47 protein-coding genes, 3 tRNA genes and 1 pseudogene (2 of these 51 cut by a window edge) are annotated in these 57,397 nt (G+C 64.6%); 30 read left to right on the top strand and 21 right to left on the bottom strand.

The window, feature by feature from the left end:
* On the bottom strand, positions 1–389 hold the 5' end (the start) of the coding sequence (locus tag ACQR2C_RS15655; RefSeq protein ID WP_434881595.1) for a HAMP domain-containing protein. It extends 5,791 nt beyond the left edge of the window; 389 of the gene's 6,180 nt are visible here — the first part of the coding sequence; it begins with the start codon at positions 387–389; its stop codon lies off the left edge, out of view.
* A gap of 538 nt (positions 390–927) precedes the next feature.
* Between ACQR2C_RS15655 and ACQR2C_RS15650 the strand changes: the two genes are divergently transcribed.
* Together ACQR2C_RS15650 and ACQR2C_RS15645 are read left to right on the top strand one after the other, a co-directional pair.
* Complete coding sequence (locus ACQR2C_RS15650) at positions 928–1,119, top strand: hypothetical protein (protein WP_316215853.1); 192 nt, start codon at positions 928–930, stop codon at positions 1,117–1,119.
* Between the two features lie 24 nt (positions 1,120–1,143).
* The gene (locus tag ACQR2C_RS15645) at positions 1,144–1,275 is read left to right on the top strand and encodes a hypothetical protein (protein ID WP_316178652.1); all 132 of its coding nucleotides are present in this window, start codon (positions 1,144–1,146) and stop codon (positions 1,273–1,275) included.
* 14 nt (positions 1,276–1,289) lie between these two features.
* Here the strand turns inward: ACQR2C_RS15645 and ACQR2C_RS15640 are convergent.
* A pseudogene (locus ACQR2C_RS15640) lies at positions 1,290–1,950 on the bottom strand (SDR family oxidoreductase); the annotation flags it as partial.
* 129 nt (positions 1,951–2,079) lie between these two features.
* Between ACQR2C_RS15640 and ACQR2C_RS15635 the strand changes: the two are divergent.
* Positions 2,080–2,256, top strand: coding sequence for a hypothetical protein (locus ACQR2C_RS15635; protein ID WP_434881563.1), 177 nt, complete (start codon positions 2,080–2,082; stop codon positions 2,254–2,256).
* Between the two features lie 70 nt (positions 2,257–2,326).
* The gene (locus ACQR2C_RS15630; RefSeq protein ID WP_315738064.1) at positions 2,327–2,695 is read left to right on the top strand and encodes a PRC-barrel domain-containing protein; all 369 of its coding nucleotides are present in this window, start codon (positions 2,327–2,329) and stop codon (positions 2,693–2,695) included.
* An 84-nt stretch (positions 2,696–2,779) separates the two neighbouring features.
* On the opposite strand, the gene ACQR2C_RS15625 is transcribed toward ACQR2C_RS15630, so the two are convergent.
* Together ACQR2C_RS15625 and ACQR2C_RS15620 are read right to left on the bottom strand one after the other, a co-directional pair.
* Positions 2,780–3,055 carry a hypothetical protein gene (locus ACQR2C_RS15625; RefSeq protein WP_315799898.1) on the bottom strand — a complete coding sequence of 92 codons (276 nt, stop codon included), beginning with the start codon at positions 3,053–3,055 and terminating at the stop codon, positions 2,780–2,782.
* Between the two features lie 269 nt (positions 3,056–3,324).
* A complete protein-coding gene (locus ACQR2C_RS15620) occupies positions 3,325–3,480 on the bottom strand; it encodes a hypothetical protein (RefSeq protein WP_315738062.1) in 156 nt (51 codons plus the stop codon).
* A gap of 1,033 nt (positions 3,481–4,513) precedes the next feature.
* Here ACQR2C_RS15620 and ACQR2C_RS15615 point away from each other — a divergent pair.
* From ACQR2C_RS15615 to ACQR2C_RS15605, 3 genes are all read left to right on the top strand, one after another.
* Positions 4,514–6,271, top strand: coding sequence for an acyltransferase family protein (locus ACQR2C_RS15615; RefSeq protein ID WP_434881562.1), 1,758 nt, complete (start codon positions 4,514–4,516; stop codon positions 6,269–6,271).
* Positions 6,272–6,420: 149 nt separating this feature from the next.
* Positions 6,421–6,894: a hypothetical protein gene (locus ACQR2C_RS15610; protein WP_434881561.1), complete on the top strand. Its 474-nt coding sequence runs from the start codon at positions 6,421–6,423 to the stop codon at positions 6,892–6,894.
* 122 nt (positions 6,895–7,016) lie between these two features.
* Positions 7,017–7,229: a hypothetical protein gene (locus ACQR2C_RS15605; RefSeq protein WP_315799901.1), complete on the top strand. Its 213-nt coding sequence runs from the start codon at positions 7,017–7,019 to the stop codon at positions 7,227–7,229.
* Positions 7,230–7,310: 81 nt separating this feature from the next.
* Here ACQR2C_RS15605 and ACQR2C_RS15600 read toward each other — a convergent pair whose 3' ends face one another.
* The 3 genes from ACQR2C_RS15600 to ACQR2C_RS15590 form a co-directional block, all read right to left on the bottom strand.
* A complete protein-coding gene (locus tag ACQR2C_RS15600; RefSeq protein WP_315799902.1) occupies positions 7,311–7,472 on the bottom strand; it encodes a hypothetical protein in 162 nt (53 codons plus the stop codon).
* Between the two features lie 304 nt (positions 7,473–7,776).
* The gene (locus ACQR2C_RS15595) at positions 7,777–8,616 is read right to left on the bottom strand and encodes an FkbM family methyltransferase (RefSeq protein ID WP_316178951.1); all 840 of its coding nucleotides are present in this window, start codon (positions 8,614–8,616) and stop codon (positions 7,777–7,779) included.
* 131 nt (positions 8,617–8,747) lie between these two features.
* Positions 8,748–8,824, bottom strand: a tRNA-Arg gene (locus tag ACQR2C_RS15590).
* Between the two features lie 475 nt (positions 8,825–9,299).
* On the opposite strand from ACQR2C_RS15590, the gene ACQR2C_RS15585 reads away from it, so the two are divergent.
* The 6 genes from ACQR2C_RS15585 (at position 9,300) to ACQR2C_RS15560 (ending at position 20,506) form a co-directional block, all read left to right on the top strand.
* Positions 9,300–14,522, top strand: coding sequence for an alpha-2-macroglobulin family protein (locus ACQR2C_RS15585; protein WP_434881560.1), 5,223 nt, complete (start codon positions 9,300–9,302; stop codon positions 14,520–14,522).
* Positions 14,519–16,750 carry a penicillin-binding protein 1C gene (gene pbpC / locus ACQR2C_RS15580; RefSeq protein ID WP_434881559.1) on the top strand — a complete coding sequence of 744 codons (2,232 nt, stop codon included), beginning with the start codon at positions 14,519–14,521 and terminating at the stop codon, positions 16,748–16,750. Before ACQR2C_RS15585 ends, pbpC begins: the two co-directional genes overlap by 4 nt.
* Before the next feature lie 51 nt (positions 16,751–16,801).
* Positions 16,802–18,544 (top strand): ArnT family glycosyltransferase, encoded by a 1,743-nt coding sequence (locus tag ACQR2C_RS15575; RefSeq protein WP_434881558.1) that lies wholly within the window; start codon positions 16,802–16,804, stop codon positions 18,542–18,544.
* A complete protein-coding gene (locus ACQR2C_RS15570; protein WP_434881557.1) occupies positions 18,545–19,336 on the top strand; it encodes a phosphatase PAP2 family protein in 792 nt (263 codons plus the stop codon).
* Between the two features lie 94 nt (positions 19,337–19,430).
* Complete coding sequence (locus ACQR2C_RS15565; RefSeq protein WP_316178663.1) at positions 19,431–20,174, top strand: glycosyltransferase family 2 protein; 744 nt, start codon at positions 19,431–19,433, stop codon at positions 20,172–20,174.
* Positions 20,168–20,506, top strand: a complete 339-nt coding sequence (locus ACQR2C_RS15560; protein ID WP_316178664.1) for a lipid-A-disaccharide synthase N-terminal domain-containing protein — start codon at positions 20,168–20,170, stop codon at positions 20,504–20,506. Before ACQR2C_RS15565 ends, ACQR2C_RS15560 begins: the two co-directional genes overlap by 7 nt.
* A 156-nt stretch (positions 20,507–20,662) precedes the next feature.
* Here the strand turns inward: ACQR2C_RS15560 and ACQR2C_RS15555 are convergent, their stop codons facing one another.
* Positions 20,663–22,357 (bottom strand): Na/Pi cotransporter family protein, encoded by a 1,695-nt coding sequence (locus ACQR2C_RS15555; RefSeq protein WP_316178666.1) that lies wholly within the window; start codon positions 22,355–22,357, stop codon positions 20,663–20,665.
* 123 nt (positions 22,358–22,480) lie between these two features.
* Positions 22,481–23,674, bottom strand: coding sequence for a cystathionine beta-lyase (gene metC / locus ACQR2C_RS15550; RefSeq protein WP_316236446.1), 1,194 nt, complete (start codon positions 23,672–23,674; stop codon positions 22,481–22,483).
* Between the two features lie 316 nt (positions 23,675–23,990).
* Here metC and ACQR2C_RS15545 point away from each other — a divergent pair, with 316 nt between their 5' ends.
* From ACQR2C_RS15545 to ACQR2C_RS15530, 4 genes are read left to right on the top strand one after another with little or no spacing between them, the layout of a single operon-like run.
* Entirely contained in the window at positions 23,991–25,007 is a 1,017-nt protein-coding gene (locus tag ACQR2C_RS15545; protein ID WP_315799911.1) for an amino acid ABC transporter substrate-binding protein, read from the top strand.
* Positions 25,008–25,035: 28 nt separating this feature from the next.
* The gene (locus ACQR2C_RS15540; protein WP_315799912.1) at positions 25,036–26,241 is read left to right on the top strand and encodes an amino acid ABC transporter permease; all 1,206 of its coding nucleotides are present in this window, start codon (positions 25,036–25,038) and stop codon (positions 26,239–26,241) included.
* A gap of 13 nt (positions 26,242–26,254) precedes the next feature.
* The gene (locus ACQR2C_RS15535; RefSeq protein ID WP_434881556.1) at positions 26,255–27,775 is read left to right on the top strand and encodes an amino acid ABC transporter permease; all 1,521 of its coding nucleotides are present in this window, start codon (positions 26,255–26,257) and stop codon (positions 27,773–27,775) included.
* Positions 27,776–27,797: 22 nt separating this feature from the next.
* Positions 27,798–28,541 carry an amino acid ABC transporter ATP-binding protein gene (locus ACQR2C_RS15530; RefSeq protein ID WP_315799914.1) on the top strand — a complete coding sequence of 248 codons (744 nt, stop codon included), beginning with the start codon at positions 27,798–27,800 and terminating at the stop codon, positions 28,539–28,541.
* Between the two features lie 68 nt (positions 28,542–28,609).
* Here ACQR2C_RS15530 and ACQR2C_RS15525 read toward each other — a convergent pair whose 3' ends face one another.
* From ACQR2C_RS15525 to ACQR2C_RS15510, 4 genes are all read right to left on the bottom strand, one after another.
* Complete coding sequence (locus ACQR2C_RS15525; protein WP_316178672.1) at positions 28,610–29,644, bottom strand: cysteine synthase A; 1,035 nt, start codon at positions 29,642–29,644, stop codon at positions 28,610–28,612.
* Between the two features lie 81 nt (positions 29,645–29,725).
* Positions 29,726–30,958: a cyclopropane-fatty-acyl-phospholipid synthase family protein gene (locus ACQR2C_RS15520; protein ID WP_316178952.1), complete on the bottom strand. Its 1,233-nt coding sequence runs from the start codon at positions 30,956–30,958 to the stop codon at positions 29,726–29,728.
* A gap of 109 nt (positions 30,959–31,067) precedes the next feature.
* A complete protein-coding gene (locus ACQR2C_RS15515) occupies positions 31,068–31,913 on the bottom strand; it encodes a DUF1365 domain-containing protein (protein ID WP_434846836.1) in 846 nt (281 codons plus the stop codon).
* Positions 31,914–31,920: 7 nt separating this feature from the next.
* Positions 31,921–33,234, bottom strand: coding sequence for an NAD(P)/FAD-dependent oxidoreductase (locus tag ACQR2C_RS15510; RefSeq protein WP_434848641.1), 1,314 nt, complete (start codon positions 33,232–33,234; stop codon positions 31,921–31,923).
* Positions 33,235–33,532: 298 nt separating this feature from the next.
* Between ACQR2C_RS15510 and ACQR2C_RS15505 the strand changes: the two genes are divergently transcribed.
* The 6 genes from ACQR2C_RS15505 to ACQR2C_RS15480 are packed head-to-tail and all read left to right on the top strand — an operon-like array spanning position 33,533 to position 43,712.
* Entirely contained in the window at positions 33,533–35,056 is a 1,524-nt protein-coding gene (locus ACQR2C_RS15505; RefSeq protein ID WP_434848640.1) for an efflux transporter outer membrane subunit, read from the top strand.
* Complete coding sequence (locus tag ACQR2C_RS15500) at positions 35,046–36,449, top strand: efflux RND transporter periplasmic adaptor subunit (protein ID WP_434881555.1); 1,404 nt, start codon at positions 35,046–35,048, stop codon at positions 36,447–36,449. Before ACQR2C_RS15505 ends, ACQR2C_RS15500 begins: the two co-directional genes overlap by 11 nt.
* A 29-nt stretch (positions 36,450–36,478) precedes the next feature.
* Positions 36,479–39,607, top strand: a complete 3,129-nt coding sequence (locus ACQR2C_RS15495; RefSeq protein ID WP_434881554.1) for an efflux RND transporter permease subunit — start codon at positions 36,479–36,481, stop codon at positions 39,605–39,607.
* Positions 39,607–42,711: an efflux RND transporter permease subunit gene (locus ACQR2C_RS15490; RefSeq protein WP_434881553.1), complete on the top strand. Its 3,105-nt coding sequence runs from the start codon at positions 39,607–39,609 to the stop codon at positions 42,709–42,711. The genes ACQR2C_RS15495 and ACQR2C_RS15490 overlap by 1 nt, the downstream gene beginning before the upstream one ends.
* A gap of 39 nt (positions 42,712–42,750) precedes the next feature.
* On the top strand, positions 42,751–43,488 hold the full coding sequence (locus ACQR2C_RS15485) for a tRNA-uridine aminocarboxypropyltransferase (protein WP_434881552.1): 738 nt from the start codon (positions 42,751–42,753) through the stop codon (positions 43,486–43,488).
* Positions 43,489–43,538: 50 nt separating this feature from the next.
* Complete coding sequence (locus ACQR2C_RS15480) at positions 43,539–43,712, top strand: hypothetical protein (RefSeq protein ID WP_315799923.1); 174 nt, start codon at positions 43,539–43,541, stop codon at positions 43,710–43,712.
* A 48-nt stretch (positions 43,713–43,760) separates the two neighbouring features.
* Here ACQR2C_RS15480 and ACQR2C_RS15475 read toward each other — a convergent pair.
* A tRNA-Cys gene (locus ACQR2C_RS15475) sits at positions 43,761–43,834 on the bottom strand.
* Between the two features lie 453 nt (positions 43,835–44,287).
* Here ACQR2C_RS15475 and ACQR2C_RS15470 point away from each other — a divergent pair.
* Positions 44,288–44,863, top strand: a complete 576-nt coding sequence (locus ACQR2C_RS15470) for a ubiquinol-cytochrome c reductase iron-sulfur subunit (protein ID WP_316178685.1) — start codon at positions 44,288–44,290, stop codon at positions 44,861–44,863.
* 91 nt (positions 44,864–44,954) lie between these two features.
* On the top strand, positions 44,955–46,697 hold the full coding sequence (locus tag ACQR2C_RS15465; protein ID WP_434881551.1) for a methanol/ethanol family PQQ-dependent dehydrogenase: 1,743 nt from the start codon (positions 44,955–44,957) through the stop codon (positions 46,695–46,697).
* 120 nt (positions 46,698–46,817) lie between these two features.
* On the opposite strand, the gene ACQR2C_RS15460 is transcribed toward ACQR2C_RS15465, so the two are convergent.
* The 6 genes from ACQR2C_RS15460 to ACQR2C_RS15435 form a co-directional block, all read right to left on the bottom strand.
* Positions 46,818–46,997: a hypothetical protein gene (locus tag ACQR2C_RS15460; protein ID WP_434881550.1), complete on the bottom strand. Its 180-nt coding sequence runs from the start codon at positions 46,995–46,997 to the stop codon at positions 46,818–46,820.
* Between the two features lie 362 nt (positions 46,998–47,359).
* On the bottom strand, positions 47,360–47,764 hold the full coding sequence (locus ACQR2C_RS15455) for a response regulator (RefSeq protein WP_434881549.1): 405 nt from the start codon (positions 47,762–47,764) through the stop codon (positions 47,360–47,362).
* Complete coding sequence (locus ACQR2C_RS15450) at positions 47,742–48,206, bottom strand: response regulator (RefSeq protein WP_316178690.1); 465 nt, start codon at positions 48,204–48,206, stop codon at positions 47,742–47,744. Before ACQR2C_RS15450 ends, ACQR2C_RS15455 begins: the two co-directional genes overlap by 23 nt.
* A 228-nt stretch (positions 48,207–48,434) precedes the next feature.
* Complete coding sequence (locus tag ACQR2C_RS15445) at positions 48,435–49,280, bottom strand: EamA family transporter (protein ID WP_316178691.1); 846 nt, start codon at positions 49,278–49,280, stop codon at positions 48,435–48,437.
* Between the two features lie 15 nt (positions 49,281–49,295).
* On the bottom strand, positions 49,296–49,799 hold the full coding sequence (locus ACQR2C_RS15440; RefSeq protein ID WP_315799929.1) for an NUDIX domain-containing protein: 504 nt from the start codon (positions 49,797–49,799) through the stop codon (positions 49,296–49,298).
* Between the two features lie 164 nt (positions 49,800–49,963).
* Positions 49,964–50,038 (bottom strand) — tRNA-Asn (locus ACQR2C_RS15435).
* A 258-nt stretch (positions 50,039–50,296) separates the two neighbouring features.
* Here ACQR2C_RS15435 and ACQR2C_RS15430 point away from each other — a divergent pair.
* From ACQR2C_RS15430 to ACQR2C_RS15410, 5 genes are all read left to right on the top strand, one after another.
* Entirely contained in the window at positions 50,297–50,482 is a 186-nt protein-coding gene (locus ACQR2C_RS15430; RefSeq protein ID WP_315799930.1) for a hypothetical protein, read from the top strand.
* A 133-nt stretch (positions 50,483–50,615) separates the two neighbouring features.
* The gene (locus tag ACQR2C_RS15425) at positions 50,616–51,281 is read left to right on the top strand and encodes a protein-L-isoaspartate O-methyltransferase family protein (protein WP_434881548.1); all 666 of its coding nucleotides are present in this window, start codon (positions 50,616–50,618) and stop codon (positions 51,279–51,281) included.
* Positions 51,282–51,562: 281 nt separating this feature from the next.
* Positions 51,563–52,948 (top strand): TolC family outer membrane protein, encoded by a 1,386-nt coding sequence (locus ACQR2C_RS15420; RefSeq protein WP_315799932.1) that lies wholly within the window; start codon positions 51,563–51,565, stop codon positions 52,946–52,948.
* A gap of 379 nt (positions 52,949–53,327) precedes the next feature.
* A complete protein-coding gene (locus ACQR2C_RS15415) occupies positions 53,328–54,083 on the top strand; it encodes a PopZ family protein (protein ID WP_315799933.1) in 756 nt (251 codons plus the stop codon).
* A gap of 311 nt (positions 54,084–54,394) precedes the next feature.
* Positions 54,395–57,259: a valine--tRNA ligase gene (locus ACQR2C_RS15410; RefSeq protein WP_434881547.1), complete on the top strand. Its 2,865-nt coding sequence runs from the start codon at positions 54,395–54,397 to the stop codon at positions 57,257–57,259.
* Positions 57,260–57,339: 80 nt separating this feature from the next.
* Here the strand turns inward: ACQR2C_RS15410 and ACQR2C_RS15405 are convergent, their stop codons facing one another.
* Positions 57,340–57,397 carry the 3' portion of a DNA-3-methyladenine glycosylase gene (locus ACQR2C_RS15405; RefSeq protein WP_434872817.1) on the bottom strand. 581 nt of this gene lie beyond the right edge of the window, so 58 of the gene's 639 nt are visible here — the last part of the coding sequence; its start codon lies off the right edge, out of view — the gene reads right to left on this strand; the stop codon is at positions 57,340–57,342.

The raw sequence follows: 57,397 nt of genomic DNA, 5'->3' as shown, positions 1-57,397 counted from the left end.
CTGAGCTGCTTGATCATCGTGTTGACGATGGTCGCCGACTGCAGGAACTCGCCGCCCAGAGGCCGCCCATCGACGTCCAGCTTCACGGTCTGCAGGAGGTCGCCTTGGGCCACGGCGGCGACCGCGCGCGTCACCTCGCGGGTGGGCCATAGAAGATCGTCGATCAACGTGTTGATCGAGCTCTCCATGTCCGCCCAGGAGCCGCTGGCAATGCCGAATCGCACGCGCTGGCGCGTCTTTCCCTCCCGTCCCACGACCTGGCCGACGCGTTCGAGCTGCTGCGCCATCCGCTCGTTGGCTGCAATGATCTCGTTGAACGTGTCGGCGATCTTGCCGTCGATGCCGAGATAGTCGCCGCTCATGCGCACGGAGAAATCTCCGGAACGCATCGCCTGGAGGACACGGAGCAGATCCTGGCTGGCATCAGCCGCCTCGGCTCCGTTGCCTTGGCGACCAAACCCTTGGCGCAGGGGCATCGGACCGGCAGCAGAATCGACATCGCTCATCAAGTTCCCCCGTGGCAGACCGCCTGCCAGCAAGAATCCGAGATTCGTATAGCCGGCGGCATACAAGCCGCCGCAACTATCCAAATCAAGCCGGGACGCCGATTTCTCAGGCTTATGGAACCGGCTTCTGCTGGCACAAGCACCTCAACTCCCCTCCAGCAAAAGGGTTCCAAAGGATTTAACTGCCAACGAGGACGGCCATTTCCATGGAACAACGAAGAGACGCCGTCGGAGAACCGCGGGTCGAGATCGGTAGCTCAGTCGCCGCGATGGCCTCCGAAGGCACGATGGGGAATGGTGCGGGGGACAGGAGGAGGTCGGATGGCGCTGCAATGCGCGCCATGTTCCATCGAGCGCAGGGCGAATATTAATATCATGTAACAGAGTTGCACCGCTCCGCCGCGTCTACCAACTCATTGGGATGAAACAATCAGATCTTTTCAGAGAGAACGCAGACAACTGTCTTCAGCTCGCGGAGCGCGCCGACGGAGAGCCGGCGTTCCGGCGCTATCAACGGATGGCCCAGGGCTGGAACGCCCTCGCCCTCCAGCAGGATTGGCTCGATGGCGAGATTGCGCCGCTCGGAGAGCCCTGGACCGCGCTGCCCAAGTAACAAATCCGAATGGAGGAGCGTCCCATGACAGCCCGCACCGTTCTCATTGCACTGCTGACGGCCTTCGGCCTGGCATCGGCCGTCGCCGCGTTCACGACGATCCGCCAGGTGCATACGGAAGCGTATTCGCTGCCGCAGCCCATCACCCGCATCTGAACCAGCGGCAGCATCAAAGCTGCCGATCCGCCAGAGGATCCATGGACCTGTCCATCGGCGTAGGTCGCTTTTGCAGCCGCCAATCGTACATGGATCGATCCGAGCTCCGCCGGCTCGCCGGTACGGCCCAGCGGGGTCTGGCCGCCGCGCGTCCAGCGTCTCCATTTCAGCTCCGCCGGAGACCTGAAGCGGGGTCCAGGTTGGCCGGGAGCGACGGCGTTACGAGTACCCTTCGGCCCGGCTGCTTGGCCAACGACTTTACGTAGTTCGTTGGCTGATCCCGGCTTGACGTGAGGGCAGGCGGCCTTGATGATCCAGAACGGGGCATGAATGTTGGCCTTCATGGTTGCATCGAAATCTTCGGAAGAGACGTCCCGGATCGACTGACGCGTCTGCTGCCGCGACGATGTCGAGTCCGCCGAGCGCTTCGATGGCCTGTTGCACCGGCCGCCGGCAGAACTCCTCGTCGCGCAGGTCGCCAGTGATGGCGACGGCCTTCCGCCCTCCCGCCCGGATCAAGGCGATGACCTCCTGCGCATCCGGCTCTTCGGTTGGGTCGTCGCTCGGCGCGTTTCGGCGAGGGCGTCAGTGCGTCCCATGCAGCAGTCGCTCCCCGGTGATCAGCGCCTTGCGCCGGCGAGGGCCTCCGAACTGCGCTGTGCCGGGTGACGCGGTCGATTCTGCGACGTGTTGGCTCAAGGAGGGAACGAACAGGCGTAGCCGGCGTCGTTACGGCGCGAACCGCGGCCGCGTCGGCGCTACCCAGCTCGGCGCGCTTGGATCACCGACAGAAGGAGCTATCCGATGACGCAGCCAAGCCAAGGCATTGTCAGGACTGAACGCGGCGAGGACCAGCCCGCCGACAAGGAGCGTGCGCAGCGGGTGCATCAGACTACATCGCCGGATGCGCCCTCGCGCGAGGCGACGCGGCATCCTTCGCAGGATCGCAAGCAACACAGCGGAGGCTTGGATTCGGACTGAGCGTCCGGCGGGACTTGAGAACAGCCGGTGACGGTCGAACGTTGCCGATCCATTGGCATGGGAGGATCACATGACATCGATGCTCGATGAACGCGAATATGGCAACCTGATTGGAAGCGACAAGGTCGAAGGCACGGCCGTCTATGGCGCCGACGACACCAAGATCGGCACCATCGAACGCGTGATGATCGACAAGCTGAGCGGGCGGGTCTCGTATGCCGTCCTGGGCTTCGGCGGTTTCCTCGGGCTTGGCAATGACCACTACCCGTTGCCCTGGCAATCCCTGAAGTACGACACGCGACTCGGCGGCTATGTTACCGGCGTGACCGAGAATCAGCTGCGAGGTGCGCCGAAATATTCCGACGAGCGTGAGTGGGACTGGGGCGATGCCGGAGCAGGACGCAAGGTCGACGACTATTACGGCGTCCAACTCGCTTAGGACCGCCGAACGCGTTCATTGCGCTGTCCAGGCCGTTGACGAACCTCGCACGTCGCGGCCATGTCAGCGCTCCCCGATGAAATCTCAGGCGGCCGGCGGCTGAGCGCTGTTTTCGGCCGCCGATCCAGCCATCATGCTGCGGCGGCTCGACAGCCAGATCGGAATCTCGCGGTAGCAGGTGCCTTTTTCATTCATCTCTGCGACCGTCCACCGGCTCGGATGCCGTTCCTTGCCGACGAAGACCCAGTCGTCGGCGGCAGGTGGCGGCTCATTCGGCCTCGTCCTCAGCCATGCCGAACGGGCTCCTTTCGGCAAGCGATCCTGCTTCATCTGATAGAGATCATATACTGGTGAACGCATGACGCTACTCGTCCTCAAGCAACCGCAATTCTCAACACCCTTAGCGTGTCGCGTCGTCGCGGCGGAATTGTGGGAGCGACGCGGCCAGGCTGTGCAAAAGCACGATCAAGCCTGTGATGGACGGTCTCTTCCATATTCTTCGCATGACACGCGTATCGCTGCGAAAAAGGCGACGCGCGGGGCCGTTCAATAACCCCGCGAGCCGGGACCGGCGCCGATTGCGTCCGGCAATGAAGAGTAGGCAGCCCGCGACCGGCGGACTGATCAAATCAGAAGAAAGCGTAGCTGAGATCGAGACCGTAGGTGGCGTGGAGAATGAAGCCAAATGCCGTGGCGCCGCAGAGCATCAGGATCGTGCGCAGCTTCTCGGAGTCGATACGGGTCTCTTCGAGATGGGTCGGGAGAGCCTTGATGAGTGTTGTCATTGTGGGACCTCTGTACGCGAAACGAAGACGGAGATTGAGTTATGAAAAGTATATCTGAGGTTGTTAGATCCCGTTCTGGGGAGGTGGTTTTTGTAGAGTCCCAGAAGAGTTCTAATTGTGAAAGAGGAACCCAGCATCGTGCAGTTTTTGGGGCAAAGTTGCGGAAAGTAAATGATCAGTAAATTAAATCTGAGGTTGATATTAGTTGCGTACAGTATTGTTGCACGTCTTGGCTGCTGAAAGAAGTTGCCAAGTTGCGGCGACGCGGCGCCGCACGTTTTTAAGCTTAATTCCATCGGGGAAGCGGTTTGAGTGTTCTCAGCCCGTGCGGCCCGCTGGCCGATGAGCAGTGTCCGAGCCACGACGCCAATGCGGTTGCAAAAGCAACTCGAAGTATAGAGGCAGCCCACCTTGGCCTCGGCCAATTTGTGGCAGGACGTTAACGGCTATGGCGGTGTCGCCACTCGCTCGCCGGGTTCTTTGGCATGATTGGTATCATGTGAGTGGTGACGACGGAAGCCGGCCGCTGAAATCTCGCTGGTGGGTGTGCTCATCAAACAACAGCCCCACAATCATCGAGCAGGGATCGCACGGGCGTCTCGTGTCGAGCCCAGTTGAGGCGCGAGCGTGATGGGCAGTCCATGGATGATGATGGAGGAGGCGCGCGTGGCATGCCCGCCCTCCGGTGACGGCCTGGACGGATGCTGCGCTCGCTGCCCTGTCGAGCTTCCGATCACCGGTCCCATCTCAGTACCGGGATGTCCCGACCGGCCGCCCTCCTGATGCGAAGCGGATGACGCCGCAGGCGAATGGGAGCCGGGCCGCGCCCGCGATCCTCCAGCATCCCGCATGATGGGCCCCTGAGGTGGGTGCGGCAATTCGGATACACCAACCATCAACGGTATTTTCGTGTGTTTCTGCACGTTGCAATTCATTTGGCGGTATGTCAGCAGGTAACTTGTTAGGGCGAACGGCCCGCCCGGGCTGCCAGCATGACGCGTGCAAAGGTTTTAGAGTACCGTTCGGACATCGATTGGCTGCGCGCCGTCGCCGTGATTTCGGTCATTGGATTTCATTACGAGTTGCCACGGTTCTGTTTTCGTCAAACGTCTTCTTCTGGTCGCAGACCGGCTATTTCGATCTGCCAACGATCGGGAAGATTCTGATCCACACTTGGTCATTGTCGGTGGAGGAGCAGTTCTATTTCCTGTTTCCGGTCGTGACATGGCTCTGGAGCCGGCTGTTTCCCGACCCAACGTCGAAGCCGTCACTCGGGCTGGTCATCCTCGGAACGGTCGCGCTGTGTGTGCTCGACGAGCTTTGGATCAAGCAATCGCCCTCGACCGCCTTCTACCTCGCCCCGCTGCGGGCCTGGGAGTTCTTGATCGGAAGCATTGCGTTTTTCCTGCATCGATGGTCACCGGTCAGAGGCGAGACGCGCCTGGCCTTCGCGGCCTTGGGCTTGGTCTCCATGCTGCTCGCCGTGGTCACCTTCCGCGCAGAGACCCGCTTCCCGGGATTGCACGCGCTGATCCCCTGTGTCGGTGCTGCGGTCTACATCGTCGCGTTCAATCAGGAGGAGGGCAGACCCAGGCTGCCATTCAGCGAGATCGGAGCATTCCTCGGTCGTCTGTCCTATTCGCTCTATCTTTGGCACTGGCCGGTTTTCGTCCTCGGCAGGGCCGCGCTGCCGCTGGATGTTGCGACCTCAGCCGCCGCTACGGCTGGACTCCTACTGTGCTCGCTGCTGCTGGCCTATTTCTCCTATGTCATCGTCGAGCGGCCGGCGCGCGCGCGAACCGTGTGGGTCGGCGTGCGTGGCTCACCGGTGATCGCGGGCGTTGCCGCCGTCCTGGTTGCGGTCGGAATTCACGGCGTCGCGCATGACGGCTACGCCGATCGCTTCCCGCAATCACAGGCGCGAATGCTCCGGTACGATTCCCGGACGATGGAGCCGTTCTATCGGGCGCATAGCTGCTTCTTGCAGCCCGATGAGCCGGCATCGGCCTACGATTTCGAGGCGTGCCTGAAGCCGGCTGCAAACAAGCGCAACATTCTGCTTGCCGGCGACAGCCTTGCCGCGCATTATGCCTGGGCGTTGCGCAGCTACCTATCGTCCGATGCCTACCATCTTCTGCAGCTCACGTCAGGGGGCTGCCCGCCGTTTGTCGAGCTCAAGCTGCGCAGCTCGCGAAACTGTAACGACGTCAATCAGCTGCTACGCGATCAGATCAGGGCGCACCGCTTTGACGCCATCATTCTTTCCGGCAATTGGCGCGCCTATCTCGAAACTTATGGCCAGCCCCCCGCACGGCGCGTCGACGGTTATTTGAACGCGCTGCTGGCGGTCGCTCAGGAAACGGGAGTTCCAGTTCTGCTCCTCGGTCCCTCGATCGAGTTTCCAGCTCCCTTGGCGTCGACGTTGTTCAACCATGAGCAGACGCACATCCCGATCGGCAATGCGCTGATGCCGAAAGATGCGTCGTTCGAGGCGGACGATCGTCTGCGAGAGATCGCCCGCGCGTACCCGCTCGTTCAATACGTTTCCATTCTCGGCACGATTTGCAGCAAAAGGCGTTGTCCGCTGACGATCGACGCGGAAACACCGATCGTTTGGGATACCATCCATTTCACCCCGGAAGGCTCGAGGTTCGTCGTCTCGCAACTCGCTCCGCAACTGGATGCATTCTTGCAGAGACTGGAGCAGCCCTCCGGGGCCGGGACGAACGAGATCCTGGCGGGTGACGGCCCGACGGCAACCCGGAACCCCGCTCCGTCCCGGATTCAATGATGGGAAGCGACCGAGCACGGGACCTGCGGGAGCCATGAACTTCGGCGAGTGTCGTGCGTTCCCCTGCCGTTGATGTCGGACGTTGCCTTCGCGCGGCCGTGAAAGTGGTCCAACATCATCGGTTTCGCAAGCCGTTCGGGACGACACACATGAATCCGATCATCAAGGCGATGGCAGTGCTTGCGTGCGCCGCCTGCTGGAGCACCGCCGCGACAGCCCAATCGGTGCGCTGGAACACCTACAGGATCCTGGAGACCGGCACCTCGGTCGACATTCCGGTCTCGATCTTCAGGGACACGGCGGGCCAACCCGAGGGCTACGGCCAACGCTTCCAGACTGCCGACGGCCGCGCCAATCTGACCGTGCAGTCGATATCCAACAACGCGCAGGAGTCACCTGCGCGGTTCCTCGCCAGGAAGAACCCGCCGCCGAACATCCAATACAAGCGCGTCACCTCGCGCTTCTTCGCGGTGTCGAGCTATAAGGGCGACTACGTCTGGTACAATCGCTGCAACTTCGTTGGGGGCTATGTGCACTGCGTGCTGATCAACTATCCCCGGGCCTGGGAACGCGATTGGGACGGCATCGTTACCCGTATCAGCCTGTCGCTGAACCGGAGCTGAGCTGGGCGCCTTTAACGAAGTCTTCGGCTGGCGGCTTTGATCCACCTCAATGATGCCGTCGGGCTCCTCTGAATAAGCTTCGGCTTCATTTCAGCCGCCGCTTACAGACGAGCCAGCCCTACATGGCCGCAGCGTCCTTCACCGTACGGGCCCAAAGCGCCAGCGCGATCGCCACCATCAGGTGCCGCAGCGCGCAGGACGCGCTGCTTACGGCCAACGCCTATCTGCGTCTCGGCGCCGCCTGCGTCAGCATTGAAACGCCGGGCGGACAAAGCATGAGCCCGGATCGGCTCGATGCGTTGCTCAACGAGGCCGGTGGGCGCATCGGCTTGTGAAGCCGGACGGTCCAGCGGCCACCAATTTTCCCTGACGTGATCGTGGCGCCTGCGGAGTGGGCTTCTGAGAGCCTGTCCAGGTCAGGACGAGGACGCCTCCATGCGGTCGTCGGGCAGCGCCGTCGGCCACGAGACGTCCGAGATGTAGGGGCCGTACAAAACGTCCTGGCGCCGCTGGTAGATGATCGTGAGGGCGACAACGGCAATGAAACAGATTGCGGTCAAAATGGCCAATTCAAACATGATGCAACTCCATCGCCCCAGACGTGGCGGATGAAGGGCGCCGGCGTCAAATGGAAGCCGGCGTTAAGCTGAAGAGGAAAGCTTAATGCGCGCGGGTCATCCTGCGTCGCAGGCTGCAGGCGAACATCTAAAGCAGAACCGCTGGGCTCGCGCGGCGGAATCGCGGATCGCGAGTCCTGCCGTTTGGCGCGTACTACTCAGCGACGGTCGATTGATCGGTATCGAGCTCCGGAAACATCGCCCGGCAGCTCAGGCAATAGGACTCGAAAATGAAGCTCAGCAACGTGGACATCGGTAACCCCCATCAGTCGACGTGATGCTCGGCAACATGCCGGGGGTCTGTTTCAAGACGACTTCGTGCGCCCAGCGAAGTGGTTTCGATCGGAGCCAGGAAAGCTTCGCGGTCATAGGACATGGGCGCGCGCACGCTCCTGAAGATGAAGTTGTTGCAATAGTCCTTCCGCTTCCAGAACCATTCGCCATCGGCGCGCTGATGGATTTCCGGGTCGAAGGCAGACAACGGAAGCAATCTCCCGCGGCTCAGGAATTGGCCCTGATAGCCGAGACCCCGCAGGAACAAGAATGTCTCCTTCACCCTGTCGAGCGTCGCCAGGCGGCGGTCGCACTCGACCACGATCAACGGCCGGCATCGGCGCAAGGTGCGCTCGGCGCCGCGCAGCACGTCGAGTTCGGCGCCCTCGACGTCGATCTTGATCGCAGAGACGTTTCCGGTGTCAGGGAGATAGTCGTCCAGCGACGTCGTCTGCACCTGGATCGCCCTCGAGGTCTCGGCGGGCCGGAGCAGCGAGGCCCCGGGCTGATGCCCCTCGGGAACGAACAGGGTTTTCCTGCTGGAGCACGAATAGACGGCGCGCGGTTCGACCACGACATTGTCGAGCGAGAACCGGGAACAGAGCCGCGCCAATCGCTCGGCAAGATCCGGCTGGGGCTCGAAGGCGACGACCCGCCCCGGCGCCGACCACCGTGCCAGCCAGTAGAGAAAACTGCCCTTGTTGGCGCCGATGTCGCAAACGATGTCGCCGCGCCGGATGTGACGCCGCAACTCGGACAGCTCCGTCTTGTGGTCGCGGAATCGGGACCGCAGGATTCTGACCAGAAACCGGGACGCCTCATGCTTCGCCAACCGAGCCTCCCAACGCCATGGCCACGCGCCCGGCAAACGAAGGCAAGCCTAGTGGCGCACGCCCTGTCGCTCACGGCGATGCTTCGAAATGAACGAGCGGCGGGGCGCCACGATGGCGCTGGCGTGGCGATTGGCGATCCCAGCAGGACTCGAACCTGCAACCCGCGGAGTAGAAATCCGCTACTCTATCCAGTTGAGCTATGGGACCGTCGTCGCGAGACGAGCATCGCCGGGTGACCATCCCAAGATGAACGTCCGGAGGATGAGCGTCATGGGATGGGTGCCGGAGGGCGACGTCCGGCCAGCGCGCTTTCCATAGCACGGGTCATATGAAAAATCTTCCGTTTCGCCAAGAGCGGCCGAACCCGACGGAGGCCCGGGGAGACCAAGCGGAGGCGGAGGTGGGTCTATCGCCCCATTTGCGCGTCAGCGGCGTCGGATCAGCGGCCGCCGCGGCTTGTCTGTATGCCATGTCCCGTGAATTGCCCGTCGATGAACAGATTTTCCTGTCGCATGTGCATGCCGATGATCGCGCCTGCGACGGGCCGCTCAGCGGTCCACTGCAACCTTTGCCATCAGTCCGTCACCATTTCGCGTCCATTCTCGCCACGAATCGGCCAAACACGGACATCCCTCCGCGTGTCCCGAACAGCCGCCGAAATCGCCGTCCAAGGAGCTGCCCCATGATCGGTCTGGTCCGCGCCGCCGTCCTCTGCGCCATCATGGCGCTCGGTCTTGCTTCTGCCCACGCCGCCGACAAGGCGTTCAAGCGCGACGACCTGGCGGATGCCGCAATCAAGCTGGAGGCGCAGATCAAGAGCGAGGCGGGGGCGGTGAACAAGCCGCTGGCGACCTTGCGCACGGACGCCGACGCGGCGCTTCGCCGGAACGACCTGCGCACCGGGCTGCAGATCCTCGGGCAGATCGCCACCGCGGCGCCGGATGATTCCGGCAACTGGCTGCGGCTGGCGCGCACTGTGTTGAACCAGATCAAGCCGGCCAACTCGTCGGAGCAGACTTTCCTGCTCGAGCGCGCCTCGACGGCGGCCTACATCGCCTATCAGCGCGCCGGCAATGCCGGGGAGGAGGCCGACGCGCTCGCGGTGCTCGGAAAGACCATGGCCGAGCGCAAGCTGTGGCGTCCGGCGCTGGATACGCTCAGGATGTCGCTCGAGCTCCGTGAGGTCGCCGACGTCCGCGGCCAGTATGAGCGGATGCGCGACGAGCACGGCTTCAGGCTGCTCGACTATACCGTGGATTCGGACTCGGCGAGCCCGCGCGCCTGCTTCCAGTTCTCCGAGGATCTGGCCAAGCGCACCGACTTTTCGCCCTTCGTGGCACAGGCCGGCAATGACAAGCCGGCGCTGACCTCGGAGGACAAGCAGCTCTGCGTCGAGGGACTCAAGCATGGCGAGCGCTACAACATCAATCTGCGCGCCGGCCTGCCCTCTAGCGTCAAGGAGAGCCTGCCGAAATCGGCCGAGTTCAATATCTATGTCCGCGACCGCAAGCCGTTCGTGCGCTTCACCGGCAAGGCCTATGTGCTGCCGCGCACCGGGCAGAAGGGCATTCCGCTGGTCAGCGTCAACACGCCCGCGGTCAATATCAACGTGTTCCGGATCGGCGACCGCAACCTGATCAACACCGTCATCGACAGCGACTTCCAGCGTCCGCTGTCGAGCTACCAGCTCACCGATCTCGGCAACGAGCGCGGCATGAAGGTGTGGAGCGGCGAGCTGTCGACCGCAATGACCCTGAACCAGGACGTCACCACTGCCTTCCCGGTCGACCAGGCGCTGAGTGACATGCAGCCGGGCGTCTATGTGATGACGGCCGCGCCGAAGGGCCCGACCAGCGGCAACAGTGACGAGGACAGCGGCGGCCAGCTCGCGACGCAATGGTTCATCGTCTCCGATCTCGGCGTCGCCGCGTTCTCCGGCAATGACGGCATTCACGTGTTCGTCAATTCGCTGGCCTCGACCGATCCGGTCGCGCGCGCCGAGGTGCGGCTGGTGGCACGCAACAACGAGATCCTGGCGACGCGCAAGACCGACGACGCCGGCCACGTGCTGTTCGAGACGGGCCTGGCGCGTGGCGAGGGGGGGCTGTCGCCGGCGATGCTGACCGTATCGGGCGAGAAGACCGACTATGCCTTCCTCAGCCTGAAGACGTCCGCCTTCGACCTGTCCGATCGCGGCGTCGCCGGGCGCGAGGCGCCCACGGGGCCAGACGCTTTCGTCTATTCCGAGCGCGGCGTCTACCGCTCCAACGAGACGGTCTACCTCACCGCGCTGTTGCGCGACGGCAAGGGCAACGCCATGACCGGCACGCCGCTGACGCTCGTCGTCGAGCGTCCCGATGGCGTCGAGTTCCGCCGCGCCGTGCTGCCGGATCAGGGCGCCGGCGGCCGTTCGTTCAGCGTGGTGCTGAACTCGGCAGTGCCGACCGGGACCTATCGCGTCCGCGCCTTCACCGATCCGAAGGGGACGGCGGTCGGCGAGACCACGTTCATGGTCGAGGACTACGTCCCCGAGCGGCTGGAATTCGACTTGTCCTCCAAGGACAAGCAGATCAAGGCTGAGACTCCGGTGGAGGTGAAGGTCGACGGCCATTTCCTCTATGGTGCGCCGGCCTCCGGCCTGCAGCTCGAAGGCGACCTGCTGGTGACCACGGCCTCGGAGCGGCCGGGCTTCCCCGGCTATCAGTTCGGCGTCGCCGACGAGGAGAGCGCCTCCAACGAGCGCACGCCGATCGAGGGGCTGCCCGAGACCGACGACAAGGGCGCGGCGACCTTCCCGGTCAGCCTGCCGAAGCCGCCGTCGTCGAGCCGGCCGCAGGAGGCGCAGATCTTCGTGCGCATGGCCGAGACCGGCGGCCGCGCCGTCGAGCGCAAGCTGGTGCTCCCCGTGGCGCCCAAGGCGGCGCAGATCGGCATCAAGCCGTCGTTTTCCGGCAAGAATGTCGGCGAGGGCGACAAGGCCGAGTTCGAAATCGTGTTCGTCTCGCCCGAGGGGAAGACGCTAGCGCGCAATGGCCTGCGCTATGAGCTCCTGAAGATCGAGTCGCGCTATCAATGGTACCGGCAGAACTCCTATTGGGAGTATGAGCCGGTGAAGTCGACCAAACGCGTCGGTGACGGCGACGTCGCAATCGCCGCCAACAAGCCGGCGCGGCTGAGCTTCCAGCCGGAGGCTGGACGCTATCGGCTCGACATCAAGTCGGCCGAGGCCGACGGTCCGGTGACGTCGCTGCAGTTCGACGTCGGCTGGTACACCGAGGGCAGCGCCGATACGCCTGACCTCCTGGAGACCTCGCTCGACAAGCCGCAGTACCAGTCGGGCGACACCATGGTGGTGACGGTGAATGCGCGCACCGCTGGCAAGCTCACGGTCAACGTGCTTGGCGACCGGCTGCTGACGACGCAGACCACCGAGGTCAAGGAAGGCACCAACCAGGTCAAGCTCGCGGTCGGCAGGGACTGGGGCACGGGCGCCTATGTCGTGACGACCTTGCGCCGTCCGCTCGATGCGGCCGCGCAGCGTATGCCGGGCCGCGCGCTCGGCGTTGCCTGGTTCGGCATCGACAAGTCGGCGCGCACGTTGAATGTCGCGCTGACACCTCCGGCACTGGTGCGGCCGGGCTCGGCGTTGAAGATCCCGGTCAAGATCGGCGGCCTCAATCCCGGCGAGGACGCCAAGATCGTCATCGCGGCGGTCGATGTCGGCATTCTCAACCTCACCAACTATAAGCCGCCGGCGCTGGACGAGTATTATCTCGGCCAGCGCCAGCTCTCGGCCGAGATCCGCGATCTCTATGGCCAGCTGATCGACGGCATGCAGGGCACACGCGGCCAGATCCGCTCCGGCGGTGACTCCGGCGGCGCCGAGCTGCAGGGCTCGCCGCCGACGCAGAAACCGCTGGCGCTGTATTCGGGCATCGTCACCGTCGGACCGGACGGCACGGCTGAGGTCAGCTTCGACATTCCGGAGTTCGCGGGCACGGCGCGCGTGATGGCGGTGGCGTGGAGCGCGACCAAGGTCGGCCGTGCCAACATCGATGTCACCGTGCGCGATCCCGTGGTGTTGACCGCGACCTTGCCGCGCTTCCTGCTGTCGGGCGACCGCGGCACGCTGTCATTCGACGTCGACAATGTCGAGGGCGCGCCCGGAGACTATGTCGTGGCCGTGAAGGCGAGCGGTCCGGTGAAGGTCTCCGGAAATGCCAATGTGACGTTGAAGCTTGCGGCCAAGCAGCGGGGCTCATCGACCCTGCCGCTGGACGCCTCGGGCACCGGCACGGCGCAGCTCGACGTCGACATCAAGGGGCCGAACGGGCTGAGCCTCGCGCGGCATTATCAGCTCGATGTCAAGCCGGCGACACAGGTGCTGGCGCGGCGCTCGATCCGGACGCTGGCCAAGGGCGAGAGCCTGACGCTGACGTCGGACATGTTCTCCGACCTCGTGGCGGGCACCGGCACGGTGTCGCTGTCGGCGGGACTGTCGACCGCGCTCGACGCGGCGACGATCCTCAAGGCGCTCGACCGCTACCCGCACGGCTGCTCGGAGCAGATCACCAGCCGAGCGATGCCGCTGCTCTATGTCAATGAGCTCGCGGCCGGCGCGCATCTGGCGATGGACACCGAGGTCGATCAGCGCATCCGCGACTCGATCGATCGCTTGCTGGCGCGGCAGGGCTCGAACGGCTCGTTCGGCCTCTGGTCGGCCGGCGGCGATGATCCCTGGCTCGACGCCTACGTGACGGACTTCCTGACCCGCGCCCGCGAAAAGGGCTTTGCGGTGCCCGACGTGCTGTTCAAGAGCGCGCTGGATCGCGTCAGGAACTCGGTGGTCAATGCCGAGGAGCCGGAGAAGACAGGAGGCCGCGATCTTGCCTATGGCCTCTACGTGCTGGCGCGCAACGGCGCGGCGCCGATCGGCGACCTGCGCTATCTCGCCGACACCAAGCTCGGCAATCTGGCAACTCCAATTGCCAAGGCGCAACTCGCCGCCGCGCTCGCGCTGGTCGGCGATCGCGCCCGCGCCGAGCGGGTCTATGGTGCCGCAGCCGACAGCCTCGCGCCGAAGCCGGTGCTGGTGTTCGGCCGCACCGACTACGGCTCCGACCTGCGCGATGCCGCGGCGCTGGTGTCGCTGGCGGGCGAGGGCAATGCGCCGCGCGCGACGCTGACGCAGGCGGTGGCCCGCGTCGAGGCCGCGCGCGGGCTGACGCCCTACACCTCGACGCAGGAAAATGCGTGGATGGTGCTGGCGGCGCGGGCGCTCGCCAAGGAGACCTTGACGCTCGACGTGAACGGCCAGGCGGTGAAGCAGGCGCTGTACCGTAGCTACAAGGCGGCTGAGCTCTCAGGCCAGCCGCTGAAGATCACCAATACCGGCGATGCGCCGGTGCAGGCGGTGGTCTCGGTGTCCGGCTCGCCGCTGACGCCGGAGCCCGCGGCGTCCAACGGCTTCAAGATCGAGCGCGGCTACTACACGCTCGACGGCAAGCCGGCGGATATCAGAACCGCGAAGCAGAACGACCGTTTCGCTGTCGTGCTGAAGGTCACCGAGGCCAAGCCGGAATATGGGCACATCATGGTGTCGGACTATCTGCCGGCGGGGCTGGAGATCGACAATCCGCATCTGGTGTCGTCGGGAGACAGCGGAACGCTCGACTGGATCGAGGACGGCCAGGAACCGGTCAATACCGAGTTCCGCGACGACCGCTTCACCGCCGCGCTCGACCGCGCCGCAGATTCCAAGTCCGTGTTCACGGTCGCTTACGTCGTGCGCGCGGTGTCGCCCGGCAAATACGTGCTGCCGCAGGCCTATGTCGAGGACATGTACAATCCGTCGCGCTATGGTCGGACCGGGACGGGCTCCGTGGAGGTCCGCGCGGCGAAATGAGCGAGGCTGGAACGAGCGGTGATGGACGCAGGACGGAGCCATATACTCCGTCATGCCCGGGCTTGACCCGGGCATCCACGCTGCCTCCGCGCGCTCCGCACGACGTGGATGGCCGGGACAAGCCCGGCCGTGACGGGAGGAGGGGGCGGGGCGTCAAACGGCTGTTGGTGTGTACGCTCCTGTCGATCGTTGCAATCGTTCTCGCACTCACCGCCTACGCCATCTCCCTCGGCCCGCTGCCGCTGCGCGAGGCCGAGGCGCTGTCCACCACCGTCGTCGACCGCCACGGCAAGCTCTTGCGCGCCTATGCGATGGCGGACGGGCGCTGGCGGCTGCCGGTCAGCGCGAAGAAGGACGTCGATCCGACCTATCTAAAGCTGCTGTTCGCCTATGAGGACCAGCGCTTCTACGACCACCACGGCGTCGATCCACGCGCGCTGGCGCGGGCCGCGATCCAGCTCGGCTCGCATGGCCATATCGTCTCCGGCGGCTCGACCATCACGATGCAGCTGGCGCGGCTGCTGGAGCCGCGACGGCAGCGTTCGCTGCACGCCAAGCTCAGGCAGATCGTGCGCGCGCTCGAGCTCGAGCATCAGAAGAGCAAGGACGAGATCCTTGATCTTTATCTGACGCTCGCGCCCTATGGCGGCAATCTCGAAGGCATCCGCGCCGCCTCGATCGCATATTTCGGCAAGGAGCCGAAGCGGCTGTCGCTGGCAGAAGCGGCCCTCTTGGTGGCGCTGCCGCAGTCACCGGAGACGCGCCGGCTCGACCGCCATCCCGAGGCCGCTCGACGCGGCCGGGACCGCGTGCTCGACCGCATGGTGTCGGAGAACGTGATCTCCGCCGAGGACGCGGCGCAGGCGAAGGCGCAAGCCGTGCCTACCTTCCGCAAGCCGATGCCGATCCTGGCGCCGCATGCCGCCGACCAGGCCTCGGCGGCCGTCAAGGGTCAGCCGATGATCCGCCTTACGCTGGATGCCTCGCTGCAGAAGGTGCTGGAGCCGCTGGCGCGCGATCGCGCCATCGCATTGGGACCAAACGTCTCGGTCGGCATCATCGTGGTCGACAATGACAGCGGCGACGTGCTCGCCCATGTCGGATCGGCCGACTATTTCGACGAGAAGCGGGCAGGGCAGGTCGACATGACTCGCGCGGTGCGCTCGCCCGGCTCGACCTTGAAGCCGTTCATCTACGGGCTCGCCTTCGAGGACGGCTTCGTGCACCCGGAGAGCCTGATCGAGGACCGCCCGGTGCGCTTCGGCTCCTATGCGCCGGAGAATTTCGACATGACGTTCCAGGGCACGGTGCCGGTGCGCAAGGCGCTGCAACTGTCGCTGAACGTACCGGCGATCGTGCTGCTGGACCGCGTCGGCGCCAGCCGGCTGTCGTCGCGGCTGAAGCAGGCGGGCGGCAATCTGGTGCTGCCGAAGGACGAGGCCCCGGGCCTCGCCATGGGCCTTGGCGGCGTCGGTGTGACCCTGCAGGACCTCGCCCAGCTCTATACCGGCTTTCCGCGGCTCGGCACCACCAGGCCGCTGCGCGAGATCATGACGGCTGACGGTGCGCAGGATAACGCCCGCGAGCCGATGCGGCTGATGGACTCGGCGGCCGCCTGGCAGGTCGGCAACGTGCTGCTGGGGACGCCGCCGCCGGAAAACGCAGCCCGGAACCGGATCGCCTTCAAGACCGGCACCAGCTACGGCTATCGTGACGCCTGGTCGGTCGGCTTCGACGGCCGCATCACGATCGGCGTTTGGGTCGGCCGGCCCGATGGTGCGCCGGTGCCCGGCCTGATCGGCCGCGTCGCCGCGGCGCCGATCCTGTTCGACGCTTTTGCCCGCAGCGGCAAGCTGCCGGCGACACTGCCAAAGGCGCCCAAAGGGGCGCTTGTCGCCAGCAATTCAAAGTTGCCAATGCCCCTTCGCCGGTTCCGGCCGGTCGGGGAATTGGTGCGGACCGGCGCGGAGCAGGCGCCGCACATTCAGTTCCCGCTGAACGGCTCCCGGATCGATGTCGACCGATCCGCGGGACGCGAGGCGTCGGTGATGCCGGTGAAAGTGTCCGGGGGCGTGCTGCCGCTGACCATGCTGGTCAATGGACTGGCCGTCGGCGAGATCGACGGCCGGCGCCAGCGCCTGATCGATCCGCCCGGGCCGGGCTTTGCCCGCCTCACCGTGATCGATGCCACGGGCGCTGCGGACACAGTTGTGGTCAGAATCCAGTGAGGGTTCGCTAAGCGGTTGTCGGCATGGCGGTTTCAGCGTATTCGGAACCCCATGGTCGAGACCTATGCCCGCCCCCGTTTTGGAGAGCCGCGCGAGCCGAAGAACCTGGTCAATCCAGGCAATCGGCTGGTGCGGATGATCGATGCCGTCACCGTGAGCCACACCAGGGCGGTGGCGTTCCTGCTCGTCTGCGGGCTGCTGTTGTTCCTGCCGGGCTTCTTCACCATCCCGCCGATCGATCGTGACGAGGCGCGCTTCGCCCAGGCGACCAAGCAGATGGTCGAGAGCGGCGATTATGTCGACATCCGCTTCCAGGACGACGTGCGCTACAAGAAGCCAGTCGGCATCTACTGGTTGCAATCGGCTGCGGTCGAGACGGCGTCGGCGATCGGGCTGCCGCGTGCGCAGCTCCGCATCTGGGTCTACCGCATTCCCTCGCTGATCGGCGCGATCGGCGCGGTGCTGCTGACCTATTGGACCGCGCTCTCCTTCGTGACACGGCGCGGCGCGGTATTCGCCGCCCTGCTGATGTGCTGCTCGGTCCTGCTCGGGGTGGAAGCCCGGCTCGCCAAGACCGACGCGATGCTGCTGTTCACCGTGGTGGCCGCGATGGGCGCGCTGGCCCGCGTCTATCTGTCGTGGCAGCGCGGCGAGGATCCGGTGCATCCCTCGTGGGGGCCGCCTGCGATCTTCTGGACGGCGCTCGCCGGCGGCATCCTGATCAAGGGCCCGCTGATCCTGATGTTCGCAGGACTGACGATCTTGGCTTTGGCGATCATGGATCGCGGCGCCGGCTGGCTGTCGCGTCTGCGCCCTCTGTGGGGGCTGATGTGGATGCTGGTGCTGGTGCTGCCCTGGTTCGTGCTGATCTTCCTGCGCGCCGGCGACACCTTCTTTGCCGATTCCGTCGGCGGCGACATGCTGAGCAAGATCGGCGCCCAGGAGTCGCATGGCGCACCGCCGGGACTTTATCTGCTGCTGCTGTTCATCACCTTCTGGCCGGGCGCGCCGCTGGCCGCAATGGCAGCCCCCGCGGTGTGGCGCGCGCGGCGCGAGCCCGGGGCGCAGTTCCTCCTGGCCTGGCTGGTGCCGTCCTGGATCGTTTTCGAGGCGGTGCTGACCAAGCTGCCGCACTACGTGCTGCCGCTGTATCCGGCGATCGCCATCCTGACCGTGGGCGCGCTGGAGCGGCGGGTGCTATCGCGCTCGTGGCTGCGCCGCGGCGCCGCCTGGTGGTTCGCGATTCCCGCCATCACCTCGGTGGTGGCCGTGATCGGCGCCATCATCGTGACGCACCAGCCGGTGTTCCTGGCCTGGCCATTCGTGGCGGCGTCGCTGATCTTCGGCCTGTTCGCCTGGTGGCTCTATGACGACGGCCGTGCCGAGCGCTCGCTCTTGAATGCCGGCGTGGCGGCGATGTTCCTGGCGTTCGTGGTGTATGGCGCCGTGCTGCCGGCGCTGACGCCGCTGTTTCCCAGCGCGGAGATTGCGCGCGCGCTGCGCAACGTGGTCTGCGTCGGGCCGAAGGCGGCGGCGGCAGGTTTCCACGAGCCGAGCCTCGTGTTCATGACGGGAACCTCGACCCAGCTCACCGACGGTTCGGGGGCGGCCGACTTCCTCAACCACGGCACGTGCCGCTTCGCGCTTGTCGAGCAGCGCACCGAGCGCGCCTTCGTGCAGCGCGCCGAGGCGATCGGGCTGCGCTACAACGTCGCCAAGCGGATCGACGGCTACAACATCTCGCAGGGCCGCCCGGTCTCGATCGCGATCTATCGCTCGGAGGGCACCGAATAGATGTCGGCGCCCGACACCTCTCCGTCTTCCTCAGGCTATGTCTCGCAGCTCGCGCTGGTCGGCAAATTCTCGCTCGGACGGCTGGTGCGCCGGCCTCAGACGGCGCCCGATGCAGCAAGCCGGCAGCGTCTGTGGCGCGAACTTCTCCTGCTGATTGGCATCGGTTTGGGCGCGATCGTGATCCTGATGGTTGCCTTCGATGCCTATGAGATCGGGTTGATGCCCGCCCGCGGCACCCCCAGCATGTGGCCATGGCGCATCGTCACCGAGTTCGGCCAGGATGAATACGTGCTGGGTCTGCTGGCAGTCGGCGTCATCGTGACGATCCTGATCGCGCCGCTATGGCCCGAGGCCACGCGCAGCCGCCTGCTGAATTTCGCCACCCACGTTCAGTACGCCTTCTTCGCGGTGCTGGGCTCGGTGCTCGTGGCTCAGGTGCTGAAATACATCATCGGCCGCGGCCGCCCCTTCGTCGGCGGCAAGGCGAATGCCTTCAACTTCGACCCGTTCAACGGCACACCTGCCTATTTCAGCATGCCCTCCGCGCATGCGGTGACGGCCTTTGCGCTGGCCTTCGCCGTTGCCGCCGTCTGGCCGCGATGGCGCGTTCCCGCGTTCATCTATGCCGTCGTGATCGCGCTGAGCCGGCTGGTGCTGCTGGCCCATCATCCAAGCGATGTGGTCGCCGGCGCCGTGGTCGGATTGGCCTGCGCCATGCTGGTCCGCTACTGGTTCGCAGCCCGGCGGCTGGGTTTCCGCCTGGGCAAGGACGGCCAAATCTTACCGCGCTAAAGGGGTTGATAGGCGGCCCCAAGCCCCATAAGAAGCCTCCGCCGCAGCGCCCGGGGCAGCAACCGGTCCAGTCACGCCATTACGAGTTCTCATCTTGTCGACCGAAACCCCCGTTGCCGTCTCCATCGTCGTTCCCGTGCGCAACGAGGCCGGCAATATCGTTCCGCTGATCACCGAGATCGCGGCGGCGCTCGATGGTCTGTGGTCCTACGAGATCATCTACGTCAACGATGGCTCGACCGATGACACCGCGCAGCGGCTCGCCGAGGAAATGGCACGGCGGCCGAACCTGCGTGTGCTGCAGCATGAGAAATCGACCGGCCAATCGGCTGCGGTTCGTAGCGGCATCCGCGCGGCCCATGGCGCCATGGTGGCCACGCTGGATGGCGATGGCCAGAACAATCCCGCGTTCTTGCCCGACCTCATTGCCGCGCTCGAAAAGGGCGGTGCAGGCGTCGGCCTCGTCGCAGGGCAGCGCGTCGGCCGCAAGGATACCGGCTTCAAGAAGCTACAGTCGCGGCTGGCCAACAAGATCCGCAATGCGGTGCTGCATGACGGCACCCGCGATACCGGCTGCGGCCTCAAGGCGGTCCGTCGCGACGTGTTCCTGATGATGCCGTATTTCGATGGTCTGCACCGCTTCCTTCCCGCCCTGGTGCGGCGCGAGGGCTACGACATCGCCTATATCGACGTGATCGATCGTCCCCGGCATTCGGGCGTGTCGAACTACGGGTTCTTCGACCGGCTGTGGATCGGGATCATGGATCTCGCCGGCGTGTGGTGGCTGATCCGCCGCAAGAAGCCGACGCCGGTTGCGATCGAGGTGAAGTCATGCTGATTCAATTCGGGCAGGCGTTCAGCAACTATCTCTATGACATCTTCGTCGCCAGATTCGATTTCTGGCTGGTGTTCGGCCTTGCCGCCCAGCTGGCCTTCGCCGCGCGCTTCCTTGTGCAGTGGATCGCCAGCGAGCGCGCGGGCAAGAGCGTGGTGCCGATCGCCTTCTGGTTCTTCTCGATCGGGGGAGGGCTGATGACGCTGATCTACGGTCTCGTGAAGCGCGAGCCGGTCATCATCTTCGGCCAGCTGCTGTCGAACATCATCTACGTCCGCAACGTGATGTTGATCTTCAAGAACCGCCAGCGGGAATCCCAGACGCTGAGCAATTGATCGGGGCCGTCTTCAGGTTCACAGGGCGGATGTTCGCTGGCGCAGGACAGGTATTGCCTCTCCCATCGCAGTTCGCGCCCAGCTCTCTCCGCGCCGAAGGCGCTTCGGCCCCGGCGCGGGCATGCGGAACAACCGGTTCGTAGCGCCGTCCTACGCTCAGCGCGGCAGCGGCTTTGCAGAGGATGCGGGCAGGGCGACGGTGGCCCCGCTGTCTGCCGCCTCGCTGCGGCGGCTGGCCGCTTCGCCGGCCGCGTCCAGGACGGGATAGGCGACCGAGCAGATGTGGGAGTGGATACGCCTGAGGTCACGCAGCACGTCGAGATGCAGTGAGGTGGTTTCGAGCGTCTCCGAGCGGCCCTCGCGCAGACGTTCGAGGTGCCGCTCGGTCGCGCCGAGCTCTGCGTTGCGGAGCTCGGCTTTCTGATCGAGCAGTTGGTGGGCTTGCTGCGCATCGCCGGACATGAAGATGCCGAACGCGACGCGGAGCGCCTCCATGATCTGGCGGTGAAAGGCCTGCAGCTCGTCGGCGCCCTCCGCAGAGAACTGGAACCTGCGCTTGATCTTCTTGGTCGCGAGCTCGCTCAGGTTCTTGTCGATGATGTCGCCGATGTGTTCGAGGTTGATCGCGAAGGAGATGATCTCCATCGCGCGCTTGCCCTCACGGTCGTCCAGGCTGCCCCGCGTCAGCTTGGTGATGTAGAGCTTGATGGCTTCGTCGAGCCGGTCGACGACATTGTCCGCGCGTGACACCTGATCCACGAGGCCACGGTCGTTGGTCATCATCGCGGTCATGACATTGCGCAACATGGTCTCGACCAGATCGCCCATTCGCAGCGCCTCGCGCGCGGCGTCCGCAAGCGCCAGCGACGGTGTCTCCAGCGCGGTCTCGTCGAGATAGCGCGGTTTGGCCGGATCGACCTCCGCCGGGCGGTCGGGGAACAGGCTGACGAGCAGCTTCTCCATGACGCCGAGCAGGCCGATGAACACCACGGCCGTGCCGAGATTGAAAGCCATGTGGAACTGGGCCGTCAGCTTCGACAGATCGGGCTGAAATTGCTGCAATTGCGCTGCGAGCGGATGCAGGAACGGCGCGATCAGCGCGACTCCGATGACACGGTTGAGGAGATTGCCGACGGGCAGGCGATAGCTCGCCGGGTTGTCACGGCGCGCGCCCTCGAACACCGGATTGACGGCGCTGCCGAGATTGGCGCCAAGCACGAGCGCCAACGCGGCATCGGCCGTGATGAAGTGCGCATAGGCCAGCGACATCACCAGCAGCACGCTGGCGACGCTGGAATGCACGATCCAGGTGACGACGGCGCCGAAGATGATGCACAGCGTGACATCGGCCGTGATCGCCTGCATGAACACGCGCATCGCCGGCGCTTCTTCAGCGGGCGCCAGGGTGTCGATCAGGATGTGCAGCGACAGCAGCATCAGGCCGAGGCCAATCGACACCCGCCCCAGGTCCTTGATGCGCGATCGCGGCCCGCTGCGGAACGCCACCAGGCCGAGCACGAACAGGATGGGGGCGACCGCCGCCACGTTGAACGACAGGACCTGCACGATCAGCGTGGTGCCGATATTGGCGCCGAGCATGATCGCCAGCGCCGGGATCAGGCCGACCAGGCCTTCCGCCGCGAAGGAGGTCGTGATCAGCGCGGTCGCCGTGCTGCTCTGGAGCAGAGCGGTCAGACCGAGTCCGGCGGCGAGCGCGCTGAAGCGGTTACGCAGCGCCCGCGATAGCAGCAGCCGGAGATCCGGGCCGAAGGCGCGAAGAATGCCGCTGTGGACCATGTGAAGGCCCCACAGCAGCAACGCCACGCCGCCCATCAGATCGAGCAGAACCATGATTTCCGTTCGTTCCAGCTTTCCTTGCCGCGCAGGCTACCCCCAATCGGCTGGGGATCAACGCTATTTTGTCGGCCCTGCGTGCCTGATCGCAGGGCGTTCCATGGGCTGCCCAAGATGTGGCTAAGATGCGTTGAACGCCGCAAAGCCTTGGTCGAGATCCTCCTTGAGATCCTCTACATTCTCCAGGCCGATATGCAGACGCAGCGTGGGGCCGCCGGGCGCCCAGGTGGTGGCCGTGCGATAGGTCGCGCAGTCGAACGGAATCGCCAGGCTCTCGAAGCCGCCCCAGGAATAGCCCATTCCGAACAGTGTCAGCGTGTCGAGCATCGCATCAACCGCGGCTTGCGGCTTTGGTTGCAGCACGATGCTGAACAGGCCGGAGGCGCCGGTGAAGTCCCGCTTCCAGATCGCATGCCCCGGATGGCTCTCCAGCGCAGGATGCAGGACCTCGATCACCTCCGGACGGGCGGCGAGCCAGCGTGCCATCTCCAGGCCGGATCGATGATGCTGCGCCAGCCGCACGCCAAGCGTCCGCACGCCGCGCAGCGCCAGGAAGACGTCGTCCGGCCCGGCGCAGACGCCGAGCAGGCGAATGCCCTCGGAGATCAGCGGCCACGCCTTCGCATTGGCCGAAATCGTCCCGAACATGATGTCGGAGTGGCCGCCGATATATTTGGTGGCCGCCTGCATGCTGACGTCGACGCCCTGATCGAGGGAGCGGTGGTAGAGCGGCGTCGCCCAGGTGTTGTCGTCGATGACGAGTGCGCCATGCGCATGCGCAACCGCGGCAATGGCGGGGATGTCCGGCATTTCGAACGACTGCGAGCCGGGCGCCTCGACCACTACCGCGCGTGTATTTGGTTTGAGCAGTTGCTCAATTCCTGTGCCGATCAATGGGTCGAAATAGGTCGTCTCGACGCCGTAGCGCGCCAGCATGCCGTTGCAGAAATTGCGGGTCGGGCGATAGATGCTGTCGCAGACCAGCACGTGGTCGCCGGCCTTGAGCACCGACAGCAGGGTCGTCGAGATCGCCCCGAGACCTGACGGCGCGATGCCGACGCCGGCGCATTGCGGGCCCTCCAACGCCATCAGCGCCTGCTGCAATGCCTTGGTGGTCGGCGTGCCGTGGCGGCCATATTGGAATTCGCCGCGGTGTGCATGCAGATCTTCAGCCGTTGGATACAGGACCGTCGACCCATGAACGACCGGAGGATTCACGAATCCGTGCTGCGCTTTCGTGTCCCGCCCCGCCGTGACCAGCCGTGTCTCGACGTTTTGTCGCACCGCCGCAGCGGGGTCGTTCGATAATGCCATTCGCGTGTCTTTTCTCTTTGAGCCTGCCGGGATAGCTGGAAATCAGGCTGCACTGCGGTCGTTAATAACAGAATGCAGAACAAGCCCGTCAACCCCTTGACCCGGACCGCCAGTCGTTCTGTGATGCCCGCGCAATTCGATCGCTGCACGTTGAGGGGCTTGCCGCGATTCCCGCTTCATCTCGCATGCACGGCTCCGTTGTGCATTGCGTGCGCCATATTCTTGGTATGGCGTTTGCAAAGGCGGATTCAGGTCGGCCCCATCTTCGCGCTGAGATTTCATCGCTCCCCAAGGACGACCGCGAAAGGCTGTATTTATGAAACGCGTCACTCTGGCTCTCACTCTTGCTCTCGCCCCGATGCTGGCGAGCGTCGGCGCCCAGGCCGAAACGCTCAAGACCGTCAAGGATCGCGGCATGCTCGCCTGCGGCGTCAGCCAGGGCCTGCCCGGTTTCTCGAACCCGGACGACAAGGGCAACTGGACCGGGCTCGACGTCGACGTCTGCCGCGCCATTGCCGCCGCGATCTTCAACGATCCGACCAAGGTCAAGTTCGTGCCGCTCTCCGCCAAGGATCGCTTCACCGCGCTGCAATCGGGCGAAGTCGACGTGCTGTCGCGCAACACCACCTGGACCCTGTCGCGTGACACCTCGCTCGGCGCGAACTTCGCCGGAATTACCTATTATGACGGCCAGGGCTTCATGGTGAAGAAGGCCCTCAAGGTCAACTCGGCGCTGGAGCTGAACAGCGCTTCGGTCTGCGTGCAGACTGGCACCACGACCGAGCAAAACCTCGCCGACTACTTCAAGGCCAACAAGATGAAGTACGAGGTGATCGCGTTCGCCGGCGCCGACGAGACCGTGAAAGCCTATGAATCCGGCCGCTGCGACGTGTTCACCACCGACGTCTCCGGCCTCTATGCCGAGCGCCTGAAGCTCTCCAATCCGGCCGACCATGTTGTGCTGCCCGAGGTGATCTCGAAGGAACCGCTCGGCCCAATGGTGCGCCACGGCGACGACCAGTGGTTCGACATCGTGAAGTGGACGTTGTTCGGGCTGATCACGGCCGAGGAAATGGGCGTCACCCAGGCGAACGTGGACGAGATGGCCAAGTCGGACAAGCCTGATTTCAAGCGCGCCTTCGGCACCGATGGCAATCTCGGCGAGCAGCTCGGCCTCACCAAGGACTGGTTCTCCCGGATCGTGAAAGCGGTCGGAAACTACGGCGAGATGTATGACCGCAACGTCGGCGCGGGCTCCAAGCTGCAGATCGCGCGCGGTCTGAACCAGCTCTGGAACAAGGGCGGCCTGCAGTACGCGCCGCCGATCCGCTGATCACTGCACGATAGCGGGGCTGCGGCGAATGAGTATCGAAGCGAGGTTACCGCCTGCGCAATATGGGCTTCGGCTGAAGCGCATGCTGGGTGGCAAGGCAGGATGGAACGGCATCATCCTGCAGATCCTGTTCGTCGCAGTCCTGGTGTGGGTTGGCTACGAGATCGTGGCCAACGCACGCAGCAACCTCGCCGCCCAGCGCATCACGTCGGGCTTCGGTTTCCTCAACAACACGGCCGGCTTCGACGTCAACCAGACCCTGATCAGCTACTCCGGCTCCGACAGCTACAGCCGCGTGCTGATCGTCGGCGTGCTGAACACGCTGCTGGTCTCCGTCATAGGTATCGTGCTGGCGACCATCCTTGGCTTTCTGGTTGCGCTTGGCCGCTTGTCACCGAACGCATTGCTGTCGCGAGTCTCCGGCGCCTATGTCGAGCTGATCCGCAACCTGCCGCTGCTGTTTCAGATCCTGTTCTGGTATCTTGCGGTGTTGGCGGCTCTGCCCGGACCGCGACAGAGCATCTCTCTTTTCTCGACCTTCTTTCTCAACAACCGCGGCTTCATCGTTCCGCGCCCGATCGAGGAGCCCGGCTTCATGCCGTTCGTGATCGCGCTCGGTGTGGCGATCGTGGTCTCGGTCGGTCTGCACTATTACGCGCGGCGCGAGCTGTTCCTCCGCGGCCATGTGATGCGGATCTGGCCCTGGGTGCTGGGGCTGCTGATAGGCCTGCCGCTGATTGCAGCGCTCGTGTTCGGCGTGCCGATTTCGTTCGAGGTACCGGCGCTCAAGGGATTCAACTTCGCCGGCGGTTCGCGCATCATTCCAGAGCTCGTCGCGCTGACCCTGGCGCTGACCATGTACACGGCGTCGTTCATCGCCGAGGTCGTGCGCGCCGGCATTCTCTCGGTCCACAAGGGACAGATGGAAGCGGGGCTCTCGCTTGGACTGAGCCGAGGCACCGTGCTGCGCTTGATCGTCGTGCCGCAGGCGCTTCGCGTCATCCTGCCGCCGCTGACGAACCAGTATTTGAACCTGACCAAGAACTCCTCGCTCGCGGTCGCTATCGGTTATCCCGATCTCGTGTCGGTGTTCGCGGGCACGACGATGAGCCAGACGGGTCAGGCCATCGAGATCATCGGAATCACGATGGGCGTCTATCTGGCGCTGTCGCTGATCACGAGCGCGATGATGAGCTTCTACAGCTGGCGGCTTGGGAAGAGACTTGGCGCATGAAGAGACTTGTCGCATGACCGACATCACGGCCTCAACCTTCATCCGTCAGGACATGGCCGGAGAACGCCCGGCGCCCATCAAGACGACGGGTTTCGTCGGCTTCGTCCGCACGAGGCTGTTGAACTCGCCGACCAATATCCTGCTCACGCTGGTGAGCGCGCTGTTGATCTGGTTCACCGTGATCCCGGCGGTCAAGTTCCTGCTGGTCGACGCGGTGTGGGTCGGCAAGGACCGCGAAGCATGCCTGGCGCAGAACGCCGGCCATCCGGTCGGCGCCTGTTGGCCCTACATTTCGGCGAAGTTCGGCCAGTTCATGTACGGCTTCTACCCGGAGGCCGACCGCTGGCGCGTCAATCTGACCTATGTGCTGGCGGTGGTGCTGCTGGTGCCGCTGCTGATTCCGCGCCTGCCTGCCAAAGGATTGAACGCAGGCCTGTTCTTCTTCGCGCTGCCGGTGGTCGCGTTCTTTCTGCTCTATGGCGGTGGGCTGGAGAGCTTCGGCGTGAGCTGGACCACAGGCGCCCTCCAGGTGTTCGTCGAGAGCATCGATACGGCCGGCAACGCGCTGATGCGCGCCGGCGACAACGTGCCGGTGGTCGGCATGCTGCTGTGGCTGCTCGGCAAGCTGGTCGTTCTGATCGGAACGCTCGCATCGCTCGTGATCTGGCCACTGGTCTGGATCCGCAACGAACTGCAGCAATCTCACCAGCCCGTGTGGAATGATCTCGCGCTCTCGGCGATCATTGTCACCGCGCTGGTGTTCATCGTCGGCGGCGGGAGCAGGGCGCTGCGCAGCGTCATCGCCACGGCCGCGACCTTCGCTGGCATTGCCGTCGTCATTGCGATCATGGGCCTCGATCGCGGCGGCCTTCCCATCGTCGACACAAGGCTGTGGGGCGGAATGCTGGTGACGCTGGTCGTCTCGGTGATCGGCATCGTTGCGTCGATGCCGATCGGCATTGCGCTTGCGCTCGGCCGCCGCTCGACCATTCCACTGATCCGCATCTTTTCGATCGCCTTCATCGAGCTGGTCCGCGGCGTGCCGCTGATCACCGTGCTGTTCTTCGCCACCTACATGCTGCCGCTGTTCCTGCCCGGCAATGCCAGGGTCGATGGCCTGGTACGGGCGCTGATCGGCGTTGCGCTGTTCTCCGGCGCCTACATGGCCGAGGTGATCCGCGGCGGCCTGCAGGCCATTCCGCGCGGCCAGGCGGAGGCGTCGAGCGCGCTCGGCCTGTCCTGGTGGAAGACGACGAGCTTCATCGTGCTGCCGCAGGCGCTGCGCCACGTGATCCCCGGCATCGTCAACAGCTTCATCTCGCTGTTCAAGGACACCTCGCTGGTGTCCATCGTGGCGCTGTTCGACCTGCTCGGCAGCCTCAAGGCCTCGTTTGCCGATCCGGTCTGGGCGACGCCGACCACGGCCTTCACCGGCTTTGCCTTCACGGGGCTGATCTACTTCGCCTTCTGCTTCGGCATGTCACGCTACTCCCTGCTGGTCGAGCGCCGCGTCAACGCGCACCGGCGCCATTGAGCCAGAGATCATCGAGAGATCCATGACTGCAAATTCGATCGTCAGCATTTCCGCCCTCAACAAGTGGTACGGCGAATTCCACGTCTTGCGCGACATCAATCTCTCGGTCGGGAAGGGTGAGCGCATCGTGATCTGCGGGCCTTCGGGCTCAGGCAAGTCGACCTTGATCCGCTGCATCAACGCGCTCGAGGAATTCCAGGAGGGCGAGATCAATGTCGACGGCATCGACCTCGGTCCGAACCTCAAGCGCGTAGACGAGGTTCGCCGCGAGGTCGGCATGGTGTTCCAGAGCTTCAACCTGTTTCCGCACCTGACCGTGCTGGAGAACTGCACCCTGGCGCCGATCTGGGTGCGCAACATCCCGCAGAAGGAAGCCGAGGCGACCGCGATGAAGTTCCTGGAGCGGGTCAAGATCCCGCATCAGGCGCAGAAATACCCGGGCCAGATGTCGGGCGGTCAGCAGCAGCGTGTCGCCATCGCGCGCGCGCTGACGATGAACCCCAAGGTCATGCTGTTCGACGAGCCGACCTCGGCGCTCGATCCGGAGATGGTGAAGGAGGTGCTCGACACCATGGTCGATCTCGCGAAGGAGGGCATGACCATGCTGGTCGTGACCCACGAGATGGGCTTCGCGCGCGAGGTCGCCAACCGCGTCGTGTTCATGGACGCCGGCCAGATCATCGAATCGAACACGCCGCAGGAGTTCTTCGCCAATCCGCAGCATGCGCGCAGCAAGCTGTTCCTGAGCCAGATCCTGCGGCATTGATGGGGCGAATTGGGAGATGCGAATAGCGAATAGAGGTCGTTTCTCGTTCGCTACTCGTCTTTCGCGTCCTACATGAACGGCGGCTTGATCCCGCTGCGCTTCTCGAGCCAAGCCGGCACCGGCAGGTTCTTCGAACGCATGAACTCTGGATTGTACAGCTTCGACTGATAGCGCGTGCCGGAGTCGCACAGGATGGTCACGATGGTGTGGCCGGGGCCGAGCTTCCGGGCGAGCTGCACCGCGCCGGCGACGTTGACGCCGGTCGAGCCGCCCAGGCACAGGCCTTCATGCTGCACGAGGTCGTAGATCGTGTTGACGGCATCCTCGTCGGACACCAGGAACGCGTCGTCGACCTTGGCGGTCTCGATCACGGGCGTCACGCGACCGATGCCGATGCCTTCGGTGATGGAGTCGCCGGGCGTCGACTTGACGACGCCGTTCTTGAACCATTCGTACATGGCGAAGCCGTGCGGATCGGCGCAGGCGGTGACGATATCCTTGTTCCTGTCCTTCAAATAGCGGCTGGTGCCGGCAATCGTGCCGCCGGTGCCGACCGCGCAGATGAAGCCGTCGACCTTGCCGTTGGTCTGCTCCCAGATCTCGGGTCCCGTGGACTCATAATGCGCCTTGGCGTTGTCGAGGTTGTTCCACTGGTCGGCGAACAGCACGCCGTTCGGCTCGGTCTTGCGCAGTTCGTCGGCGAGCCTGCGGCCGACATGCTGATAGTTGTTGGGATTGCTGAACGGCAACGCCGGCACCTCGACCAGCTCCGCGCCGCACAGCCGTAGCATGTCCTTCTTTTCCTGGCTCTGCGTCTCTGGAATCACGATCAGCGTGCGATAACCGCGCGCGCTGGCGACCACGGCCAGACCGATGCCGGTGTTGCCGGCAGTGGCCTCCACCACGAGGCCGCCCGGCTTGAGATCGCCACGTCTCTCGGCCTCCAGGATCATCCACTTGCCGGCACGGTCCTTGACCGACTGGCCCGGGTTCATGAACTCGGCCTTGCCGAGAATGGTGCAGCCCGTCGCCTCCGAGGCGCGCTTGAGCTTGATCAGCGGCGTATTGCCGATCGCCGCGACGACGTCGTTATGAATGGTCATTTTGCAGATACCGTAGGAGTTTCCTCGAGCACACTTAAGAGGACCCTAGCCTGATATCCAGGGGAGCGTAAGCCGGCTGGATCAGCCCCCTGATTTCGCAAAGACCACCTGGCGAACATCGATGTTCCCAGAGAGGAAACCTGCTTCGCAGTAGGACAGATAATATTCCCAGAGCCGCCTGAAGCGCTCGTCGAATCCGGCGGGCGTGAGGTCAGGCCAAGCCTCTCGGAAGTTATTTCGCCAGATCGCCAGCGTCCTGGCATAATCTTCCCCGAAGATGCGCTCGCGGATGACGGGTATGCCAAAGCGGTCGCCGAGCGACTTCAGGATCTGCGGTGTTGGCAACATGCCCCCCGGGAAAACGTAGCGCTGGATGAAGTCGACCTCGCGGCGATAGTGCTGGAACAGGCTGTCCTGGATGGTAATGGCCTGGACACCGGCCAGTCCGCCCGGCAGCAGACGGTCTCGCAGTTGCGAGAAATACTTCGGCCAGAACTGCTCGCCGACCGCCTCGATCATCTCGATCGAGGCGATACGGTCGTAGCGGTCGCGCTCGTCGCGATAGTCCTGCAGGCGGATCTCGACTTTCTCGGCGAGCCCGGCCTCGTGGATGCGGCGCTGTGCAAAATCGCGTTGCTGCTGGCTGATCGTCAGCCCAACGACCTTGGTGCCGAACGTCTTGGCGGCATATTCGGCAAAACCGCCCCAGCCGCAGCCGATCTCGAGCAGCTTCTGCCCGGGCTTGAGATCGATCGCCTCGGCCAGCCGCTTGTACTTGTTGGTCTGCGCAGCGGTGAGGTCGGTGGTGTGCTCCTCGAACAAGGCCGAGGAATAGGTCATGCTCGGATCGAGCCAGGCCGAGTAGAACGAATTCCCGATGTCGTAATGGGCGTAGATGTTGCGCTTCGCCTGACGTTTGGTGTTGCGGTTGAACCAGTGCCGGACCAGCTGGGCAAACCGGATCAGCGGCTTGTCTTCCAGCATCGACTGCAGCAGGTGCTGGTTGACGCAGAACAGATAGAGAAACTGCGTCAGGTCCGGCGTATCCCAGTCGCCGTTCAGATAGGCTTCGGCGATGCCGATGTCGCCGCCATTGAGAAGGCGCGATGCGAAGCCGTAATTGGCCAGGATCATTGCGGCGGCCGGCCCGGGCTCAACGCCGCCGAGCCGGATCACCCGTCCGTCCGGCAGGGTCACGTCGAGCGTGCCTTTTCGCAACCGCGATCCGAAGCCGAGGGCAAGGCGGGGCAGGCGGGGAAGATCGGCAAGCACCTTGTCGATGGTATCAGGGGTGACTGGGATGACGTCCGGCATGGCAGGTCCACTCACGCAAACGGCTCCAGCCCACGTCCCCGTCGGCTGGCCGGTGTGGCACCTGTGCGGGCAGGGAATCACGGACGCAGAGCGAGCCGGCCGTTTCCGGTCAGCGTCGTGATATATAAGCGTGGCTGCCGTTCCCCGCCAAGCCGGTATTGGTTCCAGGGCCTGCAATGATTTCGCCGCGCGGCACGAGCCGGACGCCTTTGGCCCACAGCCGCAGTGCCTCCCAATGGATCGCGGCGAAGATTTTGACAGTCACCAGCGGGAGCGAGACGAAGGCAGCGAGCAGAGAGCCGGACGTCAGCCCGCGACGACGGCCGGAGAAGGTTGCAGCGAGCAGGGGCCCGTCGGCGCCAGTTTCCAGAATCCGCAACTTGACCTTGTCGCCCGGCGGCATGATGCGGAAATGGTAGCGCATCGCCATGTCGATGAACGGCGAGACGTAGAAGGTCTTGTCCTGCGTCTGGCGCAGCCCTGCCGCGGACAGCTCATTGGGCCTGACGGGCAGCACATAGGGCTTGATCTCGCCGAAGGTGTTGCGGACCTCGTAGATCATCAGCGCCAGGGTGCCGTCGCTGCGATGGCAGAAATAGACCGACAGCGGATTGAACACGTAGCCGAGCAGCCGCGGATAGCACAGCAGCAGCACGCGTCCGCCGCTGAGATCGATCCCCTGATCCGCCGCACAGGTCTGCGCATAGGCCAGCAGCGACGAGCCGTCGCGCGGACCGTGGTCGGCCTCGTGGAAGCTGTAGAGCGCGCGCCGATTGACCCCGAACAGCGGTGTCTGCCGGTCCGCCTGGTCGAGCCGGCCGAGATCGATCAGCAGGCTCATCACGCGATACTGGAATCGATGCGTGGTGGGCCGCATGCGGGCATGCATGACATCTCCGACATAGAGCGCGGCCGCTTCCATTCGATCATCCGGTCCCGAGTGATCCATGCCCATATCGCGCCTATTCCGCAGCCTCGGCGAGCTCGGCTGGAAACCCGCGCCATGGCACGCTCGCGCCGAGCGCCTCTGCCACGGCGAGACCCGAGCGCAGCCCGTCCTCATGGAAGCCATAGCCGGTCCAGGCCCCGCAGAACCAAGTATGGCGCTGCCCCTGAATCGCTGCCAGACGTTTCTGCGCCGCAAAGGCGGCAGCCGTATATTGTGGGTGCTCACAGATATATTTGCCAAAGGTCAGCTCCGGAGCCGGAGCGAAGGGTGGGTTGAGGCTGACGAACAGCGGCCTGGCGTCGTCGATGTCCTGCAGGTTGTTCATCCAATAGGTGACGGCGACATCGTTCATGGGAACGCCCTCACGCTGCCAGCGCAGGAAATTCCACGAAGCCCAGGCGCGGCGGCGCTTCGGCATCAGCCTGCTGTCACGGTGCAGATAGATCGTGTTGGGCGAATATTTGATCGCACTGAGGATGCCGCGCTCCCGCTCGTCCGCGTCGGCGAGCATCGACAAAGCCTGGTCGCTGTGAGCGGCAATCACCACATGATCGTAGCTGTCCCGACGCCCGCTGCTATCTTGAACGATGACGCCGTGGGCGGTGCGTTCGATGCGGGTCACGGCGCTGCCGAGTCTGATCTGGTTGCGGAAGCTTGACGTGAGCTTCTCCACGTAGCGGCGGCTGCCGCCCTTGACGGTGCGCCAGACCGGGCGGTCATATTGCAGCAACCTGTGATTGCTGAAGAACGCGACGAAGTTCTCGGCCGGAAAGTCAAGCATCTCGGATGCCGGGGCCGACCAGATCGCGGCCCCCATCGGCGCCAGATAGTCGGTCAGCAGGCGCGGCGCGAAATGGTTGCGGCTGAAATAGTCGCCAAGCGTCAGGCCCTCGAGACGACCGGCCTTGAAGTCCGCTGTACTCTGCTCGTTGAAGCTCAGGATGTCCCTGAGCATCCAGAGATAGGATGTCGACAGCAGGTTGCTCGGCTGCGCGAACAGCCCCTTGGCGGTGTCGAGCCAGGTGTTTCCGCCACCTTTCCATTCGAAGCGACCGGCATCCGCGGTGACGGCAAAGCTCATGCTGCTGTCGACCGTCTCGACCCCCAGATGATCGAACAAGGCGGTGAGCTCAGGATAGTTCAGCTCGTTGTAGACGATGAAGCCGATGTCGACGGAGACCGGAGCGCCGTCATAGTCGATCGTCACGGTGTGGCTGTGGCCGCCCGGACGGAGATCGCGCTCGTAGACGGTGATCGGATAACGCTTCGCCAGGGACCAGGCCGCGGCGTTACCCGCAATACCCGTTCCGACCACCGCAACTCGCATGAATGCCCCCTGAAGTTCACGTGCAAGTTACGGAGTCCCCGCCAAAGGGTTTCACGGGCGCGCTCGCCGCGTCACACCCCGCGCAAAACGGCATTCGGCAGATGAAATCTTGGTAAGGCGGCAGCCGGTGGCCCCTGGCCGGGCCTGCACGAAACTCCGCTGATTTACGGGAGATCTGTCGATTCGGCGGACTTTATCGGCACCATCGCTGCTGGGGGGGACGTGGGCTGCAGGGCTGTCCGGCGCCGTGGGCTGCGGCTAGAATGATTCCCCAAGACTACAGGGAAGCATCACGCCAGTGTCCACCGTGCCGATCGCCGTCGACGAGCCTTGCCGCGCGTCCGCTGACCCGCGGATCGTTGCCGGGAAGCGGGAGAATCGCGCTCCGGCGGGCCTGCGGCATTTCGTCCGCTGGATCGCGGCGATCGGCTTGGCGGTAAGCTCGGCCGGCTGCCTGCTGACGCAGGATATTCCCGACCCGGCCCTCGACATGCCCCGGCGCTACAAGGCGGCGTCCGGTTCCGAATTGGCGGCGCCACCGCCGCTCGATTGGTGGCGCGGCTTCGGATCACGCGAGCTGACCCAGTTGATGGAGGAGGCGCAGAGCGTCAACCTCGATATTGCCGCTGCTGTGGCCAGGTTCAGGCAGGCCGATGCGCTGGCGCGGCAGGCCGGCGCGGCGCTGCTGCCGAGCCTGTCGAGCACGGGGCAGGAGACCTATTCGCGCACGTCCGGGTCGAGCTCCAGCGGGCTCACCAATGGCGGCCGTGAGGTCGTCAATTACCAGGCCTCGCTTTCTGCGAGCTACCAGCTCGACTTCTTCGGCCAGAATCGTGACGCGCTGCAGGCGGCCGAGGAAACCGCGGTGGCCAACCGCTTCGACCGCGACGTCACGCAGTTGACGACGCTCGCCACCGTTGCAAATGCCTATTTCCAGGTCCTGGCCGCACAGGATCGCATTCGCACCGCCGAGCGCAACATCGCTAGCGCCACGCGTGTGCTCGATGCCATCCGCGAACGGCAGAAGGCGGGCACCGGCAATGATCTCGACGTCGCGCAGCAGGAGAGCGTGCTCGCCAATCAGAAGGCGGCGGTGCCGCCGCTGCGCCAGACGCTCGATCAGAACGTCAATGCGCTTGCTGTGCTGGTCGCGCGATCGCCCGAAGGCATTCGGGTCAGCGGCGGCTCGCTCGACCAGATCAGGACTCCGCGGGTCACGCCTGGTCTGCCGTCGGAGATCCTGACGCAGCGTCCCGACATCCGCCGGCAGGAGGCCCAATTGGCGTCAGCCACCGCCAATGTCGGCAGCGCACGGGCGCAATTCTTTCCGAGCATCCAGTTGACCGGAAACGGAGGCTATCAAAGTGCAGCGCTGACCTCGCTGTTTCAGCCGCATGCGGCGTTCTTCAGCCTGGCCGGCAGCCTGACCCAGCCGATCTTCGACGGCGGCCGGATTCTCGGCAATTTCGAGAATGCCAAAGCGCGCCAGGATGAGCTGCTGCAGACCTACCGCAAGACCGTGATCCAGGCCTTCACCGACGTCGACAATGCGCTGTTCTCGATCAAGCAGACCACGATCAGGCTTCAACTGCAGCGCCAGGTCGTTACCGCCTCGCGTCGTGCGTTCGAATTGTCCGAGCAGCAACTGCGCGCGGGAACTGCCGACATCGTGACAGTCTTGAATACGCAATTGACGCTGTTCCAGGCCGAGGACGCGCTATGGCAGGCGCAACTGGCGCGCCTGCAGGCGTTCGTGAGCCTCTATCAGGCGCTCGGCGGCGGCTGGGAGCCGCGCATGGAGAAGTCGGCCGATGCTCTTTAAACCGGACGAGAAGGGAGCAGGGGCAGTGAAGCGCGCGCGGTCCAGCGTGGCGCGGCGGCTGGTGTCGATCACGATCACGCTGCTGATCCTGGGCGGCCTCGGCTATATCGGCTGGTCGGCGATGCAGCAGAAGCAGCAGGCCAACAACCGCTTCGCGCGGCCCGACCTTCCCGTTCCGGTCCTGGCCGCCTCGCCTGCCGTCAAGGACGTGCCGGTCTATCTCGACGGTGTCGGCTCCGTCCGCGCGCTCAATACCGTCACGGTGCGCTCACAGGTCGACGGCAAGCTGATCGCGGTCAATTTCGTCGAAGGGCAGGACGTCAAGAAGGGCGACGTGCTCGCCGAGATCGATCCGGCGATCTATCAGGCGCAGTACGACCAGGCCGTCGCCAAGAAGGCGCAGGACGAGGCGCAGCTCGCCAACCAGAAGCTCGACCTCGCCCGCTACGAGCAGCTCGCCGCCAGCAATGCCGGCACCAAGCAGCAGGCCGACACGCAGCGCGCGGTGGTGGCGCAGCAGCAGGCGCTGATCAAGGCGGATCAGGCCGCGATCGACAACGCGGCGACGACCTTGAGCTACACCAAGATCGTGGCGCCGCTCTCCGGCCGCGCCGGTCTGCGCCAGGTCGACCAGGGCAACGTCGTTCATGCCTCTGACGCGACCGGCCTCGTCGTCATCACGCAGCTGCAGCCGATTGCGGTTCAGTTCAGCCTGCCCCAACAGCAGATCATGCGCGTCAATGCGGCCGCCGCCAACGGACCGCTCGCCGTCGACGTGTTCGGCAATGACGGCGTCACCGTCATCGACACCGGCACGTTGCGGGGTATCGACAACCAAGTCGATCAGACGACGGGCACGCTGAAGCTGAAAGCTGAATTCCCCAACGGCAAATTCCAGCTCTGGCCGGGACAGTTCGTCAATGTCCGGCTCAAGGTCGAGACCCTGTCGCAGGCGATCACGGTGCCGACGTCGGCCGTACAGCGTGGGCCGGCAGGTACGTTCAGCTACGTGATTGGCGAGGGCGACATCGTCTCCGCGCATCCGGTGGCGGTCGTGCAGCAGAATGAGAGCGAGGCCGTGATCGCGAGCGGCTTGAGCCCCTCGGACCGTGTGGTGACGACAGGTTTTGCCAACCTCGCCGAGGGCGTCAAAGTGGTGGTCGGGCGCGCCGAGCAGACGCCGCAGGCCGATCTGGCGCCTCGCAAACGCGGCCGCAATCCGCAAGCAAAGGATCAAGGCAAGGACCAGGCGAAGGAGGGCGGAGCGCCGCCTGACGGCGCGCCGAAGGACGGCGAGCGGCGTCGCAGGCCTCAGGCCGCGGGCCAGACCGATGCCGGTGCAGCGCCCCAGGGAGGGAGTGAAGCAGGTCGCGGCATGAAGGCGCAGCCATGACGCGACCGCAAGAGTGACGAGCAGTCGCGATGAGCGTCTCCGAACCCTTCATCCGCCGTCCTATCGCGACCTCGCTGCTCGGCGTCGCGCTGCTCATCGGCGGCCTGCTCGGCTATCTCGCGCTGCCGGTCTCGGCGCTGCCGCAGGTCGACTTCCCGACCGTCCAGGTGACGACGCAGCTGCCGGGCGCCAGCCCCGATGTGATCGCCTCGCTGATCACGGCGCCGCTGGAGCGCCAGCTTGGGCAGATCCCGTCGCTCTCGGCGATGAACTCGACGAGCTCGTTCGGCGTCAGCCAGATCTCGCTGCAGTTCGATCTCGGACGCGACATCGATGGCGCCACGCAGGACGTTCAGGCGGCAATCAATGCCGCCGCCGGCGTCTTGCCGAAGTCGCTGCCCTATCCGCCGACCTACGCCAAGGTCAATCCGGCCGACGCACCGGTCATGACGCTCGCGCTGACCTCGGACACGATCTCCTTGCGCGCGATGAGCGACATGGCCGACACGATCATGGCCCAGCGGCTGAGCCAGGTCTCGGGCGTCGGCCGCGTCTCGGTGCTCGGCGGACTCAAGCCCGCGGTGCGCGTGCAGGCCGACCTGGCGCGGCTCGCCGCCTATGGCATCTCGATGGAGGACCTGCGCGCCGCCATCGCAGGCGCCAACGTCTCCGGTCCCAAGGGATCGCTCGACGGGGCGCAGCAGGCCTATCTGATCACGGCCAACGACCAGATCGCGGCCGCCGACGCCTATAAGCCGATCATCATTGCCTACCGCAACGGCTCGCCGGTCACGATCGGCGATGTCGCAACGATTATCGATGGTTTGGAGAACGATCGGACCGGCGGCTGGTACCAGGGTGTCCCTGCGGTCATCCTCGACATCCAGCGCCAGCCCGGTGCCAACGTCATCGACGTCGTCAAGCAGATCCGTGCCGAGATCCCAAAGCTGCAGCGCACACTTCCCGCCGGCGTGAAGCTCGCCATCGTCAGCGATCGCACCGTGACCATCCGCGCCTCGGTGCACGACGTGCAGTTCACGCTGGTGCTCAGCGTGGTGCTGGTGACGCTGGTCGTGCTGCTGTTTCTGCGCTCGCTGCGCGCCACGATCATCGCCGGCGTCGCGCTGCCGCTGTCGCTGATCACAAGCTTCGGCGTGATGTACTTTGCCGGCTTCAGTCTCGACAATCTCTCGCTGATGGCACTCACCATCGGCACCGGCTTCGTCGTCGACGACGCCATCGTGATGATCGAGAACATCGTGCGCCACATGGAGAATGGCGAGAGCGCGATGAACGCCTCGCTGCGCGGCGCGCGCGAGATCGGCTTCACCGTGATCTCGCTGACCGTGTCGCTGATCGCGGTGTTCATTCCGCTGCTGTTCATGTCGGGGCTTGTCGGCCGCATGTTCCGCGAGTTCGCTTTGACCTTGACGATCGCAGTGGTGACGTCGGCGGTGGTCTCGCTGACCTTGACGCCGATGATGTGCTCGCGGCTGTTGAAGCATGCCAGCGAGGAATGGGTGCTGCCGGGACTGAACGCCATCAGCCGCTTCATCGACCGCACGGTAGCGGTCTATCACCGCAGCCTGCTCTGGGTGCTCGACCGCCAGACCGAGACGCTCGTCGTGACCTTCGCGACCTTGGCGGCGACCTTGGCGCTCTACGTCGTCGCGCCCAAGGGCTTCCTGCCGCTGCAGGATACCGGCTCGATCACGGCGGTGACCGAAGCCGGCCCTGACGTGTCGTTCGCCGAAATGAAGAAGCGCCAGGCGGATGTCGCCGCCGCGATCCGGGCCGATCCCGACGTCCTCGGCGTCGTCTCGGTGATCGGCGCCGGATCGGTCAACCCGACCACCAATGTCGGCCGTCTCGTCATGACCTTGAAGCCGCTCGGCGACCGGCAGGATGGCGTCGCCGAGGTGATCGACCGGCTGAAGCAGAAAACCTCGGGCGTTCCCGGCATGACCGTGTACTTCCAGCCGGTCCAGGACGTGCAGATCTCGACCCAGGCGAGCCGTTCGCAGTATCAGTACACGCTGACCGGTGCCGATGCCGCCGAGGTGTCGAAATGGGCGAGGCAGCTTGTCGGAGAAATGCGTCGCGACCCTCTGTTCCGCGACGTCTCCTCCGAAGCCCAGGAGGGCGGCCTGCGCGCGGAGCTGACCATCGACCGTCAGCGCGCCGGCCAGCTCGGCGTCAGTCTGCAGGGCGTCACCGACACGCTCAATGACGCCTTTGCGCAGCGGCAGATCTCGACGATCTATGGCCAGGCCAACCAGTACCGCGTCGTGCTGGAGGCGCTGCCGATGTATCAGCGCGATCCCTCGATCCTGTCGAAGCTCTATCTGCCTGGCGCCGGCGGCCAAGTGCCGCTCTCGGCGGTGGCAAGCCTGAAGCGCACCACCGCGCCGCTGGCAATCTCGCACCAGGCGCAGTTTCCGGCGGTGTCGCTGAGCTTCAATCTCGCGCCCGGCGTGGCCCTGAGCGAGGCGGTCGACGCGCTCCATGCGACCGAGAACCGCATCGGCATGCCCGGCAGCATCATCGGCGTGTACTCGGGTGATGCCGCCGAATTCGCCAAGTCGCTGGCCGGCCAGCCCTGGCTGCTGCTGGCGGCCGTGGTCACGATCTACATCGTGCTCGGCGTGCTCTATGAGAGCTACATCCATCCGATCACGATCCTGTCGACCTTGCCGTCGGCGGGCGTCGGCGCCATCCTGGCCCTGATGCTGTTCGGCCAGGATCTCTCGGTCATCGGCTTGATCGGCATCATCCTCCTGATGGGCATCGTCAAGAAGAACGCGATCATGATGATCGACTTCGCGCTCGAGGCGGAGCGTCACGAGAACCGCACGCCTTACGACGCGATCGTGCAAGCGTGTCTCCTGCGCTTCCGCCCGATCATGATGACGACCCTGGCCGCGCTGTTCGGTGCGCTGCCGCTGGCGATCGAGAGCGGCACCGGCTCGGAGCTGCGCTTTCCGCTCGGCATCTCCATCATCGGCGGCCTGCTGCTCAGCCAATTGCTGACCCTGTACACGACGCCGGTCATCTATCTCGCGCTCGACCGCATCAATCGTCGCTTCGAGCGCGCGCTGCCGCCGGCGCCGAACCTGCCGTCGCCGCCGATTGCAGGTGCGACCGAAGGCGTCCAGTGATGGCCTCGATCTCCGAGCCGTTCATTCGCCGGCCGGTCGGCACCACACTGCTCTCGATCGGCCTGTTCCTGGTCGGGATCGTCGCCTACATCTTCCTTCCGGTCGCGCCGGTGCCGAACGTCGATTTCCCGGCGATCTTCGTCAGCGCGTCGCGCCCGGGCGCGGACCCGTCCGTCATGGCGGGGACGGTCGCGGCGCCGCTGGAGCGGCGACTCGGCGAGATCGCGGGCGTCAACCAGATCACCTCGACGAGCTCGCTCGGCACCACCAACATCCAGATCCAATTCTCGATCGGCCGCGACATCGACAAGGCCGCGCGCGACGTGCAGGCGGCCATCAATGCCTCGCTGTCGGACCTTCCGAGCGACCTTCCGGCGCTGCCGCGGTTCCGCAAGGCGAACACGGCCGCGGCTCCCGTATTCGTTCTGGCGCTGACCTCGAAGACGATGACGACGAGCGCGATGTATGACGTCGCCGACACCGTGCTCGCGCAGCGGCTGTTCCAGGTACCCGGCGTCGGTAACGTCACGGTCAGCGGCGCCGATCAACCCGCCGTGCGCATCGCGCTCAATCCGGTCTCGCTCGCCAATGCCGGCATCTCGACCGACGATGTCCGGACGGCGATCATCAATGCCAATCCGATCGGGCCTGTCGGCATCTTCGAGGGCGGCCGCCAGAGCGAGACCATCGCCATCAACCGGCAGATGCGCAGCGCGGCCGAATTCCGCGACATCCTGATCAAGAGCAGCAATGGCAGCTTCGTACGGCTGTCGGATGTCGCCGACGTCGAGGATTCCGTGCGCAACGTGCGTTCGATCGCCTGGTTCAACAAGCAGCCGGCGGTGCTGATCCAGATCGCCAAGCAGGGCGATGCCAACGTGATCGAGACGGTCGACCGGGTGAAGGCGCTGATCCCGGAGCTCAAGCAATGGCTGCCGGCGGGGATCGAGATCGCCACTCTGGTCGACCGCACCGGGACCATTCGCGCCTCGGTCGATGACATGCAGTGGACCTTGCTCGCGACCGCCGTGCTGGTGATGATCGTCGTGTTCCTGTTCCTTCGCCGTCTGGTGCCGACGGTCGCGGCCGGCGTCTCGGTGCCGCTGGCGCTTGCCGGTACCTGCGCGGCGATGTGGCTCGCAGGCTTCTCGATCGACAATCTGTCACTGATGGCGCTCGCTATCTCCGTCGGCTTCGTCGTCGACGACGCCATCGTCATGATCGAGAACATGTACCGCAATCTCGAGCATGGCCTGTCGCCGATGCGCGCCGCGCTCGATGGCGCCCGCCAGATCGGCTTTACCGTGTTGTCGATCAGCCTTTCTCTGATTGCAGCCTTCGTGCCCTTGATCTTCATGGACGGCGTCGTCGGCCGTCTCCTGCGTGAGTTCTCGCTGACGCTGACCTTCGCGATCGTCGTGTCGACATTGGTGTCGCTGACGGTGACGCCGATGATCTGCGCGCACTACATCAAGGAGACGCTGTCCGATCGTGCCACCTGGTTCGACCGTATCGTCGAAGGCGCGCTGTCCGGCATGGTCCGCTTCTATGCCTGGACGCTGCGCGGCGTGCTGGTTTATCCGTTTCTCACCCTGATCGTGTTCTTCGCCACCATCGCGCTCACGGTGACGCTCTACATCAAGGTGCCCAAGGGATATTTCCCGACCGACGATTCCGGCTTCGTCATTGGTGCGACGCGCGCCTCGGCCGACATTTCGTTCCAGTCCATGCTGGGCCTGCAGCAGCGGCTTGCCGACATCGTGATGGCCGATCCCGCCGTGGCCGGTATCGGCTCGACGGTCGGGGGTGGCGGCGGGCCGGGCGGCGCGACGTCCAACCGCGGCACCATGTTCATCAACCTCAAGCCCCCGGCGGAGCGCGAGGGCGTCTCGACTGAGCTCGTGATCAACCGCCTCAGGCGGAGCCTCGCGATGGTCCCCGGCATTCGGCTCTTCATGTTCGCTGCGCAGGACGTGCGCACCGGCGGCCGCCAGAGCGATTCCGACTACCAGTACACGTTGAGCAGTCCCGATCTCGACCTTCTGCAGAAATGGGCGCCGATTGTCGCCAAGCGCCTGGAGTCGGTCGACGGCATCACCGACATTTCAAGCGACCGCGATCCCGGTGGCCTGCAGCTTGCGCTGCGGATCGACCGACAAACGGCGGCGAGCCTCGGCGTCCGCGTCCAGGATATCGACAACGCGCTCAACAACGCCTTCGCGCAACGCCAGATCTCGATCGTCTACAGCCAGCGCAACCAATACATGGTCGTGCTGGAGATCGACCCGAAGTTCCAGACCGATCCCTCCAATCTCGACCGCATCTATGTGGCCGGGGCAGGGGACGCGCAGGTGCCGTTGTCGGCGCTGGTCAAGGCCGAGCGCGGTCTGTCACCGCTGGCGGTGTATCATTCACAATCGTTCCCTTCGACCACCGTCTCGTTCAACCTGCTGCCGGACGTGCCCTTGCAGACCGCGACCGCCAACATCCAGCGCGCCGTCGACGAGCTGCACATGCCGGAGGGCATCCGCGGCAGCTTCGACGGCAATGCCGGGGACTTCAACAAGAGCAGCGGCCGCCAGCCTCTCTTGATCCTGTTCGCCCTGGCCGCGATGTATATCGTGCTCGGCGTGCTCTATGAGAGCCTGGCGCATCCGCTGACGATCATCTCGACGCTGCCGTCGGCCGGGCTCGGCGCGCTGCTCGCCCTGCAGGTCACCAATACGCCGCTGACGGTGATCGCCTTCGTCGGCATCATCCTGCTGATCGGCATCGTCAAGAAGAACGGCATCATGCTGGTCGATTTCGCGCTCGAAGCCGAGCGGCAGCGCGGCATGTCGTCGGCCGAGGCGATCTTCGAGGCCTGCCGGGTGCGGTTTCGCCCGATCCTGATGACGACCCTCGCCGCGCTGTTCGCCGGCCTGCCGCTGGTGATCGCGACCGGTCCCGGCACCGAGCTGCGCCGCCCGCTCGGCATCACCATCATCGGCGGGCTGCTGGTGTCGCAGATCCTCACCCTCTACACCACGCCGGTGATCTATCTGCTGATCGACCGGCTGCGCCGCCGCCCGGCGCCGGAGCCGCTCGCAGCTCCTGCCGAATGAGCCGTTGTCGCAACGTTCAGCGGCGCGTATAGGCGCGGCATGCCAGAGACACACAACCATCCGCCGCTTGCCACCGAGGCGCCACCCGACTGCCCGCGCTGCCAGAAGCCGCTGCCGCTGTGCATCTGCGACAGCGTCACGCCGCTGGAGAGCCGGCTGGGGCTCCTGATCCTGCAGCACCCGCAGGAGCAGGAGCGCGCGCTCGGCACCGCGCGGCTCGCCGCCCAGCATTTCAAGAACGCGGTGGTCAAGGTCGGGCTGTCCTGGCCGAGCCTCGCCAGGGCGCTGGGACGGCCGGTTGCCGATCCCGCGCGCTGGGCCATTCTCTATCTCGGCTCGGCCAAGGCGGCCGAGCTCGATCCTGAGACCGAGGTGGTCGCGCTGACCCGCAAGGGCGAGGTGGCCGACAACCAGCGCGCCATCCTCAAGTCGATCGAGGGCGTGATCCTGCTCGACGGCACCTGGAGCCAGGCCAAGGCGCTGTGGTGGCGCAACCCGTGGATGCTGAAGTGCCAGCGCGTGATCCTCGGGCCGCGGCAGCCGTCGCGCTACGGCCGGCTGCGCCGCGAGCCGCGCCGCGACGGGCTGTCGACCATCGAAGCGGCGGGGATGCTGATGGCCGCGCTGGAACGCCGGCCGGAGATCGCCACGACCCTCGACGCCAGCTTCGAGCGCATGCTGGCGCGGTATCGGGAGGTGGAAAAAGAGCAACCGGAGCTCACGCCCCGCCCAAAGGCCCGCAAGCCGGATTGGCGCGGCCGTAAACGGCGGGTTTAGGAACCGGGGGTACGCTTCTTGCATTGCAGCATGGAACGAGGATCAGAGCCATGCAGGAAGCAGAAAAATCCAATGTGGTGCAGTTCCGGGATTACGCGCCCCGGCTGGCCGGCAGGTCCGGCTCGGATCGGGGCGGCGTCTCGGCCGGTGAACGAGGGGCAATTCTGACCTGGCCGCGCGCGCAGGTCAGCTATCCTGGCGGCATCGACGATCTGCCCATCTAGCGCCGGCCGCGGCCAATGGGTGGTCCAACCCGCTTGATCTTGATTGAGTGGAGGCCACGACCAGAATTGAACTGGTGTAAACGGTTTTGCAGACCGCTGCGTAACCACTCCGCCACGTGGCCCCTGTGGGCGGAGCAATATAGGCAATCGGTCGCTTAGGCAACCACTCTCGTCGCGAAGCCGACGCCATCGATCCGGGCCCTCAGCCAGCCGGACGTTCGATCCGCCGAGCCGCATTTCGAACTGGTCGGCATCGAGCTCGGCAGCGCGTAGGGGTGTTGTCGCGCCGTTCTCATCCCGACCCTGGTCCACATCTCGCGTGGTCGAAAATTCCAGACGGAGCAGGCGATGCGGCGGCTGCCGATCACCAGCAGCTTTCGCCGAACTGTTGCATCGGCAATGACGCGCAGCAGCGACGATAGTTGAAAACATCGCGGCGAAATCGCGCAACGCGCCTTGATTTCGTCAGGTTGTGTTGTTCTAATTGTTCTATGTCAGGGTGCGCTGCGGGACGCCGGACTTTAGAGCAGCATTCCCACGACTCAAGCACACAACTTCACACGCAAAGATCTGTCATGGATGATCACCCGACACGCCGCTCGGTGGTTTTCGGCACGCTTGCCGCATGCGCAACAGTCGCCAGCGCAGCGGCCGACGACGATGATCCTCGCAAGGAGAAGCGGCCGCAGAAAGGCGACCTGATCGTGTTCTCGGAAGGGGAGCGCGAAGGGCAGACGATCACGCCTGACGACTTGAAGCTCGGCGAGCCACCGGTTCACGCATGGCCGAAGGATCCGGCGAATGCGATCGTGCGTGACGGATCGCGATTGAACGAGGTGGTGCTCGTCAGGCTCGATCCAAACGAACTCGACGACGACACGCGTCAGCGCGCGGCCGAAGGCATCGTGGCCTACTCGGCCATCTGCTCGCATGCGGGATGCCCGGTCACGGCCTGGATCAAGGCGACCGAGGGCAACGACGATGTCTTCAAATGCATGTGCCACAATTCCGAGTACGACCCGAGGCGCGGGGCGCAGGTCGTGTTCGGCCCCGCGCCGCGGCGGCTTGCCGCGCTTCCCCTCGCGATCAAGGACGGCACGCTCCTGATCGCCGGGCCCTTCATTGGGAAGGTAGGTGGCCAACAGGGCTGATGAGATCCCATGTCCCTATCGCAACTCGCATCGTCTCGACACCCGTCACGACAACAAGTGAATCGAAAAACGAAGCAGGGGAGGTTTGTCCATGTCCATCACGTCCACCGCGATCAAGCAATGGCTGCTATCGAGCACCGTGGCGTTCACCTGTCTCGCCGCACCGGCAGCCGTGGCCGGCCCGATCGACAACTATAGTCCCGTTACGCCCGCGCGGCTCGAAAATCCCGAACCGGGCAACTGGATGCTCTACCGCCGGACCTATGATGGCCAGGGGTATAGTCCGCTCGACCAGATCAACACCGCGAACGTCAAGGACATGGTGCCGGTCTGGACCTTTGCCACCGGCGTGGTCGAGGGGCACGAAGCGCCGCCGCTGGTCAACAACGGCGTCATGTTCATCACGACGCCGATGGGGCAGGTCATCGCGCTGAATGCCAAGACCGGCGATCAGTACTGGCGCTACAAGCGCGAGCTCCCCGAGGATCTGTTCCAGCTGCATCCGACCAATCGTGGCGTCGGCCTCTGGCAGGACAAGCTCTACCTCGCCACGACGGACGATCATCTGGTCGCGCTCGACGCCAAGACCGGCAAGGTGCTGTGGGACAAGAAGGTCCAGGACTACAGGAAGGGACAATATCTCACGCTGATGCCGCTGATCGTCGACGGCAAGGTGATGGTCGGCGGCTCCGGCGGCGAGTTCGGCGTCCGCGGCTATGTTGCGGCTTACGATGCCGAGGACGGCAAGGAGCTCTGGCGCACCTTCACGATCCCGGCCGAAGGCGAGCCCGGGCATGACACCTGGAGCGGCGACGACTGGAAGAACGGCGGCGGCTCGGCCTGGATGACCGGCACCTACGACAAGGACACCAAGACGGTGTATTGGGGCGTCGGCAACGCCGCGCCCTGGCCAGGGGGCCTGCACCCCGGCGACAATCTCTACACCAGCTCGGTGATCGCGCTGGATCCTGCGACCGGAAAGATCAAGACGCATTTCCAGTATCACCAGAACGACTCGTGGGACTGGGACGAGGTCGATGCGCCGATGCTGGTCGACCTGCAGCGCGACGGCCGCAGCTTCAAGAGCCTGATCCATCCCGGACGCGACGCCATCTTCTGGGTGCTCGAGCGCACGCCGGAGCGCATCAACTACGTCAATGGCTGGAACTTCGTCCACACCGATGTCTGGAAGGGCATCGAGCCCGAGACGGGACGGCCGATCGTCGATCCCGCGCACAAGCCGACGCTCGGCAAGCGTGTCGACTTCTGTCCCTCGTTGTGGGGCGGCAAGGACTGGCCGTCCGCGGCCTACAGCCAGAAGACGCGCTTCGTCTACGTGCCGGCGAACGAGAATTTCTGCGGCGGCTTCACCGGGGAAAAGCTGCCGCTCGTTCCCGGCCAGCTCTGGCTCGGCACCAAGGCCGAGGACATCGGGCTCACGGTGCGGCCCGGTGCCGACCATTTCGGGGAGCTGCAGGCCTGGGATCCCGCGACAGGCAAGAAGGTATGGTCGCACAATTTCCCGAAATCCCAGCTGTTCGGGTCGGTGACCGCGACGGCGGGCGATCTCGTTCTGGTCGGCGGCACCAACGACCGGATGTTCCGGGCGTTCCATGCCAAGACCGGCGAGCTGCTGTGGGAGCAGAAGACGAACTCGGGGATCATGGGCATGCCCGTCGCCTATGAGGTCGATGGCACGCAGTACATCGCCGTGCAGTCCGGCTGGGGCGTCGATGCGCAACGCATCCAGGATGCGCTCTCGAAAGGCAACATCGGTCTGGAGGACAACGTCCCGCAAGGCGGCGTCGTCTGGGTGTTCGCAGTCAAGAAGTAGCGCCGGCGATCTGAGGGGCGGCGGCCTCCGCCGTCGCCATCTCAGAAAATGAAGACCGCAGCAGTGTTCCGGCAAAGACGTGCCGATCCACTGGCTTGCATGACGACAGAAGATCGCGCGTCAACAGGCCGCGAACCAGCCGTCCGGAAACGGGATCAGCGGCCAGGCGCCCTGGTTGTCGTTGGCTGCCGCGGGCAGATGCAGAATCGCGAACAAGCGGGCCATGGAATCGGTCTCGGTCTCGGGCGCAATAGCGGTTCTCACAACGTCCATCAACAGCTCGTATTCCGCTTCGCTCATCTCGCCCTCGCACAAACTGCGAGCCAGGATGGCAAAATTCCACTTTGTTCAAATTGAGCGGATCGCTCAAATTCTAACGATCGGGCACGACGGACCCAATTGGTTACCGGTGCCCTTCGTTCCAAAGATACCGCGGTCCGCGCCGTTCCAGTGTGAACGGTCTCACATCCCAAGGCTTCTCGTCGTCCGTCGACCCGTCTGCCCGCGCGGCAGGTGATGCCCTGCAGCGATCACGAGTCCGCCCGTAGCCGACCGTGAGCAAGAGATCCAGAACGTCTGCCGCGCGTCGCAAGCTGCCTTGCCGGAGAGAGGCGACCCGCTCCAAACGCCCGGCTCGACGCAAGCGGTAGAATCGCTGGCGGTCAAACCGCGACGGCGAGAAGCTCGGTGTCCTGCGCCAGAATGTCACGCATCAGCTGCGACAGGTCTTTCGGCTTGAACGGCTTCGCCAAACGATGAAGGCCGACCACTTTGGGCGAGGGGAAGAGCAAGTCAGGCGCCCCCTGTCCTGACTCGAGTACCATGCCCGACATCATCACGATGGGCATCGTGGGGCGGGCCGCGCGTGCAGCCCGGATGACGTCGTTGCCGTCCATGTCGGCCAGGTTGAGATCGATCAGGGCCGCAGCGAAATCGTCGCGGGACACGGCATCCATGGCCAGCCGACCGTCGGTGACGGCCGTGACCGCGTAGCCCTCGCGAACCAGAAGATGCTGGATGACACAGCAAACGCCGACTTCGTCATCAACGACCAGGATGTTCATCATGAGCCCTTCCTGACAGACGTGGATGAGGAGCCACGCGCCGCGCCTCGGTCAGAAGTCGTTGCCGCACCTCGATCGCACGATCGACCGCTTCGAGCAGATCGAGGATGTCGAACGGCTTCTGCAACGCTGCCGTTGCTCCGAGCTTGATTGCCATACCGAGGAAGTCTGGAGCTCCCAGTTTCTTGTCGGTGAACGCGTAGCCGGAGATTGCGATGAACGGGACCGTGGGATCGAGCTTGATGAGCTCGCGAATGGTTGCGATGCCGTCCATGCCCGGCATGAACATGTCGACCACGACGGCATCGAAGGACACGCTGCCGATCAATCGAATGCCGGTCGGACCATCCGGCGCGAGAAACACGCAGAACCGCTTCTTCTTCAATAATGTTTCCAGCGCAGCGCGCGTGGCACAATCATCGTCAATAATGAGGACAGTAGGCATGGGCCACCTCAGTATCAGCGGGACTGAAGGACTCTCACGCTACAAGGACAATAGGCTGAGGCTCAAAAATGGCAAAGTAGTTAACACTGAATTAGTTGCTGCGATTCTGCAACCAGGAGTTTTACGGAACTTCCCTGTCCGGACCGCAGGCAGATCTTCTGTTGTGCATCATGCGATGAAGATGGAACTATGATGTCCGGGTCGATGGCTCCGGCTGTTTGACGAATCTCAATCCGGCTTGAGCAAGGCGACGATGACCAGCCCGACTGCGATCAGCGCCGCGCAGCAAAGCCGTTGCGGCGTTGCACGCTCTTTCAGGAACAGCACGCCGATCAGCGTCGCAAACAGGACGCTGCATTCGCGAAACGCGACCACATTGGCGATCGGATTGCGGCTCAAGGCCCAAAGGAATACCACGAATGACGTCAGCCCCAGGGTGCCTGCGATCAGCACCGGAGTCCGGGCGTCTCGGATCTCCAACACCAGCGCAGGTCCTCGCAACATCATTGCGACGAGAAAGAACACGACACTGTCGAGCACGATCATCCAGACCGTGAACGAAGCCCAGCCTTCGGTCTGCCGAGTGCCTGCCGCATCGACGACCGAATAGCCGGCGACCAGTGCGGCGGCGCAGACCGCAGCCCAGAACGCGCGGCGGTCGATCGGACCGTGGATGCGGTCGCGCGCCAGGCCGGTGATTCCGAGGACGATGACGGCAATTCCGATCAACTGCCCGCTCCGTGGCAGTTGCTGCAGACCCAGCGAGGCAAATAGCGTTGCGAACAGCGGAACGGTGCCACGCGCGATCGGGTAGGAACGTCCAAGCTCGGCCGAACGGTAGGCCATTGCGAGGCTCGCCTTGTAGCCCGCGTGCAAGACCAGCGAGGCCACGATGAGCGGCCAGGTCGAGAGCGCCGGAACGGGAACGAGAAACATGAAGGGCAGGATCAGGGCGCTGCTCACCAGACCCATGCCAGCCAGAAGGGAGAGGCTGCTGCCGGTCTTGACGATGGCATGCCAGCTCGCATGAAGCAGACCGGCCATCAGCATGAGAATTGCGGCGACAGGATCCAAGGACTCGAGTCCGGTTCAGCTCTCGGGCCGCCAGCTCGCGGCAGCGAAGTAGGGGACCGGGTCGTGCTGGAGCGCCTGACGCGAGATGATCCGGCTCGATGGCGACACCGGGAGCTGGTCCCATTCCCCACGATCGACGAATCGGAGGCTCGCGATCTCCTCGCCGTCAGGCGCAAGCGCGCCGCCTTCGATGACGGCTTCGAAGGCGATGACCGTATAGTAGGTCAGATCACCGTTGGGATAGCGGATGAGGAACTCCGGGCCGCCGAACACCCCGAGCAGACGTTTCGGGCGGACCACGAGGCCGGTCTCCTCAAAGCATTCGCGGGTGGCGGCGTCGGCCGGATGCTCATTCGGATCGATGGCGCCGCCGGGCAACGTCCAGAGGCCCGTCTCCGCGTCGCGCCCGAGCAGAATGCGGCCCTGGTCGTCGAACACGGAGATGGAAACCGCCGTGGTCGCCAACAGATCATGGCCGATCTTGCTGCGGACGGCTCTCAGATGATCGGAAATCGGCATCGCTGGTCGTCACTGCAGAAGGAGTGCCCCCGCTTGCCCGACGCCCCATGCGCGGTCAAGGGAAGACAGTGAAGATCGGCGAACGTTCGCCGCCAATCGGCGGATGTCCCGCGTCACAAGAAAGAAGGATTGGGAGGATAAAGAACCATTCGGCATGGCCAGAATGGCTCCCCGGGCTGGATTCGAACCAGCGACCATTCGATTAACAGTCGAATGCTCTACCGCTGAGCTACCGAGGAACAGGCGAAGCAATGTTCGCGAATGCGGCTGCGTATAACAAAGCCGTTTCGCCTTGCATAGAACGAAATCGCATCTTTGCGACGATTGCGGGCTCAGGAATAAAATACCGAAATTTCATATGGTTAGATTGATTTTGAACGCTTGCTGGGCAGCGGCCGCCCACAGTTCGATGACAGGAAATTCACTTGGAGGGGAGCAAACCGGCCCCGATAGTTTGCTGGAACCGGCCAGTCCCCCGCGGTCATGGAGTGTCGTAGATGCCAAACACCGTCATCCCATTCGCTGAAGAAGTCTCCGCGCCCTCGTTGATTCCCGACCAGGTCGAGCGTCTCAGCGACGACGAATGTCTCACGCGGTTGGCCGACATGATGACGCGCGGTGATTCCGAACATATTGACGAGATCGTGCAGTTGCTCGGGCGACTGGCCGTGGTGATCGAGTAGCCGGCGGTCGGCGTCCTCACAGGCGGTGTCCCAGCGGCTCCGTTGAAACCCGCATGTTGCCTTTTCGAGGGCCTTGTACCAAAAGATTGCGCAGATCGTCCGCGGTCCATCCGCTTTGCTTGCAGGTCTGCTCATGTCTTCATTCGCGACGGCGCGCCAGAAAATGGTCGATGGTCAGGTCCGGACCAACGACGTCACCGATCACCGCGTGCTGGATGCGTTGTTGACCGTGCCGCGGGAAGCCTACGTTCCCACAGATCGGCAGGCGCTGGCCTATCTCGACCTGGATCTCGACGTCTCCGAATCCGCTTCGACCAAGCGGTATCTGATCAAACCGATGCTGACGGGAAAACTGCTGCAGGCTGCCGAGATCAAGCCGACCGACAGCGTGCTGGTGGTCGGATGTGCGACGGGCTATCTCGCGGCGCTGGCCGCCCGGCTTGCCGGCAGCGTGACGGCGACCGAGGCCGACTCGGCGGTTGAAGGGCGCGCCAAGCAGGTGCTTGCCGCCGTCGATGGCTGCCCGGTCACGATTCGAGTCGCGCCGGCTGCGGAGGGTGATCCGGCGGACGGCCGCTTCGACGTGATTCTCCTCAATGGAGCGACCGAGGTCGCTGTTGACGGTCTTTGCCTTCAATTGAAAGAGGGCGGCCGCCTGGTCGGCGTCTTCGCCACCTCGCGACCCGCCCGCGCCATGATCTTTACGCGATCGCATGGTGATATCGGCAGCAGGGTTCTGTTCGATGCCGCGGCGCCGGTCATTTCCGGCCTCGAACGGGTCCCCGAGTTCGTTTTTTAAGTCGTCAGACGAAGTTCTTGGCGACCCCTCTGAACTGCCGGCATCCCGTCGCGCAGTACGGCTTGGTGCGTTGTCTTCGCGGCTGCGGGCGGGCAAAATTCTGTTTTAAATCAGAAGTGTGGCCTGGATGCTGCACGTTGACAGTTTTCGATACGGGTTCCAGGCTTGGGTGGTTCCGTTGCGCTTGCATGGGGAATAAGGTGCGAGGTGCGCGGGAGTCTCTTCAACAGGTTACGGCCCGGCTCTGGCGTTCGAGCCGGTAACAAATGAATGGAACAGGGATGTTTGGGGTGAAGCTCGTCACCGCAGCGGCGGCTGTGGTCCTCGTGATGGCTTGTGCAGGCCCGACGCCTGCGCTGGCCGACACGATCGAGGCTGCGCTGGTGCGCGCCTATCAGAACAACCCGCAACTGAACGCGTCGCGGGCCCAGGCTCGTGCGGTCGACGAAGGCGTTCCGCAGGCACTCTCGGGGTATCGGCCGAAGGTCAATCTGACTGCGACGGCGGGCATTCAGTATACGGATTTGCAAGCGGCACCCGCGACGCCGGCCGTCAGCGGCGTGCAGAGGCCGCGAAGCGTCGGCCTGACGGTCAACCAGAATCTGTATAACGGTCAGCAGACGGCAAACGGCGTGCGCAAGGCCGAGGCGAACGTCTCGGCGCAACGAGAGGCTCTCCGCATTCTCGAGCAGCAGGTGCTGCTAGCCGCGGCCACGATCTATATGGACTATCTGCGCGATGCGGCGATCGTCGAGGTCCAGCGCAGCAACACGCGAGTGCTGGAGCAGACGCTCAAGCAGACTCGGGATCGGTTCAACGTCGGCGAGGTCACCCGCACCGACGTCGCGCAATCCGAGGCTCAGCTCGCCGCCGGCCGCACGCAGCAGCTCACAGCAGAGGCCCAGCTGACGGCGACCCGCTCGAACTTCCGCCGAATCATCGGCAACGATCCCCAGAATCTGGCGCCGGGCTCTCCTGTTGATCGTTACTTGCCGCCGAGCCTCCAGCAGTCGGTCGAAACGGCCCTGACGGAAAACCCGAGCGTGACCGCGGCGATGTACGGCATCGACGTCCAGTATCTTGACACGAAGATCAAGGAAGGTGCGCTGCTGCCGTCCGTAAACGTCCAGGCTCAGGCTCAGCAGGGCTATGAGTCGAGCCTGCAATCCTATCGTGGGTTCAGCGCGTCGGCTGTCGCCTCGCTGAACGTTCCGATCTACAACGGAGGGGCGGAATATTCGCTGATCCGGCAGTCCAAGGAGTCGCTGGCACAGCAGCGTCTGGTCCTGGAGCAGACGCGTGATCAGGCTCGCTCCGACGTGGTATCTGCCTGGGGCAAGCTGCTCGCGGGCAAGGCTCAGGTGCAGTCGGCGCAGGCCCAGGTGGCGGCCTCCGAGATCGCCTTGAACGGCGTGCGCGAGGAAGCCAAGGCGGGCCAGCGGACCACGCTGGATGTCCTCAACGCTCAGCAGGCGCTGGTCAATGCGCGGAACTCGCTGGTGAACGCACAGCACGATCGTGTGGTCGCATCCTACTCGGTACTTCAGACCGTCGGGCGGCTGTCGCCGCAGGTGCTGAACCTGCCGACGACCACCTACGATCCCAGCGTTCACTACCAGCAGGTCCGGGATAACTGGGCGGGTGTACGGACGCCGGATGGTCGTTAGTATATTCTTAATATCGACCCTGATCCCTCGGTCCTTGGCCGGGGGATTTTTTTGTGGCACATGCTGTGGTTGTGACGAATGGGCGACGCTTGACAGGCGACCTCCGTGCTCCACCGGGTTCGCGGCCGGCGTTGCTTGCATTCATTTGTTGCCATGACATAGCCTCAAAATGGCCGCCGAACGATTCGGACTGCGTCGGAAGTTCTTCCAAGAATAGTCTCCGACATGGGCAGTATCGTTCTGTTGTTTTGTATCGATCAGGCCTTGTCCGGAGACAAGTTGGCATGTCCGTTGAGAAGTCCAAGCCTCTTGGATCCGGCGCCCGGGACTTTTGCGCCGCGCCGATACGTAGGGCGGCGTTGCTGATTTGGAGTCGGAAATGACGCAGCCTGCGAAGGTCCAAGAACCCTCCATGGAGGAGATTCTGGCGTCGATCCGGCGTATCATTGCCGACGACGAGGGCAAGCCGCCGGCGGCGGACAAGGCTGCCGCGCCGGAGCCGGTGAAGGCCGAGAAGCCGGCGGCCCCGGCCGCGAAGCCGGTGATGAACGACATCCCGCCTTCGAAGATCGCTGCTGCGGCCCCCGCCAAGCCCGCGCCACCACCACCTGCGCCGCCGCCCGCGGCGGCTGCGGCGCCCAACAGTCAGGATGACATTGACGCATTGCTGGCGGGTTTGGATGAAACGACTCCGGCGGCAGAGGTCCGGCCGGCCGAACCCGAGCCGGATCCAGAACCTGAAGTACTTGAGTTGACGGACGACATGGCAGTGGCCCCACCGACTCCCGCTCCAGCGCCAGCCCCCGCCGCGGCATCCTTCCGAAAGGTGGATCCGCAGAACGATATCGAGTTCATCGAGTCCGGGCGGCTCAACCAGAAGGCCGCGAGCTTCGAGTCGTCTTTCGAGCAGGCCACGCCGAAACAGCCGATCCTGGCGCCGTCCACGGTCAACGCCGTCGAATCGGCATTCAATGCGCTGGCCAACACCGTGCTGAGCAACAACGCCCGGACGCTTGAGGACCTCGTCAAGGAGATGCTGCGTCCGATGCTGAAATCGTGGTTGGATGACAATCTTCCGGCCCTGGTGGAGCGCATCGTCAAGGCCGAGATCGAGCGCGTCTCGCGCGGCCGCTGACGCCGAGAGGGGGCACGAACTCGCATTCCGTTCTGGAGCGAGCCGCGGCGGGCGGTAGGCCCTTTCCGTCAATGTTCGCCGCTGCTGTTGACTTGGCGCGCCGCGGCGGCTTTCTAGCCCTGTCAAGCTGATCCCTGCCGGACGGATCGAGAGGGCTCCTCCGGGAGCACGGTCCGCGGTCGGACATCAGTCCGAAAACAGCCCAAGCACCAACAGCTTGCGTGAGCTTTTTCAGGTCATGTCACAAAAGGCCCGGACGAGTTCCGCGACATCCCGAATTGGACAGCCGGCCCCACGCCGCTGGAAATGCCATGATCGATAAGAATTATCAGCCCACCGATCTAGAAGGTCGCATGTCCCTGGTCTGGGAGGATGCCCGGGCGTTCTCCGCCGGTCGCCCCGATCGCCGCGATGCCGATCCCTTCACCATCGTGATCCCGCCGCCGAACGTCACCGGATCGCTGCACATGGGGCACGCGCTGAACAACACGCTGCAGGACATCCTGTGCCGTTTCGAGCGCATGCGCGGCCGCGACGTGCTGTGGCAGCCAGGCACGGATCACGCGGGCATCGCGACCCAGATGGTAGTCGAGCGCCAGCTGATGGAGCGCCAGCAGCCGGGCCGCCGCGAGATGGGTCGCGAGAAGTTCCTCGCCCGCGTCTGGCAGTGGAAGGACGAGAGCGGCGGCACCATCATCAACCAGTTGAAGCGTCTCGGCGCCTCCTGCGACTGGGGCCGCGAGCGCTTCACCATGGACGAGGGCCTGTCCAAGGCCGTCGTCAAGGTGTTCGTCGAGTTGCACCGTGCGGGCCTGATCTACAAGGACAAGCGCCTGGTCAACTGGGATCCGAAGCTGTTGACGGCGATCTCGGACCTCGAGGTCCAGCAGATCGAAGTCAAGGGCAACCTCTGGTACCTGCGCTATCCAATCGAGGGCAAGACGTTCAGCCCGGAGGATCCCACCAGCTTCATCGTCGTTGCCACGACGCGTCCCGAGACCATGCTCGGCGACAGCGCGGTCGCCGTGCATCCGGATGACGAGCGCTACCAGCATCTGGTCGGCAAGCGCGTGATCCTGCCGCTGGTCGGCCGGGAGATCCCGATCGTCGCTGACACCTATTCCGATCCGGAGAAGGGCACCGGCGCGGTCAAGATCACGCCGGCGCACGACTTCAACGACTTCGAGGTCGGCCGTCGCCACGGCCTTCCGCAGATCAGCATTCTCGACCGCGAAGGCCGCATCGTCCTCGTCGACAACGAGGACTATCTGCGCGGCCTTCCCGAGGGCTCCGAGGAGTTCGCCAGGGAGTTCCACGGCATCGAGCGCTTCGCGGCGCGCAAGAAGATCCTGGAGCGGCTGGAGACCTTCGGCTTCCTCGATCGCGTCGAGCCGAACACGCACATGGTGCCGCATGGCGACCGCTCCGGCGTCGTGATCGAGCCCTACCTGACCGACCAGTGGTATGTCGACGCCAAGACCCTGGCGCAGCCGGCGATCGCGGCGGTCAGATCGGGCGCGACGACGTTCGTGCCGCGCAACTGGGAGAAGACCTATTTCGAGTGGATGGAGAACATCCAGCCCTGGTGCATCTCGCGCCAGCTGTGGTGGGGCCATCAGATTCCGGCTTGGTACGGTCCGGACGGCAAGGTGTTCGTCGCCGAGACCGAGGAGGAGGCCGTCGGCCACGCCATCGGCTACTACGTCGAGCAGGAGGTCATCACGGCCGAGCAGGGCCGCGAGATGGCGCTCGACCGCAACAAGCGCGAGGGCTTCATCACCCGCGACGAGGACGTGCTCGACACCTGGTTCTCCTCGGCGTTGTGGCCGTTCTCGACGCTCGGCTGGCCCGACGCCACGCCGGAGGTGAAGCGCTACTACCCGACCAACGTGCTGGTCACCGGCTTCGACATCATCTTCTTCTGGGTCGCCCGCATGATGATGATGGGCCTGCACTTCATGAAGGAGGTGCCGTTCTCGACCGTCTACATCCATGCGCTCGTCCGCGACGAGAAGGGCGCCAAGATGTCGAAGTCGAAGGGCAACGTCATCGATCCCCTCGCGCTGATCGACGAGCACGGCGCCGACGCGCTGCGTTTCACCCTGGCGGCGATGGCAGCCCAAGGCCGCGACATCAAGCTGTCGACGCAGCGCGTCGACGGCTACCGCAAGTTCGCCAACAAGCTCTGGAACGCCAGCCGCTTCGCCGAGATGAACGGCTGCACGGTGCCCGAGGGCTTCGACCCGGGCTCCGCGAAGGAGACCCTGAACCGCTGGATCGCGCATGAGGCGGCCGCGGCGACGCGCGAGGTCACCGAGGCGCTCGAGGCCTATCGCTTCAACGACGCGGCCAACGCGATCTACCGTTTCGTCTGGGACGTCTATTGCGACTGGTATGTCGAGCTCTCCAAGCCGACCCTGCTCGGCGAGGACGGGCCCGCCAAGGCCGAGACCCGCGCGATGGTGGCCTGGGCGCGCGACGAGATCCTCAAGCTCCTGCATCCCTTCATGCCCTTCATCACCGAGGCGCTGTGGGAGTCCACCGCCAAGCGCGACAGTCTGCTGACCCTGTCACCCTGGCCGCACCGCACCGACAGGCCGACGGTGGCCGAGATCGCCGCGCTGTCCGCGGCCAGCTTCGGCGATCCCCTGGTGCCGCCGCTGCTGATCTCGTTCGACGCCGCCAGCTTCAAGGACGAGGCGGCCGAGGCCGAGATCGGCTGGGTGGTCGATCTCGTTACCGCGATCCGCTCGGTCCGCGCCGAGATGAACATTCCGCCGGCGACTCTGATGCCGCTCGCGCTCGTCGGGGCCTCCGCCGAGACGAGGGAGCGCGCACCGCGCTGGGCCGAGGTCATCAAGCGCCTCGCGCGGCTCTCCGACATCAGCTTCGCCGACGCCGCGCCTGACGGCTCCGCCCAGCTCGTCGTGCGCGGCGAGGTCGCCGCGCTGCCGCTCAAGGGCGTCGTCGATTTCGCCGCCGAGCGCACCCGCCTGGGCAAGGAGATCGCCAAGGCCGAGGCCGACATCGAGCGCGTCGACAAGAAGCTCGGCAACGAGAAGTTCGTCGCCAACGCACCGGAGGAGCTCGTCGAGGAGGAGAAGGAGAAGCGCGAGGCGGCGCTGGCGCGCAAGGCCAAGTTCCAAGAGGCGCTGTCGCGGCTGCAGGGCGTCTGACACGACGCTCTCTCCTCCGTCATTGCGAGCGAAGCGAAGCAATCCCGAGTCTCACGCGCAGCCCTGGATCGCTTCGTCGCTTACGTTCCTCGCGATGACGGCGGAAATGGCTTGCTCAGGAACCGCGAGCCCTTCAGG

It is taken from the genome of Bradyrhizobium sp. HKCCYLRH3061 (assembly GCF_051168015.1).
In the GTDB taxonomy this organism is placed as follows: Bacteria; Pseudomonadota; Alphaproteobacteria; order Rhizobiales; family Xanthobacteraceae; genus Bradyrhizobium.
The sequence above is the reverse complement of the archived record's forward strand: the minus strand, read 5'-3'. Positions and strand labels throughout refer to the sequence as shown.

Excerpts from the sequence above, each read along its gene's own strand:
- ACQR2C_RS15650 (WP_316215853.1), top strand. The coding sequence starts at position 928 with ATGAAACAATCAGATCTTTTCAGAGAGAACGCAGACAACTGTCTTCAG.
- ACQR2C_RS15645 (WP_316178652.1), top strand. The coding sequence starts at position 1,144 with ATGACAGCCCGCACCGTTCTCATTGCACTGCTGACGGCCTTCGGCCTG.
- ACQR2C_RS15635 (WP_434881563.1), top strand. The coding sequence starts at position 2,080 with ATGACGCAGCCAAGCCAAGGCATTGTCAGGACTGAACGCGGCGAGGAC.
- ACQR2C_RS15630 (WP_315738064.1), top strand. The coding sequence starts at position 2,327 with ATGACATCGATGCTCGATGAACGCGAATATGGCAACCTGATTGGAAGC.
- ACQR2C_RS15625 (WP_315799898.1), bottom strand. The coding sequence starts at position 3,055 with ATGCGTTCACCAGTATATGATCTCTATCAGATGAAGCAGGATCGCTTG.
- ACQR2C_RS15620 (WP_315738062.1), bottom strand. The coding sequence starts at position 3,480 with ATGACAACACTCATCAAGGCTCTCCCGACCCATCTCGAAGAGACCCGT.
- ACQR2C_RS15610 (WP_434881561.1), top strand. The coding sequence starts at position 6,421 with ATGAATCCGATCATCAAGGCGATGGCAGTGCTTGCGTGCGCCGCCTGC.
- ACQR2C_RS15605 (WP_315799901.1), top strand. The coding sequence starts at position 7,017 with ATGGCCGCAGCGTCCTTCACCGTACGGGCCCAAAGCGCCAGCGCGATC.
- ACQR2C_RS15600 (WP_315799902.1), bottom strand. The coding sequence starts at position 7,472 with ATGTTTGAATTGGCCATTTTGACCGCAATCTGTTTCATTGCCGTTGTC.
- ACQR2C_RS15585 (WP_434881560.1), top strand. The coding sequence starts at position 9,300 with ATGATCGGTCTGGTCCGCGCCGCCGTCCTCTGCGCCATCATGGCGCTC.
- pbpC (WP_434881559.1), top strand. The coding sequence starts at position 14,519 with ATGAGCGAGGCTGGAACGAGCGGTGATGGACGCAGGACGGAGCCATAT.
- ACQR2C_RS15575 (WP_434881558.1), top strand. The coding sequence starts at position 16,802 with ATGGTCGAGACCTATGCCCGCCCCCGTTTTGGAGAGCCGCGCGAGCCG.
- ACQR2C_RS15570 (WP_434881557.1), top strand. The coding sequence starts at position 18,545 with ATGTCGGCGCCCGACACCTCTCCGTCTTCCTCAGGCTATGTCTCGCAG.
- ACQR2C_RS15560 (WP_316178664.1), top strand. The coding sequence starts at position 20,168 with ATGCTGATTCAATTCGGGCAGGCGTTCAGCAACTATCTCTATGACATC.
- ACQR2C_RS15555 (WP_316178666.1), bottom strand. The coding sequence starts at position 22,357 with ATGGTTCTGCTCGATCTGATGGGCGGCGTGGCGTTGCTGCTGTGGGGC.
- metC (WP_316236446.1), bottom strand. The coding sequence starts at position 23,674 with ATGGCATTATCGAACGACCCCGCTGCGGCGGTGCGACAAAACGTCGAG.
- ACQR2C_RS15545 (WP_315799911.1), top strand. The coding sequence starts at position 23,991 with ATGAAACGCGTCACTCTGGCTCTCACTCTTGCTCTCGCCCCGATGCTG.
- ACQR2C_RS15540 (WP_315799912.1), top strand. The coding sequence starts at position 25,036 with ATGAGTATCGAAGCGAGGTTACCGCCTGCGCAATATGGGCTTCGGCTG.
- ACQR2C_RS15535 (WP_434881556.1), top strand. The coding sequence starts at position 26,255 with ATGACCGACATCACGGCCTCAACCTTCATCCGTCAGGACATGGCCGGA.
- ACQR2C_RS15530 (WP_315799914.1), top strand. The coding sequence starts at position 27,798 with ATGACTGCAAATTCGATCGTCAGCATTTCCGCCCTCAACAAGTGGTAC.
- ACQR2C_RS15525 (WP_316178672.1), bottom strand. The coding sequence starts at position 29,644 with ATGACCATTCATAACGACGTCGTCGCGGCGATCGGCAATACGCCGCTG.
- ACQR2C_RS15520 (WP_316178952.1), bottom strand. The coding sequence starts at position 30,958 with ATGCCGGACGTCATCCCAGTCACCCCTGATACCATCGACAAGGTGCTT.
- ACQR2C_RS15515 (WP_434846836.1), bottom strand. The coding sequence starts at position 31,913 with ATGGGCATGGATCACTCGGGACCGGATGATCGAATGGAAGCGGCCGCG.
- ACQR2C_RS15510 (WP_434848641.1), bottom strand. The coding sequence starts at position 33,234 with ATGCGAGTTGCGGTGGTCGGAACGGGTATTGCGGGTAACGCCGCGGCC.
- ACQR2C_RS15500 (WP_434881555.1), top strand. The coding sequence starts at position 35,046 with ATGCTCTTTAAACCGGACGAGAAGGGAGCAGGGGCAGTGAAGCGCGCG.
- ACQR2C_RS15495 (WP_434881554.1), top strand. The coding sequence starts at position 36,479 with ATGAGCGTCTCCGAACCCTTCATCCGCCGTCCTATCGCGACCTCGCTG.
- ACQR2C_RS15490 (WP_434881553.1), top strand. The coding sequence starts at position 39,607 with ATGGCCTCGATCTCCGAGCCGTTCATTCGCCGGCCGGTCGGCACCACA.
- ACQR2C_RS15485 (WP_434881552.1), top strand. The coding sequence starts at position 42,751 with ATGCCAGAGACACACAACCATCCGCCGCTTGCCACCGAGGCGCCACCC.
- ACQR2C_RS15480 (WP_315799923.1), top strand. The coding sequence starts at position 43,539 with ATGCAGGAAGCAGAAAAATCCAATGTGGTGCAGTTCCGGGATTACGCG.
- ACQR2C_RS15470 (WP_316178685.1), top strand. The coding sequence starts at position 44,288 with ATGGATGATCACCCGACACGCCGCTCGGTGGTTTTCGGCACGCTTGCC.
- ACQR2C_RS15465 (WP_434881551.1), top strand. The coding sequence starts at position 44,955 with ATGTCCATCACGTCCACCGCGATCAAGCAATGGCTGCTATCGAGCACC.
- ACQR2C_RS15460 (WP_434881550.1), bottom strand. The coding sequence starts at position 46,997 with ATGAGCGAAGCGGAATACGAGCTGTTGATGGACGTTGTGAGAACCGCT.
- ACQR2C_RS15455 (WP_434881549.1), bottom strand. The coding sequence starts at position 47,764 with ATGATGAACATCCTGGTCGTTGATGACGAAGTCGGCGTTTGCTGTGTC.
- ACQR2C_RS15450 (WP_316178690.1), bottom strand. The coding sequence starts at position 48,206 with ATGCCTACTGTCCTCATTATTGACGATGATTGTGCCACGCGCGCTGCG.
- ACQR2C_RS15440 (WP_315799929.1), bottom strand. The coding sequence starts at position 49,799 with ATGCCGATTTCCGATCATCTGAGAGCCGTCCGCAGCAAGATCGGCCAT.
- ACQR2C_RS15430 (WP_315799930.1), top strand. The coding sequence starts at position 50,297 with ATGCCAAACACCGTCATCCCATTCGCTGAAGAAGTCTCCGCGCCCTCG.
- ACQR2C_RS15425 (WP_434881548.1), top strand. The coding sequence starts at position 50,616 with ATGTCTTCATTCGCGACGGCGCGCCAGAAAATGGTCGATGGTCAGGTC.
- ACQR2C_RS15420 (WP_315799932.1), top strand. The coding sequence starts at position 51,563 with ATGTTTGGGGTGAAGCTCGTCACCGCAGCGGCGGCTGTGGTCCTCGTG.
- ACQR2C_RS15415 (WP_315799933.1), top strand. The coding sequence starts at position 53,328 with ATGACGCAGCCTGCGAAGGTCCAAGAACCCTCCATGGAGGAGATTCTG.
- ACQR2C_RS15410 (WP_434881547.1), top strand. The coding sequence starts at position 54,395 with ATGATCGATAAGAATTATCAGCCCACCGATCTAGAAGGTCGCATGTCC.